This is a genomic window from Rhodococcus sp. LMD (assembly GCF_056108245.1).
In genome coordinates this window covers 2,107,329-2,163,950 of record NZ_CM148557.1, presented here as the reverse complement: position 1 = coordinate 2,163,950, position 56,622 = coordinate 2,107,329, and the positions used below count along the sequence as shown (strand labels likewise).

The window sequence follows — 56,622 nt, the reverse complement described above, 5'->3', positions numbered from 1 at the left end:
GCTGCTGCTCGGCGATCACCGCGACGAGCCGCGAGACGCCGACACCGTAGGAACCCATGGTCGGCCGCACCGGCTTGCCGTTCTCGCCGAGCACGTCGACGGCGAAGGCATCGGTGTACTTGCGGCCGAGCTGGAACACGTGGCCGATCTCGATGCCGCGCGCCGACACCAGGGGCCCGGCACCGTCGGGCGACGGATCACCGTCGCGCACCTCGGCGGCCTCGATCGTGCCGTCCGGGACGAAGTCCCGGCCCGCGACGAGTCCGACGACGTGCCTGCCGGGTTCGTCGGCGCCGGTGATCCACGACGTGCCGTCCACGACCCGCGGATCGACGAGGTAACGGACCCCGTTGTCCAGCAGCGCCTTCGGACCGATGTACCCCTTGACGAGGAACGGGTGGGCCGCGAAGTCGGCGTCCGTGAGCAGCTCGTACTCGGCCGGCTCGAGCGATGCCCCGAGCCGCTTGTCGTCCACCTCTCGGTCGCCGGGGATGCCGATACCGAGCAGTTCCCACTCCCCGCCGGGTCGCCGCGTCTTGACGAGGATGTTCTTCAGGGTGTCGGCGGCGGTCACCGGGCGGTCGAGCGCCCCAGCTGCCCACTCGACGAGAGTCTCGATGGTCGGGGTGTCGGGGGTGTCGTGCACCACCGGCTCGGGCAGCCCGTCGAACGCAACCGGCTCGGGAGCCAGAGTGCGCACCGCTTCGACGTTCGCGGCGTAGCCCGACTCGAGGCAGCGCACGTACGTGTCCTCACCCACCTCGCTCTCGGCGAGGAACTCCTCCGACGCGCTCCCGCCCATCGCGCCCGAGGTCGCGGAGACGATGACGTACTTCACCCCGAGACGCGCGAAGATCCGCTCGTAGGCGTCGCGGTGGGCCCGGTAGGACTCGGCCAGGCCCTCGTCGGTGAGATCGAAGCTGTAGGAGTCCTTCATCACGAACTCGCGGCCGCGGAGGATCCCGGCACGCGGCCGCTCCTCGTCCCGGTACTTGGTCTGGATCTGGTACAGCGTGACCGGAAAGTCCTTGTAGGAGTTGTATTCGCCCTTGACGGTGAGCGCGAACATCTCCTCGTGGGTGGGCCCGAGCAGGTAGTCGGCGCCCTTGCGGTCGTGCAGCCGGAACAGCCCGTCGCCGTACTCGGTCCACCGGTTCGTGGTTTCGTAGGGGTCGCGCGGCAGCAGTGCCGGCAGCGAGATCTCCTGCGCGCCGATCGCGTTCATCTCCTCGCGCACGACGCGCTCGACCTGCCGCAGCACCCGCAGACCCAGTGGCAGCCACGAGTACACCCCCGGCGCTATGCGGCGGACGTAGCCGGCGCGCACGAGCAGCTTGTGGCTGGCGACCTCGGCGTCGGCCGGATCGTCGCGGAGGGTGCGGAGAAACAGGTGCGACATGCGGGTGATCACGGGAGAGCAGCCTACCTGCCGCCCCCGGACCGGCCTCGGTACGGTTACCGCTTGTGCTGGTGCTTCTGCCTCCTTCCGAAACCAAGTCCGACGGCGGCGACGGTGCGCCCCTCGACCTGGGCGAACTGTCGATGCCGCAGCTGACCGTGACTCGCGAGGCGCTGGTGCAGGCACTCGTCGACCTGGCCGCGGACCACGAGGCGTCGACCGTGGCGCTCGGCCTGGGTCCCACGCAGGCGGACGAGATCGAACGCAACGCCAAGCTGTGGGTCTCGCCCACGCGACCGGCGCTCGCGCGATACACCGGAGTGCTGTTCGACGCCCTCGACGCCGCCGGGTTCACCAGGGCGCAGCGGGCGAAGGCCTACCGGCGGCTCGCGATCGGGTCGGCGCTGTTCGGCGCGGTCCGTGCGGGCGATCCCGTCCCTGCATATCGCCTGTCGGGCGGATCGAAGCTGCCCGGGTTCGGCACCCTCGCGTCGTTGTGGCGCCCGGAACTGAGCGACGCACTGTCCGCGGAGGCCGCCGGGGAGCTCGTCGTGGACCTGCGCTCGGGGGTGTACCAGCAGCTCGGACCTGTCCCCGGTGCGGTCACGGCAACCGTGCTCACCGAGCAGCCGGACGGCAGCCGCAAGGTGGTCAGCCACTTCAACAAGCACCACAAGGGCCTGCTGGCACGTGCGCTCGTGCTGACCCGCGCGGAGCCGGCGGACGTCGACGGTGTCGCGCGGGTCGCGGCCCGCGCGGGTCTGCGGGTGGAGACGGCGTCAGCCACCGAACTCGTGATTCTGACCTGATTGCGGTGTGCGCCCGGTGTCCTGCACCGCGGTGAGGAACCGGTGCGCCGGGTGCCAGAAGCTCCCGAGCACGGCCGCCACCCGGGGATCACCGGACCCGGCGGCCGAGCGCTGCAGTTCGGCGAGCCGGCGGGCGCACCGGTCGCGGGCCTCGTCGAATCGTGCGGGGTCGTCGTGGGCGTCCCCGATCCGGTCCACGAGCCCGGCAAGGGCCGTCAGGAGGGTGGGCACGGAACACCGCGCCGCGTCGTCAGCCTCGGCGAGAACACCGTCCGACGCCGCCTCGGCGACACGTGCGAGTTCGCGCAGCGCCGGCACGGCGTACCACAGCCGGTCCAGGACGCCCTGGGAGGCCGTGGCCTGGTCCCGGACCCGGTCTGCGATCGGACGCGGATTGAGCCGCGCGCTCTCGCGTGCCCACTGCGAGGATTCCGCCGCGCGCTCCATCATCCGGTCGATCTCCTCCGCCCGGCGCGCCCAGCCCCCGGTGCCCGGCCCCGCGTCGTCGCCCGTCCCGGCGGCCATGTCGCACAGCAGGGATCGGATCTCCCGGGTGAGTACCTCGAGCTCGTCTCCGACCGGGTAGACGGGCGGGAAGAGCACCGCGGTCACCACGAGTCCGCAGACCGCGCCGATGGCGGTCTCGATCAACCGGTCTCCCAGCATCACCGGATCGCCCGCGACGCCCGTCGCGATGACGAACAGGGCGGTGATCGCCACCCAGATCCCGTTGGTGCCGAACACCCGCCACCGGCCGACGAACCAGCCGACGAGCACGGCTGCGCCGATCGACAGCGTCGGTCCGGGCACGAGCGCGATCGCCGCCGCGGCGAGCAGTACCCCGGACAGGACGATCGCCATCTGCACGAACGCCTGCCGGACCGACCGGAACACCGTCGTCTCGACGAGGAACACCGCGACGTACGGCGCGAGATAGGCCTGCGGCAGCGCGAGCCACTCGGCGGCGACGAGCCAGGCCATCATCGCAGCGACGGACGCCTTGGCAGCCTGGGTGGCGATGTGGCGCTCGTGGCCTCGTTCGCGGACGGCACGTACCGTCCACGACGCCGAGTATCGAACCCGGTCGGTGAAGGCGGACAGCATGTGCTCCGGCTACCCGGGACGCACGGCGGTCACACCCCGCTGCGGGCGGCCACCGCGGCGGAGGTCTGTGTGCTGTTGCACCTCCGGCGGCGGAGGTCTATGTACCCTGCGCCTCCGGCGGCGGAGGTCTATGTACCCTGTGCCTCCGGCGGCGGAGGTCTATGTACCCTGCGCCGCCTTCTCCGCTTCCTGGGCCTGCGCGACCTGCTCCGGGGTGAAGCGGATGAACAACGCCGCAGCCCCCGCGATCACGGCGCACACCGCGCAGCCGACGAGAGCGAACAGATAGCCCTCCCCCAGCGCGTAGAGCTGGGCGGGGTCCATGTCGGCGACGGCGCCGGACGTACCCCCCAGGGCCAGGGTCCGGGAGGTGGCCATCGCGCCGATCACGGCGAGACCGATCGGGCCGCCGAGCGTCTGCGCCACCTGGGCGATCGCAGCGAGCGGGCCGATCTCGTGCGAGCCGACGCCGGCGATCGCACACAGCGGCAGCGGGACCACGGCCAGGCCCACGCCGAATCCGACGACGAGCACCAGGACGAACAGCGTCGGCACGTACGCGACGGTGTGCGACATGGTCGACCCGTACAGCAGGCTGACCGCCATGATCAGGGCTCCGGTGACGACGAGCCACCGGGGCCGCACCCGGACCGCGAGCTTCGACGCGACCGCAGCGGCGGCGCCCAGCCCGAAGGCGAACGGCACGAACGCCAGACCGGCCTGCAGCGGCGAGTACCCGAGGATGTCCTGCACGAACAGGGCGACGAACGCGGCGAGGCTGAACATGACGGCACCGGCGAAGAAGATCGACACGAACGTCGCGACCCGGTCGGGATTGCGGAACAGCACGAACGGCAGCAGGGGGTTCTCGGCGCGGCGCTCCACGACGAGGAACACCGCGAGCAGCGCGGCACCGGCGAGCAGCGCGCCGACCACCGCCGGGCTGCTCCACCCCATCTCGGGGCCCTCGGTGAGCCCGAAGACGAGACCGGTGCAGCCGAGCGTGGCGAGCACCGCGCCCGGCACGTCCAGCGGCAGCCGCTCGGCGGCGGTCTCGCGGAGCGCGATCACGGCCAGGGTCACGATCAGGATCCCGATCGGCACGTTGATCAGGAAGATCCAGCGCCAGGACACCTCGGTCAGAGCGCCGCCGATGATCAGCCCGGCGATCGAGCCGACACCGGTCATGGCCGCGAAGATGGCGATCGCCTGGTTGCGGGCCGGTCCGGGTGCGAAGGTGGTGGCGACCAGCGCCAGGGCCGTGGGCGAGGCCACAGCGGCGCCGACGCCCTGCAGCGCGCGGGCCGCGACGAGGGTGCCCTCGTTGACGGCGAGTCCGCACAGCAGCGAGGCGAGCGTGAACAACCCGACGCCGGCGATGAACATGCGTTTACGACCGAAGGCGTCGCCGAGGCGTCCGCCGAGCAGCATGAGACCGCCGTAGCTCAGTGCGTACGACGTGAGCACCCAGTTGCGTCCCGCGTCGCTCAGGCCGAGGTCCTCCTGCAACGGGGCCAGCGCGAGATTGGCGACCGTGCCGTCGAGCACGACCATCAACTGGAGGCCGCTGAGGACGACGATCGCCAGACCCAGCGCACGCGTGGTGACGGGGTAGCTCACGGGCGAGGAGGTTTCGGCCATGTGGATCAACGTTACCGAGCGTCCGAGGCGACCTCGGCCACCGGCCCGACGTCGAACGCGGCCACCGGCCCGATGACGACGATGGCCGGCGGGCGGATCTGCTCCTCCCGGACCCGCGCGGCGACGGTCGCCAGATCGGCGCGCAGCACCCGCTGGGTGCGCAGCGTGCCCTCCTGGATCACGGTGACCGGCGTCTGCGCGGGCCGGCCCCCCTCGAGCAGGGCGGCGGCGAACTGCTCGATCCGCTCGACCGCCATCAGCAGCACCAGCGTGCCGCGCAGGCGCGCGAGCGCACCCCAGTCGGTGAGCGAATCCGGGTGGTCCGGGGCCACGTGCCCGCTGACCACGACGAACTCGTGGGTGACCCCGCGATGGGTGACCGGGATCCCCGCCGCGGAGGGCACCGAGATGGCGCTGGTGATGCCCGGAACGACCGTCACGGGCACCCCGGCGGCAACGCATGCCTCGAGTTCCTCGTAGCCGCGGCCGAACACGTACGGGTCGCCGCCCTTGAGCCGGACGACGAACTTCCCGGCCTTCGCGCCGTCGATGAGGGCCTGGTTGATGGCCTCCTGCGCCATCGCCCGGCCGTAGGGGATCTTGGCGGCGTCGATCACCTCGACGTGGGGGCCGAGCTCGGCGAGCAGTTCCGGTGGGGCCAGCCGGTCGGCGACGACGACGTCGGCCCGGGCCAGCAGGCGCCGCCCGCGGACGGTGATCAGGTCGGGATCGCCCGGGCCACCCCCGACCAGCGCGACCCCGGGACGGGCGGGTTCGGCGTCTGCGACGACGGCGCCGGACTGCAGGGCCTCGCGGATCGCGGTGCGCACGGCCGCGGAGCGGCGGTGGTCGCCGCCGGCCAGCACACCGACGGTCATCCCGTCGTAGTGGGCGGTGGCCGGGGTGACCGCGGTGCCGCGACGGGCGTTGTCGGCCCGGACGCAGAAGATGCGGTCGCGTTCGGCCTCCGCGACGATCGCGGCATTCGTGTCCGGTTCGTCCGTGCAGGCGATGGCATACCAGGCGCCGTCCAGATCCCCGGCGCGGTAGTCGCGCAGTTCCAGGGTGATCTGCCCGGCGGTCGCCATGCCCTCGACGGCGGGCGTCGCGGCACGGGTGATCACGTGCACGTGGGCACCGGCGGCGACGAGCAGGCCGAGCCGCCGCTGTGCGACGGTACCGCCGCCGACCACCACCACGCGCCGGCCCCGCAGATTGAGCCCGACCAGGTAGTTGGTCTCGTCGTCGGCAGCACTGGACACCGGCACTTCCCATCTTTCGGCACTGTCTGCAACGCGCATCACGCTGCGTGGAACGCACAAACACTACGGGCACGGTGGTTTGCGGCGCCATCCGCCGTACGAACTTCGTGAGCGACGCCGCAGTCGCGACCCGCACGGCTGCCGGAGGGATCAGCCGGGGAGGAGAGACTCGCGGACCTGCCGGCGCAGCACCTTCCCGATCTGGGAGCGCGGCAGGTCCTCCACCACCACCACACGTCGCGGAACCTTGTAGGCGGCCAGGCGCGACCGGCAGTGCTCCCGCGCCGCCTCGGGGTCGACGTCCTCACCCGAAACCAGCACCGCCGCCACCACGTCCTCGCCGCCGTCGGAAGCCGGCAGTCCCACCACGGCGGCATCGACGATCCCCGGGAACGACCGCAACGCCGCCTCGACCTCGGACGGCATGACATTGAATCCACCGGTGATGACCAGTTCCTTGATCCGATCCACCACCGTGACGAATCCGTCCCGGTCGACCTGGACGATGTCCCCGGTCCGGAACCAGCCCCCGTCGAGCAGTGCTTCCGCCGTCTGTTCGGGCTTGTTCCAGTATCCGGAGAACACCTGCGGACCCCGGAGCAGCAATTCTCCCCGCTCCCCGGGTTCGACGTCGCGCGCCGGGTCGGCAGGATCGACCACCCGGATCTCGGTGCTCGGGAAGGGCACCCCGACGGCGCCGGGCCGGCGGGTGAGTCCGATGGGATTGCCGATCGCCACCGGCGACGTCTCGGTGAGCCCGTACCCCTCGACCAGTACCCCGCCGGTGACCTCCTCCCACAGTTCCAGGGTCTCCGTCGGCAAGGGCATCGCCCCGGAGATCGACCATCGCGCCGACGTCAGGTCCACCGATCGCTCCCGGGCCGCGCGGGCGAGCCGCTCGTAGATCGGCGGCACCGCCGGCATGAACGTGGGCGGGTGCTTCGCGGCGGCGGTGAGCACCAGATCCACGTCGAACTTGGGGAACAGGACCAGCCGGGCGCCGATACTCATCGCGAAGGTCACGCACAGCGTGAGCCCGTATGCGTGGAACATCGGCAACACCGCGTACACGACCTCTTCGCCGTCCACCAGGCCCGGTACCCACGCACGACCCTGGGCGGCGTTGGCGCCGAGGTTGCGGTGGGTCAGCATCGCGCCCTTCGGGACGCCGGTGGTGCCGCTCGTGTACTGGATCACCGCCAGATCCTCGACCGAGGGCCCCGGTCGATCGGGGTCGACGGGCCCGTCCGCCAGCAGCCGTTTCCACGGAATCGTCCCGGGCGCAGAGCCGGTCAGCGCGTCCCGCGCCGCACGCGCTTTCGGAACGGGAAGGGCGAGCGCGAGCCGCTTGGACCACGGCATCGAACGCGTGATGTCCACCGCCACGATGTGCTCGACGGCCGTGTCCCCGGCGATCTGCTGCAGCAGCGGACAGACCTTGTCCCAGGCGATCGCCACCGTGGCGCCGTGGTCGGCGAACTGGCGGGCCATCTCTTCCTCGGTGTAGAGCGGATTGTGCTCGACCACCACGCCGCCGATCCGCAGGACCGCATAGAACGCGATCACATGTTCCGGGCAGTTCGGCAGGACGAGCGCCACCCGGTCACCGGGGCGCACACCGAGCCGCCGTAGCCCCTCCGCGCCGCGGTGCACCCGGTCGGCGAGTTGCGAATAGGTCAGTTCCGCGCCGAAGAACTCGAGCGCCGGACGTGGTCCGAACCGGGCTGCCGAAGTCTCGAGCATGTCGACCAGCGAGTCCTCCGGGGGCGTGATGTCCGAGGGCACGCCCTCGGCGTAGCTGGCGAGCCAGATCCGTTCCCTAGCGGTGCTCACAGCCCTGCCCCTCTCCACGCTGGAACCAGCGTAGACCGCCGGGCGGGGACACCGGCATGTTCCGGCGGACGAGGGCGGCCCGCGCGGGACCCGGGCGGGTCCCGCGCGGGCCGCCTCGACGACTGGACGGTCAGACCGTCGCCGGCTCCGCCGGGGCGGGGGCGTCGACCGGGGAGGCGACATCGAGCTGCAGGGACTTGGTACCCCAGCGCCAGACCTTGTCGAACAGTGCGGTGTCGTCCGAGAGCTTGACTCCGAGGGACGGCACCATCTCCCGCAGGGTGTCCTGCCATGCCGTCCACCGGTCGGGGAAGCACCGTTCGAGCACGTCGAGCATCGCCGGAACCGCGGTCGAGGCCCCCGGCGACGCGCCGAGCAGGCCGGCGATCGTGCCGTCGCCGGCATTGACCACGGCGGTGCCGAACTCGAGCACTCCGCCCGCGCCCTTGCGGCGGATGACCTGTACCCGCTGGCCGGCGGTGATGAGCTCCCAGTCCGCCATGCGGGCCTGCGGCACGAACTCGCCCAGGGTGCCGATGCGGTCGCGCGGCGACTGCATCAGCTCACCGATCAGGTACTTGGTCAGTCCCATCTCGGTGAGGCCGACGCCGATCATCGACAGCAGGTTGTTCGGCTTGACCGACCCGGGCAGGTCGGTGAACTTGCCGTTCTTGAGGAACTTCGGGGACCAGCCGGCGTAGGGGCCGAACAGCAGGCCCTGCTTGCCGCCGATCACGCGGGTGTCGAGGTGCGGGACCGACATGGGCGGTGCACCCACGGCGGCCTTGCCGTACACCTTGGCGCTGTGCATGGCGATCAGCTCCGGATTGGTGCAGCGCAGGAACTGACCGGAGACGGGGAAGCCGCCGAAGCCCTTGGCCTCCGCGATACCCGACTTCTGCAGCAGGTGCAGCGCGCCACCGCCGGCACCGACGAACACGAACCGGGCGTGCACCTTGCGGGCCTGGCCGGTGCGGCGGTTGCGGACCTTGACGCTCCAGCTTCCGTCGGACTGCTTGTCCAGATCCGTCACGTCGTGGCCGAAGTGCACGGTGCCGCCGGACGCGGCGACGTTGTTCAGCAGCTGCTTGGTGAGGGCGCCGAAGTCGACGTCGGTGCCGTCCTGGGTCCAGTTCAGCGCGATGGGCTCGGAGAAGTCCCGGCCCTGCGCCATCAGCGGCAGCCGTTCCGAGAAGTACTCGGGGCTCTCCGAGTACTCCATGCCGGCGAAGAGCGGGTGCCCGGCCAGCGCGTCGTAGCGGGCACGCAGGTACTTCACGTTGTCGGCGCCGTGGACGAAGCTGACGTGCGGAACGGGATTGATGAAGTTCTTGGGATCGGTGAGGATGCCGTTGTCCACCGCGAACGCCCAGAACTGGCGCGAGACCTGGAATTGCTCGTTGACGTTGATCGCCTTGGTGATGTCCACGCCACCGCCCGGCTTGGCGGGCGTGTAGTTCAGCTCGCACAGCGCCGAGTGGCCGGTGCCCGCGTTGTTCCAGGGATCACTGCTCTCGGCCGCCGCGGCGTCGAGCCGCTCGAAAGCGGTGATGGACCAGTCGGGCTGCAGCCGGCGCAGGATGGCGCCGAGTGTCGCGCTCATGATGCCCGCACCCACGAGCACTACATCGGTCTTGGCCTCTACCACGTTCTCTGACACTGGAGGATCGACTTCCTTGTCTGTTCGCACGCGCCGCTGCGTTCCGCACTGCACCGCGTGAGTGTCCCGTGCACGTCCGTGCTCGTCCGCCGGGTCTCGCTGAACTCACGGATCCCGGCGACGTCGCGGCCGCGCCGACTGCGACGAACAGGTTACCCGCGCGTTGTCCGGCGTTTGTCTTCACCCAATTGTGCCCCCACGACAGGTCCGCGTACCGACCAATACAGTGTGATCGTGACTACTTGGCAGCCCGATATCCTCGGCGACGGATACGAGCAGCTCACGCTGCATCTCGGCCCCGATCCGGACGGCGAGGGCGAGGCCACCGCCACCCTCGTCCGCTACCAGCCGTCCGTCTACCCCGGCGGCGAGTCCGCGCCGGACCGCGCGGTGATCTACGTGCACGGCTTCACCGACTACTTCTTCCAGCAGCACCTCGCCGAGCACTTCGCCGCCCAGGGGTACCGGTTCTTCGCCCTGGACCTGCGCAAGTGCGGGCGCTCGCGGCAACCCGGGCAGACCCCGCACTTCGTCACCGATCTGACCTACTACGACGCCGAACTCGAGGAGGCACTGCGGATCGTCCGCGGTGAGGTCGGCGGCGGGATCCTGCTCGTGGCGCATTCCACGGGCGGGCTGGTCCTGCCGTTGTGGCTCGATCGGATGAACCGCCGACCGGGCGGTACGGGCGGCGCCGGGATCCAGGGCCTGATCCTCAACAGCCCGTGGTTCGACCTGCAGGGACCGTCGATCCTGCGCGGCCTCGGCACCGTCGCGGTCGATGCCGTCGGCCGGGTGCGCAGCCGCGCCGTCATCCCGGGGCAGAGCCTGGACACCTACGGGATGAGTCTGCACAAGGACGCCAACGGCCACTGGGAGTACGACCTGGACTGGAAGCCGCTGGCCGGGTTTCCCGTCACGTTCGGCTGGCTCCGTGCCGTCCGCCGCGGCCACGCGACACTGCACCGCGGCCTCGATGTCGGCGTCCCGTCGCTGATCCTGCGGTCGAAGGACACCCGCTGGGCCCCCGCGTACGACCCCACGGTGGACACCGCCGACGCGGTCCTCGACGTCAAGCAGATCGCCCGGTGGGCCGGATGCCTGGGCGACCGCACGACGATCGTTCCGATCACCGGCGCCCGGCACGATGTGTTCCTCTCCACACCCGACGTGCTCGACGTGGCGTTCCGGGAATTGGATCTGTGGCTGGACTGGTTGGACGGTCACAGCAGATCCCTGTGATCGTCCACGCGAACCTGACAACGGGAGAACAGTGAGTCACTACGACCTGGCCATCATCGGCACCGGCTCCGGAAACTCGATCCTCGACGAGCGATTCGACGGCCGGAAGGTGGCGATCCTCGAGCAGGGCACCTTCGGTGGCACCTGTCTCAACGTCGGCTGCATCCCCACCAAGATGTACGTCTATGCGGCGGAGGTCGCGCAGACCGTGCGCAAGGCCGCGAAGTACGGTGTCGACGCGACGATCGACGGGGTCCGGTGGAGCGACATCGTCGACCGGGTGTTCGGCCGGATCGACCCGATCGCGGCCGGCGGCGACCGCTACCGCACCGAGGACTGCGCGAACGTCACCGTCCACCGCGGGCACGCCCGGTTCGTGGGCGAGCGCACCCTCGACACCGGCACGGGCGAGATCATCACCGCCGACCAGGTCGTCGTCGCAGCGGGCGCGCGTCCGGCGATCCCGCAGGAGGTACTCGACGGCGGGGTCCGCTACTACACCAACGACGACATCATGCGGCTGCCGAAACTGCCGGAATCGCTGGTGATCCTCGGCTCCGGGTTCATCGCGATGGAGTTCGCGCACGTCTTCTCCGCCCTGGGCACCCGGGTGTCGGTGCTCGCCCGCACCGGTCAGTTGCTGCGGCACCTCGACCACGACCTCGCCGAGCACTTCACCGGCCTGGCCACCGACCGGTGGGACGTGCACCTGTCCAACCCCGCGACGGCGTTCCGTCCCGTCGGCGACGGCGTCGAGGTGGAACTGGCCGACGGCACCACCGTCAGCGGCGACGCGCTGCTCGTCGCGGTCGGCCGGACACCCAACGGGGACGCACTCGACGCCGCCGCGGGCGGCATCGCGCTGCACGACGACGGCCGGATCGTCGTCGACGAGTTCCAGCGCACCACCGCGCGCGGGGTCTTCGCGCTCGGCGACGTCTCGTCGCCGCACCAGCTCAAGCACGTCGCCAATCACGAGGCCCGCGTCGTACAGCACAACCTGCTCCACGACGCGTGGGGCGAGGACGTCTCGGTCCTGCGCCGCTCGGACCATCGGTTCGTGCCGTCCGCGGTCTTCACCGACCCGCAGATCGCGACGGTCGGCCTGACCGAGGAACAGGCCCGCGCCCAGGGCTACGACGTCGCGGTGAAGATCCAGTACTACGGCGACGTCGCGTACGGCTGGGCGATGGAGGACACCGAGGGTTTCTGCAAGGTGATCGCCGACCGCACCACGGGCAAGCTGCTCGGCGCGCACATCCTGGGCGCCCAGGCGTCGTCGGTGATCCAGCCGCTGATCCAGGCCATGAGCTTCGGTCTCACCGCCCGGGAGACGGCCACCGGACAGTACTGGATCCACCCGGCCCTGCCGGAACTGGTCGAGAACGCTCTCCTCGGGTTGTGATCGGTGTGTCCTTTGGGCGGCTCCCACCGCCCAAAGGACACACCGGCGGCGAAGCCGCCTACCAGCTGCCGGTGCGCAGGGCGATCGCGCTGGCCAGTTCCGCCGGCGCCTCGGCCGGGATGTTGGCCACTCCGCTCAGTTCGACGACGCGGAACTCCGACAGGACGTACCGCATCGAGGCGTCGGCCTCCGGGCGGCGCGCGGCGCTGCCCACGAGCACGGTGGTGGGCACCTCGGCGGGGGCGGCGTCCGCGTCCCGTACGACGCCCTCGACGTCCGGCACCGCCGGGTGGCCCCGGTCGGCGACCACGAGGCTGGCGAACCGGCCGAACCGGCCCGAGGCGGCCGCCCACGCCAGCTCCGCTCCTGCCCCACTGCCGACGAGGTGCACCCACGGCAACTGCAGGGCGTCGAGCAATGCATGTACGCCCGCGACGTCGAGACCCTCGATGGTCTCCGGTACGAACGTACGCAGATCCGAATGGTGCAGCCGCGCGCACACCGCGTCGTAGACGTCGGCGGATTCCCCGGCGCCGGGCAGCAGCAGCACCGCGTGCCGGCTCTCGGGGCCGTCGATTCGCACGGTGAAGGTGCCGGCCGGGATCGCCACGTCAGTCGGTTCCATGCCGAAGCACGGTACGCGACAAGGCGTTGCGCCCGGCACCCGGCCGCGTCACGGCAGCGTGAGGATATCCGCTCCGCTGTCGGTGACGACGATGGTGTGCTCGAACTGGGCGGTCCACTTGCGGTCCTTGGTGACCACGGTCCAGCCGTCGTCCCAGATCTCGTAGTCCACGGTGCCGAGGTTGATCATCGGCTCGATCGTGAACACCATTCCCGGCTCGAGCACGGTGTCGACGGACGGCTGGTCGTAGTGCAGGATCACCAGCCCGTTGTGGAACGTCTCGCCGATGCCGTGACCGGTGAAGTCACGCACCACCCCGTACCCGAACCGGTTCGCGTACGACTCGATGACCCGGCCGACGACGTTGAGGGCCCGGCCCGGCTTGACCGCCTTGATCGCCCGCATCGTCGCCTCACGGGTCCGTTCGACCAGCAGGCGGTGCTCCTCGGAGACCTCGCCCGCCAGGAACGTGGCATTGGTGTCACCGTGCACTCCCCCGATGTAGGCGGTGACGTCGATGTTGACGATGTCGCCGTCCTCGAGCACCGTCGAATCCGGGATGCCGTGGCAGATCACCTCGTTCAGCGACGTGCAGCACGACTTGGTGAAGCCCTTGTACCCCAGCGTCGAGGGATACGCGCCGTGGTCGCACATGTATTCGTGCGCGATCCGGTCCAGTTCGTCGGTGGTCACGCCCGGCGCGACGGCCTTGCCCGCCTCGGCCAGGGCCTGCGCGGCGATGCGGCCGGCGACCCGCATCTTCTCGATGGTCTCCGGGGTCTGCACCCACGGCTCGTGCCCTTCGTTCGCCGTCGGCTTCCACGCGTACTCCGGTCGCTCGATCCCGTTGGGGACGGCGCGGACGGGTGAGACGGTTCCGGGGACGAGTGCGGTGCGAACAGGCATGGTCACCAGGATAGGCCCCGACCGACGGGGGGCGACGCGGCGCCGGCCGCGCCGCCCCCACGCGGGCGGCTCAGCCCTGACGCAGGATGTAGCGCTGGATCTTGCCGCTGGGCGTCTTCGGCAGCTGCGGCACGAAGTGCACGGTCCGCGGGTAGGCGTGCGCCGCGAACTTGCGCTTGACCAGCTGCTGCAGCTCCACCTCGAGCTCGTCGGTGCCGTCGACGCCGTCGCGCAGCACCACGAACGCTTCGAGCACCTCGCCGCGCAGCTGGTCGGGCATGCCGACGACGGCGGCCTCGACGACGTGCTCGTGCATCACCAGCACGCTCTCGACGTCGAACGGGCCGATCCGGTAGCCCGCCATGATGATCACGTCGTCGTCGCGGGCGGAGAAGTAGAAGAACCCGTCCTCGTCGACCTGTCCGGCGTCGCCGGTGAGGTACCAGCGGCCGTCCTCGGTGAACCGCTGCGCGGTCTTCTCCGGCGCGTCCACGTACCCCGTGAACCACAGCAGGGGGCTGGCGTGGGTGTCGATCGCCACCCGTCCGGGCACGCCGGGGGCGGCGAGGTCGTCGGAGTCGTCCGAGAGCACGGCGCAGGACCACCCGGGCAGGGGCTTACCCATCGATCCGGGCCGCACTTCTTCGCGCAGCCCGTCCGCCCACGCGTTGACGACGAACATGCCGTGCTCGGTCTGGCCGTAGTGGTCGCGCACGATCACGCCGAGGGTCTGCTCGGACCATGCCACGACGTCCGGGGTGAGCGGCTCGCCGGCGGACGAGGCGCGCCGCAGCGAGACCGACTCCGGCACGGGCGCCGAGTCCGCCCGCAGGCTGCGGTAGACGGTGGGCGCGGCCGCGAAGTTGGTGACCCCGAACTTCTCCATCACCTGCCAGGTGAGGGCGGCGGAGAACCCGGCGTGCAGCAGCAGGCTGCGCACACCGGCGGCCAGCGGCGCGAGCAGCGCGTAGTAGAGCCCGTACGCCCAGCCGGGATCGGCGGCGTTCCAGAACACGTCGTCCTCACGCACGTCGAGGCCGAAGTCCAGGTAGGCGTGGAACGACGCGAGCGCCCGCACCGGCACCGGCACACCCTTCGGGGTGCCGGTCGTGCCGGAGGTGAACAGCTGCACGAGCCCGCCGTGCCCACCGACGGCGACCGCGGCGCCGCGCGGATCGTCCGCATCGTGCGAGGCCACCAGGTCGGCGAAGCGGACGCCGATGCCGGCGGTGCCGGCCTCGGCGGGACCGGCGACGACGATCTGCCACGGCGCGTCGGCGGGGATGTCCTCGCCGGGCGCGAGCTTGCCGACCTGGTCCGCGTCGGCGACGACGACCTTCGCCCCGCTGGCCTGCAGCCGGAAGCCGATCGCCGGGGGTGCGAAGGCGGTGAACAACGGCACGTGCACGGCACCGCGACGCCAGATGCCGAGCAGCGCCACCACCAGGTCCGCGGACTTGCCCATCAGGGTGGCGACATGGTCGCCCGGCTCGACGCCGAGATCGGCCAGGGCCGCGGCGAACCGGGAGGACTGCTCACGCAGCTCGCCGAAGGTCAGGTCGGTCGCGGTCAGATCCGCCTCGACCACTGTGAACGCGACGGCGTCCGCGGGATGCCCGTCGCACAGCAGCTGTGCGGCACACGCGTCGGCGGTGTCGTAGCGGTCCAGCAGTTCCCGCACCCGTGCCTCCTGCCCGGAATGCGCACGCGCGGTGGTCTCGGTGGTCATCGAATCCGTCCTCTCGTGAAGCACCCCGGGGTGAACGTCCCGAGGATCGATTCCTTTATGATCCAAGTCACACGTCCGTCCCGATACCCCCGGAAAGGGGTGACCGATGGCGCCGGCCGGCACCTCGCCTCTCCTTCGTCCCCGCGACAGCGACGCCCTGCGCGGGGAGCTTCGCCGTACCGCGGCCGAGGCCCTGATCCCTGTCGTGTTCGCCGGGGAGGTTCGCGACGGGAACCTGCACCTGACCGAGTTCGTCGGCACCCGCACCAACGCTCTCGAGGGGGTCGTGGTCCCGCCCCGGGCCGGTCTGGGCGGCCTCGTGGTGGACCGGGCCCGGCCGGCGACGGTGCCGGACTACGGCCGGTCGTCGTCGATCACCCACCACTTCGATCGGCCGGTCCTCGGCGAGGGGCTGCGCTCGATCCTCGCGGTGCCGGTGATGGTGAGCGGGGCGGCTCGTGCCGTGCTCTACGGCGCGATCCGGGAGTGTTCCCCGCTCGGCGACCGCGCGGTGGGAGCCTTCGTGCAGGCGGCGCGACGGCTCAGCAGCGAGATCGCCGTCCGGGACGAGGTGGACCGGCGGCTGGCGATGCTCGGTTCCCTCGACCGCCCGGTCGAGAGCCCGGTCGCGGCCGCCCAGATCCGGGACGTGCACGCAGAACTGCGCGGTCTCGCCCAGTGCGTCGAGGATGCCGGCCTGCAGCGTAAGCTGCGGGACCTGTCGGACCGGCTGGCCGGGGCGCTCGGCGGCGCGGCACCGCTCCAGAGCGACGTGGTGCTCTCGCCGCGCGAGACCGACGTGCTCGCGCACGTGGCGCTGGGATGCACCAACGCCGAGATCGCCGACCGGCTGTCGGTCGGCCCGGAGACGGTCAAGAGCTACCTGCGCAGCGCGATGGGCAAGCTCGACGCCCACACCCGGCACGAGGCCGTCGTGTCGGCGCGACGCCTGGGGCTGCTGCCCTGACCGGCGGCCGGTGGGCTCTCCCGCGGCGCGCCCGGGCCGGTCAGTAGCCCTCCGGCAGCGCCGCGAACATGTCGCGGGTGACGGCGACGGCGTTGTCGGAGCTGCCGCCGCGCACGACGAGCGTCGCGAAGGCCAGGTCACCGCGATATCCGACGAACCATGCGTGGGAGCCGCCCGCGACCTCGGCCTCACCCGTCTTGCCGTACACCTCGCCCTGGTCGCGAATCCGGTCGGCGGTACCGCTGGTGATCACCAGGCGCATCATGCCGCGCAGGCCGTCGACCATCTCCGGGGTGACCGGCGGCCGGTCGCCGGTGACGACGGTCTCGCGTCCCTGCAGCAGGTAGGGCACGGGTGCGCTGCCGTGCGCGACGGTCGCCGCGGCCAGGGCCATCCCGAACGGGCTGACGACGACCCTGCCCTGACCGAAGCCGTCCTCGGCGCGCTGGACCAGGTCCTCCGCGGGCGGCACCGATCCGGAGAACGTGGGCATGCCCACCACGTCGTACTCGGGTCCGATGCCGAACTGCGCGGCCGCGACGGTGAGGGCGTCGGGCGCCATCTCGGAGGCGAGTTTGGCGAACGAGGTGTTGCACGAGCGCGCGAACGCCGTCGCCATCGGCACGGTGCCGACCGAGAATTCGTTGTAGTTCGGAACACTGCGCTCGCCGATCGTGATCCGGCCCGGGCAGGCCACCATGGTGCCCGGTCCCGCGAGCCCGCTGGAGATGGCGGCACCCGAGGTGATGATCTTGAAGGTGGAGCCGGGCGGGTACTGTCCGGCCAGCGCGACCGGCCCGTCGCGGTCGGCGGCCTTGTTCTGCGCGACGGCGAGGACCGCGCCGGTGGACGCCTCGATCACCACCATCATCGCCTGTTCCGTGCGGGCGTCGACGGCGGCCTGCGCCGCCACCTGGATGGGACGGTCCAGGCTGACGGAGAAGGACGGCGCGGGTTCGGGCGGCGTCTCGGTGAGGACCCCGGTGTCGACACCGTTCTGGTTGACCGCGACGACGCTCCACCCGGCCTTGCCGTCCACCTCGTCGATCACGGTCTTCTTGACCTGGCCGACGAGGTCGGGGGCGAAGGTACGGTCGGTGGCGACGAGATCGGCCTGCTCGGTGATCGTGACCCCGGGCACCGCCGCGAGGGTGTCGGCGACGCGTTCGTAGTCCTCCTCACGCAGCCGCACGACCGAGTAGGCGCCGTCGGCGGCGGTCGCGGTCTCGGCGATCGACTGCGCGGTCAGCGACGGGTCGAACTCGGTCAGCGCCGCCGACAGCGCCCGCGCCGCGGCCCGGACATCGCCCGCCTGCGCCGCATCGAAACCGATTCCGTAGACGATGCCCGGAACGAGCACGTCCGAGCCGGAATGCTCGTTGACGCGGGCACGCGGGGCGGGATTGGTCCGCAGCTGCATCCGCTGCCGGTCCCCGAGCTGGGGATGCAGGTTCGACCGCGTCCAGCGCACCACCCAGTCCTCGCCGCTGCGGCCCATGTTCATCTGCCCGGAGTACCGCCACACGCGCTCGCCGGGCAGGTCCCACTCGTAGACGTAGGTGACGGTCGCGGTGTCCCCGTCGATCCGCACCCCGTCGGTGTCCACCTCGAGACCCTCCGCCTGCAGCCCCGTCCACGTCGCCGCGAGCGCCTCCTCGGCCGAGTCGGGACGATCGGTCAGGGCAGCGGCCGCAGCGAAGTCCCGCTCGGCGAAGTCGGTGAGGAACTCCTGTGCGGCAGGCTCCGGTCCGGCGGGTTTGGGGGTGCATGCCACGACGCCGCCGGCCAATGCGACGGCGGCTGCCAGGATCGGCAGGAGCCGACGCGGTGCCTGGACGAACCGGACGGACGGGACCGGGGCGCAGACGGGTCGAGTTCTCATCGCCGTCATCGTAGGACCGGTGGCACCCGGGATCGGGGAGGCGACACGGCCCGGACGGAGCGGCCCCTCAGTCCAGCAGAACCGTGCAGAAGGTCGCGACCTGCCGGAAGCCGATCCGGGCGTACGCCGCGCGAGCGCGGTGATTGAAGCTGTTGACGTACAGGCTCGGCAGCCGGCCACCGGCGGTGACGGCGGCGGCGACGGCCGCGGTGCCGGTCGAGCCGAGGCCGGCGTCGCGCCTGCCGGGGTCCACCCACACGCCCTGGATCTGCCCCACAGACGAGGACTGGGAGCCGATCTCGGCCTTGAACACCACCCGGCCGTGCTCGAAGCGGGCCCATGCGCGTCCGGTGGCGATCAGGCTCTGCACCCGGCGGCGGTATCCCGCTCCGCCGTCACCCGCGCACGGATCCACACCGACCTCCTCGCGGAACATCGCGATCGCGGCCGGCATGTAGGCGTCGATCTCGTCCGGTCGCACGCGCCGCACCAGCGGGTCGGGGACGACGAGGGGTTCCCGGTCGAGCACCAGCAGCGGTTGCTCGGCCCGCACCTCGCGGGCGGGACCCCATTCCGGCTGCAGGACCTCCCACATCGGCAAGGCGAGTTCGGCACGGCCGACGAGCGACGAGCACAGGCGGGGGCCGCGGGCGGCGCGGTCCGCGAAGGCATGCAGGTCGTCGCGATCGCCGAGCAGCGGGACGAGGTTCGCCCCCGAGAAGCACAGCGACTCGTCGGGTCCGCCCCGGCTCCACATGTCACCGCCGACGGCGCGGGAGTCGAGGCCGTACTCCTCGATCCGGCCGGCCACCATGCACGCCGCCACCGGATCGCGGGCCAGCACCCGCAGCACGTGTGCGGTGTCACGGCCGCCGAGAGACCGGACTCCCAGAAGCTTGAGCACGTCCCACCACCTGTCGACTGCGGATACGCACTCAGACTGCCAGAAGCCGGGGCCGCGCGGGAGTCCTGTGCCCGCCGAACCGGTTCAGCCGACCGAGACCACCGGGTTTCCGGTGCCGGCGTCGCCTTCCATCTCCTCGGCGATGCGCATGGCCTCCTCGATGAGGGTCTCGACGATCTGGGCCTCGGGGACGGTCTTGACGACCTTGCCCTTGACGAAGATCTGGCCCTTGCCGTTGCCGGACGCGACGCCGAGGTCGGCCTCGCGTGCCTCACCGGGGCCGTTGACGACGCAGCCCATGACCGCGACGCGCAGCGGCACCTCCATGCCCTGAAGGCCTGCGGTGACCTCGTCGGCGAGGGTGTAGACGTCGACCTGCGCGCGGCCGCACGACGGGCAGGAGACGATCTCGAGCTTGCGCGGCCGCAGGTTCAGCGACTGCAGGATCTGGGTGCCGACCTTGATCTCCTCGGCGGGCGGCGCCGACAGCGACACCCGGATGGTGTCGCCGATGCCCTCGCTGAGCAGCGCACCGAACGCGACGGCCGACTTGATCGTGCCCTGGAAGGCGGGCCCTGCCTCGGTCACACCCAGATGCAGCGGGTAGTCGCACTGCGCGGCGAGCTGACGGTAGGCCTCGACCATCACGACGGGGTCGTTGTGCTTGACCGAGATCTTGAGGTCGCCGAAGCCGTGCTCCTCGAACAGGCTCGCCTCCCACAGCGCGGACTCGACGAGCGCCTCGGGCGTGGCCTTGCCGTACTTGCTCAGGATGCGCGGATCCAGCGAGCCGGCGTTGACTCCGATACGGATCGGGATGCCCGCGGCGCCGGCGGCTTTGGCGACCTCCTTCACGCGGCCGTCGAACTCCTTGATGTTGCCGGGGTTGACGCGCACGGCGGCGCAGCCGGCGTCGATGGCGGCGAAGATGTAGCGCGGCTGGAAGTGGATGTCCGCGATGACCGGGATCTGGCTCTTCTTCGCGATCGCGGCGAGCGCGTCGGCGTCCTCCTGCCGCGGGCACGCGACCCGGACGATGTCGCAACCGGACGCGGTGAGCTCCGCGATCTGCTGCAACGTCGCGTTGACGTCGTGCGTCTTGGTGGTGCACATCGACTGCACCGACACCGGGTGGTCGCTGCCCACGCCGACGTCGCCGACCATGAGCTGACGGGTCTTGCGCCGGGGCGCGAGGACGGCGGGAACTTCGGGCATGCCCAAACCGACGGGGCTGGTCACGTTTCGCCTTCTTTCGTAGCTACGCGGCAATTCTAGCGGTGTGGGTCAGAACAGCTGGATGGGGTTGACGATGTCCGCGGTGAGTGTCAACAGCATGAACGCGCCGCCGATGAGGACGAACACGTAGGTGACGGGCAGCAGCTTCGTGTAGTCGACCGGGCCGCCGACCGGCAGCCCGCGCAGCCCGCGGATCCAGTTGCGGACCTTCTCGTACACGACGACGGCGATGTGGCCGCCGTCGAGCGGCAGCAGCGGGAGCAGGTTGAACATGCCCAGGAAGAAGTTCAGCTGGGCGAGCAGCAGGACGAACATCTGCCAGATGCCCCGCTCGGCGACCTGCCCACCGATGACGGAGGCACCGACCACGCTGATCGGGGTGTCGGGGTCGCGTTCGCCGCCCGTCACCGACTCCCACAGCGCCCCCACCTTGCTGGGCAGGTCGGCGAGGGCCTGCGCGGTGAGCACGAACATGTCGCCGGTGAATTGCAGCGTGCCGCCCACTGCGGTGAACGCGTTGTATTCGGTGACGGACGGCGGCGCGGCCACCCCGATGGCGCTGACGGTCTCCGAGGTGATCGCGCCCGTCTCGGGATCCTGCACCCAGCGCTGGGCGGACTGGACCGGCACCGGGATCGTCAACGTGCGACCGTCGCGCTCGACGACGAAATCCACCGTGCCGGTCGCGGCGCGGGTGACCTCGACCAGGTCCGCGAATGTCGCGACCTCGGTGCCGCCGACGGAGACGACGACGTCCCCGACTTCGAGGCCGGCGGCAGCGGCCGGACCCGGCCCGCTGCACGGCGCGAGCTCGTAGCCCCCGGATTCACCGGCCTGGGTCGGTGCGACGCACGAGAGCTCCCCGATCTCCGCCGGGGTCTCCCCCAGCCGCGGCAGACCCCACGCCACGGCGAGCCCGAAGATCAGCACCATGCCGAGGAGGAAGTTCATCGCGATGCCGCCGGACATCACCACCACGCGCTTCCATGCCTTCTGCTTGAACATGGCGCGCTCGTGCTCGTCGGGAGCCAGCTCGTCGAGCGCCGTCATGCCCGCGATGTCGCAGAAGCCGCCCGCCGGGATCGCCTTGAGGCCGTACTCGGTCTCACCGCGCCGGAACGAGTACAGCCGCGGCCCGAACCCGATGTAGTAGCGCCGCACCTTCATGCCGAGGCGCTGCGCGGTCCACATGTGCCCGGCCTCGTGCAGGGCGATGGATACGGCGATGCCGAGGGCGAACAGCACGACGCCCAGAACGAACATCATCGGTGGCCGGTCCTCCTACTTCACGAGCGCGCGGGCTCGGTCCCGAGCCCAGCCGTCGGCGGCGAGCACATCTTCCACGGTAGCGGGTGCCGCGGACCAGGCGTCGGCGTCGGCCAGCACCGCCGCCACCGTGCGCACGATCCCGGGGAACGGCAGCGCCCCCGCCAGGAAAGCCTCCGCGGCCACCTCGTTCGCGGCGTTGTACACCGCGGTCAGGCATCCGCCGCCCACCCCGGCGGCCCGGGCGAGTTCGATCGCGGGGTAGACGTCGTGATCCACGGGTTCGAACTCCCACGTCGAGGCGGTCGTGAAGTCGAGGGCCGGCGCCGCGTCCGCGATCCGGTGCGGCCAGCCCAGCGCGAGCGCGATCGGCAGCTTCATCGACGGCGGCGACGCCTGGGCCAGCGTGGACCCGTCGGTGAAGGTGACCATCGAGTGCACGATCGACTGCGGGTGCACGGTGACGTCGATCCGGTCGTAGCCGATGCCGAACAACAGGTGCGTCTCGATCAGTTCCAGGCCCTTGTTCACCAGCGTCGCCGAGTTCAGGGTGTTCATCGGGCCCATCGACCAGGTCGGGTGGGCGCCGGCCTGCTCGGGGGTGACCGACTCGAGCCGTTCGGCCGTCCAGCCGCGGAACGGACCACCCGAGGCGGTCAGCACGAGCCGGGCCACCTCGTCGGGGCTGCCGCCGCGCAGGCACTGGGCCAGCGCCGAGTGCTCCGAGTCCACCGGCACGATCTGCCCCGGGGCCGCGGCGGCGGTGACCAGTGCGCCGCCCGCGACGAGCGACTCCTTGTTGGCCAGCGCCAGGCGTGCGCCCGTCGCCAGTGCGGCCAGGGTCGGCTCCAGCCCGAGGGATCCGACGAGGGCGTTGAGCACCACGTCGGCCTCCACGTCGCGCACCAACCTCGTCACCGCCTCCGGCCCGCTGCGGACCTGCAGGCCCGGGAGGTCGAGGCGCGCGGCGGCCTGTGCGTTCGCGACGGCCACCTCGGTCACGCCGGTGACGCGGATCTGTTCGGCGAGCAGATCGATGTTGCCACCACCGGCGGCGAGACCGACCACCTCGAACCGGTCGGGGTTGGCGGCGATCACCTCGAGTGCCTGGGTGCCGATGGAGCCGGTGCTGCCGAGCAGCAGGACACGGGTGCGGGAGCTGGGTTGCGAGTCGGCCACGCCGACATTGTTCCCGACCGTCCTGAGGGGAGGCTGAATCACCCGCCCGGCGCGCGGGAGCGCGCCCCCACTTCGTACGACGGGCGGTCGTATGTCACGATTGGCCCAACAGCGAAGATCTTTGCGACCAGGAGGACAAGCGGTGGCCGGTACCGAGTTGAAGACCACTGGCGTCGACACGGCCGAGGTGCCGTCGGCGGAGTGGGGCTGGAGTGGCGAGGCGCCCCGCCTGTTCCGTTTCATGGGCTGGCTCATCGCCCTGTTCCTGCTGGCGATGATCATCGGCAACCACAACGGCAACGTCGAGAACTGGTTCCTGATCGGTTTCGCCGCGCTGCTCGTCGCCATCCTGGTGCGCGACATCGTCCAGCGCCGGCGCCGCAGGTAGCCGCACGTCCCCACAGCAACACCGAAGGGTCCGCCCGGTTCGTCCCGGGCGGACCCTTCGCTTGCCGCGAGTCCGTGTTCAGTTCTCGGCGGCGAGCTGGCCGCAGGCTGCCGCGATCTCCTGGCCCCGGGTGTCCCGCACGGTGCACGAGACCCCCTGAGCCTGGACGCGACGAACGAACTCGCGCTCGACCGGCTTCGGGCTGGCGTCCCATTCGCTGCCCGGCGTCGGGTTGAGCGGGATCAGGTTCACGTGCACCAGCGGGCCGAGCGCCTTGTGCAGCTTCTTGCCCAGCATGTCCGCCCGCCACGGCTGGTCGTTGACGTCGCGGATCAGGGCGTACTCGACGGAGACACGGCGACCGGTCCGGTCGGCGTAGTAGCGCGCGGCGTCGAGCACCTCGGCGACGGGCCAGCGGTTGTTGACCGGCACCAGCGTGTCGCGCAGTTCGTCGTCCGGCGTGTGCAGCGACACGGCGAGGGTCACGTGCAGTCCCTCGTCGGCCAGCCGGCGGATCGCCGGCGCCAGACCGACGGTGGAGACGGTGACCGACCGCTGCGACAGGCCCAGTCCCTCCGGCGGCGGGGCGGTGATGCGCCGCACCGCGGCCACCACCCGCTTGTAGTTCGCCAGCGGCTCCCCCATCCCCATGAACACCACGTTGGACAGACGACCCGGTCCCCCGGCCACGTCACCGTCGCGCAGGGCCGCGGCCGCGGCGCGCACCTGATCGACGATCTCGGCGGTGGACAGGTTCCGATCCAGGCCGCCCTGGCCGGTCGCGCAGAACGGGCAGGCCATCCCGCAGCCGGCCTGGCTCGAGATGCACAGGGTGGCGCGGTCGGGGTAGCGCATGAGCACACTCTCGAGGAGGGTGCCGTCCCCGGCGCGCCACAGCGTCTTGCGGGTCTCGCCGCCGTCGCACGCCACGTGCTTGACCGGTGTCAGCAACGCGGGGAAGAACGCCGCCCCCACCTGCTCGCGCACCTTCGCCGGCAGATCCGTCATCTTCTCCGGATCGGCCTCGAGCCGCCCGTAGTAGTGCCGGGCCAGCTGATCGGCCCGGAAGGCCGGCAGGCCCAGTTCACGCACGGCCGCCCGGCGCTGCTCGGCGTCGAGGTCGGCGAGGTGACGCGGCGGCATACCGCGTTTGGGCGCGTCGAAAACCAGGGGAAGAGAGGAGGGCATAATGACCCATTATCCATTACGGCGGCGGAGCCGGTCTTCCTCGCCGAATACGGTGTGCAGCGGCAGCCGGAGCGAGATGATCGATCCATGACCGACCGCCCCGCGAATCTGCCCGATCCGGTACCGGACCTGCCCGGCGGGGATCGGCCCGACCGGCAGGGCTCGACGAAGGCCACGCCCGATTCCGACCTCCGTCCCGCGCCGGAGATTCCCCTCGACCGCAGCCGCGCGGCATCGACGTGGACCGGCCTGGTCATCGGTGTTCTGGTCCTGATCCTGCTGCTCGTGTTCATCCTGCAGAACCTCGACTCGGTCACCATGGAACTGTTCGCCTGGGAGTTCACCCTGCCGCTGGGGGTGAGCCTGCTGCTGTCGGCCATCGCGGGAGCCCTCGTCATGGCGCTGGCGGGCGGTGTGCGGATCCTGCAGATCAAGCGTGCCGCGAAGCGGCGCTAGCACCGCGCCGCCCAGCGGCGGTGACACAGCGCCGCCCAGCGGCGGTGACACAGCGCCGCCCAGCGGCGGGTGACGAACACAACGCACCCAATCTCCCCAACGCGGCGACAAGAGGGCACCCTGGAGACAAGACCTTCACCCGAGGAGCCTGACGTGACCGCCCACCTGGATGCCCCCGCCTCCGCCACCGTCGCACCCGAGCTCGCCCGATCCTGGCTGCTCGTTCCGGGCACCGCCCCGGAGCGCTTCGCGGCGGCTGCCGCGTCCGCAGCCGATGCCGTGATCCTCGACCTCGAGGACGCCGTGCCGACGGCCGGCAAAGCCGCCGCACGGGGTCACGTCGTCGAATGGCTGCGCGGCGGTGGCCGTGCCTGGGTGCGGATCAACGACGCCACCACCGTGCACTGGGCCGACGATCTCGCCGCGCTCGCCGCGGTTCCCGGCCTGCAGGGCGTGATGCTCGCCAAGACCGAAAGCGGCCAGCAGGTCGACGCCACCGCCGCTCAGTTGCCGCCCGGAACCCGCATCCTCGTGCTCATCGAGTCGGCGGTGGGCCTCGAGGCCACGCCCGAGATCGCCCGCGCCGACGGGACGTTCCGGCTGGCTTTCGGCAGCGGCGACTTCCGCCGCGACACCGGAATGGACGACTCCCCGCTCGCGATGGCGTACCCGCGTTCCCGCCTGGTCGTGTCGAGCCGGGCGGCCCGCCTGCCCGGTCCCGTCGACGGACCGTCGCTGACCGACGACCCCGAGGTTCTCGAGCGGGAGGCGAAGCTGACCGCCTCCATGGGAATGACCGGGAAGCTGTGCATGACCCCGGCCCGGGCACCGTTCGCCAACGCCGCCCTGAGCCCCAGTTCCGACGAGGTCGGCTGGGCCCGCGACGTGATCGACACACTCGGGGAGGACGGCCGCGGTGTGCGCGACGGCAGTGACCTGCCCCGCCTGGCCAAGGCCAAGAGGATCAGCGAACTGGCCCGGGTGTTCCGCATCCGGGGCACCCACCACCGGTAGGTTCGCGGCCCCGGCAGGTTCGCGACCCCCGGCAGGTTCACGGCACGGTCAGGCGATCTCCAGTCCCCGGGGCTTGCGGCGCACGTGCAGCCGGTAGCGCACCGTGAGGGCGGTGCCTGCCGTGCCACGCACCGCGCGCTCGGCCACCCGCGGGCCGAACTCGATGCCGAGTACGCGCTCGAGCGTGGCGCGGTCCGGGAAACGCCACTCCGTGTCGAGCCGGCGCAGGTCGAAACCTTGGGCGTCGAAGAACGCCTCGACTGTGCGCGGGTCGTAGTGCGGCAGGTCCGCGCGCATCCATTCGCCGTACGGATGGGCGGTCGCGTCGAGATCGACGATCGCGAGGGCGCCGCCGGGCCGCAGCACGCGCATCGCCTCGGCGATACCTGCCCCGCACCCGGGACCGAAGAAGTACGCGGTACGGGCGTGCACGAGGTCCACGCTGCTGTCCGCGAGCGGCAGGTGCTCGGCCGAACCGGTCTGCACTCGCACGCCCGGCCCGCCCCGCGTCCGTCGCCGTGCCAGTTCCACCAGCGGCGGGTGCGGTTCGACACCGGTCACGGTGCGCGCCGCGGCCGCGAACATCGGCAGGTGGAAGCCGGTGCCGCAGCCCACGTCGACCACGTCGCGACCGGCCCAGTCGTATGCCTCGCGCAGCGCCGTGTACACGACGCCGTGGACGTCCTGGGCGCGGTTCTCTTCCTCGTAGACCTCCGGCCAGTGCCAGATGTTGGGGCTGGGCACCACCCCGTGCGTGTCGGACCGCTGCCTTCTCGTCACCGGCCTAGACGAAGGCCCCGAGGACGAGCCAGGTGACGAACGCGGACGGCAGGATGGAGTCCAGCCGATCCATGATCCCGCCGTGGCCGGGCAGCAGGGTGCCCATGTCCTTGATGCCGAGATCCCGTTTGACCTGCGACTCGATCAGGTCGCTCGCCGTGGCCGTGGCGGCGAGCACGACGCCGAGGAGCACACCGATCCACCAGGCGGCGTCGAGCAGCAGGGTCACCGTGAGCACACCGGCGACGGTGCAGGCGAGAACCGAGCCGCCGAAACCCTCCCAGGACTTCTTCGGGCTGATCGCGGGCGCCATCGGGTGCTTGCCGAACAGCACCCCGGACGCGTATCCGCCGACGTCGGATGCGACGCACACGATCATCAGGCAGAACACCCGGGCGGCACCGTCGTCCTCGAGGACCATCAGCGTCGCGAACGACGCGAGGAAAGGTACCCATGCCGCGGTGAAGACGGTGACCGCGGTGTCGCGCAGGTAGTTGCGGGGCCGGCCGCGCAGTCCGCGGTCGAACAGCCGCCACAGCATCGACACGACGGTGGTGCCGGCGAAGGCGCCGAGCACGCCGGTGGTGCCGTAGGGCCAGCCGAGCCAGATCATCGCCTGCCCCCCGACCAGGAGCGGGACCCGGGGAACCAGGACGTCCGCCTCACGCAGGCGCTTGGTGACCTCCCAGGTGGCGATCGCGATGGCCACCGCGACGACGAGGAGCCAGGCCTTGGGGGCGAACGCGAGCACGCCGATGACGAGGCCACCGAGCCCGGCGCCCACGCCCACGGCGGCGGGCAGGTTCCGGCCGGCGCGGGACGCCTTCTTCTCCGGCTCCGCGGCAGGGGTCGGATCGGGCCGGCCCGGCGGGACCTCGGTGCCCGCCTTCGCGGCGTCGGCCGCCGAGTCGGCGTCGGTGACGCCCAGGGGGAGCTGCGGATCGGACGACCCGGCGGCGGTACCCACGGTTAAACCTCCAGCAGCTCGGCTTCCTTGTGCTTGACCAGCTCGTCGATCTGCGCCACGTACTTCGCCGTGGTCTTGTCGAGCTCCTTCTCCGCGCGGGTGACGTCGTCCTCGCCGGCCTCGCCGTCCTTCTGGATGCGGTGCAGCTCCTCCATCGCCTTGCGTCGCACGTTGCGCACGGACACCTTGGCGTCCTCACCCTTGGCCTTGGCCTGCTTGACCAGCTCGCGGCGGCGTTCCTCGGTCAGCTGCGGGATGGAGATGCGGATCAGGGACCCGTCGTTGGTCGGATTGACCCCCAGGTCGGAGTTGCGAATCGCGGTCTCGATCGGGCCGAGCTGCGAGGCCTCGTAGGGTTTGACGACCACCATGCGCGCCTCGGGGACGTTGATGCTGGCCATCTGCGTGACCGGGGTGGGCGCGCCGTAGTAGTCGACGACGATCCTGGAGAACATGCCGGGGTTCGCGCGGCCGGTGCGGATGGATCCGAGATCGTCCTTGGCCACCGTGACGGCCTTTTCCATCTTCTCCTCGGCTTCGAAGAGAGCTTCATCGATCACGGCTGTTCCTCCATGTTCCGTTGTCCGTTCATGACCGTACGAGTGTTCCGATCTTCTCACCGGCGACAGCCCGAGCGATATTCCCCTCGGTGAGCAGGTTGAAGACCATGATCGGCATGTCGTTGTCCATGCAGAGACTGAAGGCGGTCGCATCCGCGACCTTGAGGCCCTTCTCGATGACCTCGCGGTGGGTGATCTCGGTGAACAGGGTCGCGTCGGCGTCGATCCGGGGGTCGGCCGAGTAGACCCCGTCGACAGCCTTGGCCATAAGGACCACCTCCGCGCCGATCTCGAGGGCGCGCTGCGCGGCGGTGGTGTCGGTGGAGAAGTACGGCATGCCCATGCCGGCACCGAAGATCACCACGCGGCCCTTCTCGAGATGCCGGCGGGCACGCAGCGGCAGGTACGGCTCGGCGACCTGCCCCATCGTGATAGCGGTCTGGACACGGGTGTCCACGCCCTGCTTCTCCAGGAAATCCTGCAACGCAAGGGAATTCATTACCGTGCCGAGCATGCCCATGTAGTCGGAGCGAGCGCGGTCGAGACCGCGCTGCTGCAGTTCGGCGCCCCGGAAGAAGTTGCCGCCGCCGATGACCACGGCTACCTCCACCCCGGAGCGGACGACCTCGGCGATCTCCTCGGCGACGGTCGTCACCACGTCCGGGTCGAGACCGACCTTGCCCCCGCCGAACATCTCCCCACCGAGCTTGAGCAGCACCCGACGGAAACCGGGACGTTCCTGGGCGTGTTCGGACATGGTTCTCCTCGGGTCGAGCGGTGGGTCGGCCCTTTCATCCTGCCTCATCCGACCCCGTGGAACCGAGACGGGGGCGCGAGTGTCCGATCGGCCCGAAATCGGGTCGCCGACGCGCCTCGACCCCGCCGGCGAGCGCCGACGGGGTCGAGGAAACGAGAGGTCTAGCTGCCGCCGACCTCGAAACGCACGAAGCGCGACACGGTGGCACCGGCATCGTCGAGCAGCGCCTTGACGGTCTTCTTCGAGTCCGTCACCGAGGCCTGCTCGAGCAGCACGACGTCCTTGAAGAAGCCGTTGAGCCGGCCCTCGACGATCTTCGGCAGGGCGGCCTCCGGCTTGCCCTCGTTCTTGGCGGTCTCCTCCGCGATGCGGCGCTCGTTCTCGACCGTGTCGGCCGGAACCTCGTCGCGGGAGAGGTACTTCGCCTTCAGCGCGGCGACCTGCATCGCGGCGGCACGGGCGGCCTCTGCGGCGGCGTCACCCTCACCGGAGTACTCGACGAGCACGCCGACAGCCGGCGGCAGGTCGGACGCACGCTTGTGCAGGTACACCGCGACGGGGCCGTCGAAGACGGCGAGACGGCGCAGCTCGAGCTTCTCGCCGATCTTGGCGGAGAGCTCCTGCACGAGGGTGTCGACGGTCTTGCCGTCGACCTCGACGGCCTTGAGGGCCTCGAGGTCGGCCGGCTTGGCCTCGGCCGCAGCGGTGACGATCTTCTCGGCGAGAGCCTGGAACTCGTCGTTCTTGGCGACGAAGTCGGTCTCGGAGTTGAGCTCGATGAGCACGCCGTTCTTCGCGGCGACCAGGCCCTCGGCGGTGGAGCGCTCGGCGCGCTTGCCCACGTCCTTGGCGCCCTTGATGCGCAGCTGCTCGACGGCCTTGTCGAAGTCGCCGTCGTTGTCGGCGAGGGCGTTCTTGCACGCCAGCATTCCGGAGCCGGTGAGCTCACGCAGACGCTTGACGTCGGCGGCGGTGTAGTTCGCCATGGGAAGCGAGCCTCCTGTGTCTGTTGTGCGCGATGGGTGCTCGCGCGGAAGTTTCCTCTGATGCGGCTCGGTCGCGTGCGGGTGCACTGATGCGGCGCGGTCGCGTGCGACGGCCCCGACCATGATCTCAGGATCTACCGGTCGGGGCCGCGCATCGGATCAGGCTTCGGCGGAGGGCGCCGCGTCGGCGGCGGGGGCCTCGGCTTCGGCGGCCGGGGTGGCCTGCGCGAGCAGCTCCTGCTCCCACTCGGCGAGCGGCTCGCCGGCGCCGGCCTCCGGCTTGGCGTCCTTGTCGGCGCTCTGGCCGGCGCGGGCCTGCACGCCCTCGGCGACGGCGGAGGCGACGACCTTGGTCAGCAGCGCAGCCGAACGGATCGCATCGTCGTTGCCCGGGATCGGGTAGTCGACGACGTCGGGATCGCAGTTGGTGTCGAGGATCGCGACGACCGGGATGTTCAGCTTGCGGGCCTCGCCGACGGCGATGTGCTCCTTGTTGGTGTCGACGACCCAGATCGCCGACGGCACCTTGGCCATGTCGCGGATGCCACCGAGGGTGCGCTCGAGCTTGGTCTTCTCACGCGTGAGCATGAGGATTTCCTTCTTGGTGCGACCCTCGAACCCACCGGTCTGCTCCATCGACTCCAGCTCCTTCAGGCGCTGCAGGCGCTTGTGGACGGTGGAGAAGTTGGTGAGCATGCCGCCGAGCCAGCGCTGGTTCACGTAGGGCATCCCGACCCGGGTGGCCTCTTCCGCGATGGACTCCTGCGCCTGCTTCTTGGTGCCGACGAACAGCACGGTGCCACCGTGGGCGACCGTCTCCTTGATGAACTCGTACGCCTTGTCGATGTACGTCAGGGTCTGCTGCAGGTCGATGATGTAGATGCCGTTGCGGTCGGTGAAGATGAACCGCTTCATCTTCGGGTTCCAGCGACGGGTCTGGTGACCGAAGTGGGCGCCGCTGTCGAGCAGCTGCTTCATTGTTACGACAGCCATGGCTGTTCTCTCTTTCGGTTCGGTTGCCGCGGGAGATCGGGTGATCCCCGCCCTGGCGTCCGCATGCCCGTCGGACCCTTGCGGGACCGGCCGACGGCCAATTTCCGATGGCGCCCGGAGCACCGGGCGGCGATCAGCGCGCGGACGCGCGAAGTCGATCTGCGAACACAGACCGCTCGAACAGTGTACGGCCTTGCCCTGCGGGAACCACAACTGCCTGATCAGCGGGCCGGTTCGGACGATCTGTGGACGAATCGGAGGGTTGTCCACAATGCCGGGCAGACTCTGTCCGTCGCAGGCACCGCCCGGCACGCTGGGCGGATGAAGATCACCGGGATCGCCGTCCTGACCGCGCTCGCCGCACTGGCGGGGTCGATTCCCGCCGCGGCGTCCCCCCGCGAGTTCGGCTGGCCGCTGCAGCCACGGCCGGCGGTGGCCCGCCCCTTCGACGGTCCCGAGCACGACTGGCTTCCCGGGCACCGGGGCGCCGACCTCGCCGGCCGGCCCGGGCAGCCGGTGCTCGCCGCCGGTGCCGGTGTAGTGGTGTTCGCGGGGACCGTCGCCGGCAAACCCGTGGTCTCGGTGGAGCACGCCGGCGGGCTGCGCACCACCTACGAGCCGGTGACCGCGACGGTCACCGCCGGCCGGCGCGTGGAACGGGGTGACCCGCTCGGCACCCTCGAGCCGGGCCACGAGGGTTGCCCCGCGGTGGCCTGCCTGCACTGGGGAATGCGCCGAGGCCGCGACGACTACCTCGACCCGTTGCCGCTCGTGCGGTCGGTGATCCGTCTCGAGCCCGTGTCCGGGCGCGGCGGCGGGACCGCTCAGGCGCGCCCGCGGCTCGGCTCCGGGCCGCGGCCCGCGGCGTGACGTCCCGACACCGCGGCGAAGTCGTCGGCGACCATGGCGGCGAGTTCGAGGAAGGCGCGACGAGTGGCGGGCCGGAGCAGAGCGAGGTCGATCTCGGCCCCCTCGGCGAGGTGCTCGTCGAACGGCACCACCTGCACGGCCCGGCACCGCGCGAGGAAGTGGCCCGTCAGTGCCTGCATGTCGATGTTGGTGGCCCCGGGCCGGGCAGCGCTGATCACCACGACGGTGCGCTCGACGAGCGCCCCGAAACCGTGGTGCTGCAACCAGTCGAGCGTCGCGGCAGCGCTCCGGGCCCCGTCGATCGCCGGGGATGCGACGAGCACGAGCGCGTGGGCGAGATCGAGCACCCCCCGCATCGCCGAATGCATGATGCCCGTGCCGCAGTCGGTGAGGACGACGTTGTAGTACACCCGCAGGATGTCCACGACGCGGCGGTAGTCGTCCTCGCTGAACGCCTCGGACACGGCCGGGTCGCGTTCGCTCGCAAGCACCTCGAGACGGCTCGGCGCCTGCGACGTGTGCGCGCGGACGTCGGCGTAGCGGGAGATCCGCGGGGCCGCGGCGAGCAGGTCGCGCACCGTGGACTCGGTCTGCTGGGGCACTCGCTGCGCGAGCGTCCCGAAGTCGGGATTCGCGTCGACCGCGATCACGCAGTCCCCCCGCAACGAGGCGAACGTGGAGCCGAGACCGACGGTGGTCGTCGTCTTCCCGACACCGCCCTTGAGGGAGAGCACCGCGATCCGGTAGTCGCCGCTGATCGGCTGCCGGACCCGGTCCCGGAGCTCACGCCGGTACGCCTCGTCGGTCGATTCGCCGGGCGCGAGGATCCCGCCGGTGAGCCGGTGCACGCTGCGCCGCCAACCGGCTGCCGGAGAGCGCCGGGACCGCCGGACCAGGGCGCCGGAGGTCAGGTCCTGATCGGACGGCCGGGGCTCCGGCGCGCCGGACTCCACCGTGCCGGTTTCCCGGCGGTGTCCTGGGGTGGAATGCCCGGGAGGGGTCGACGACGTCGGGCGTTCGGGATCGTCCGCCGCTCGCAGGGGTGACCCGGTGGCGTCCGCGCCGGGCGTGGGTGGACGCGGTGCGGGCCCGGTGCGGTGATGTTCCCCCGGACCGTTCTGCCCCGCCGCCTCCTCCGGACCGGCCGCAGTCGCGGGCCCGGCCACCGCGGCGTCGGCGGGTTGTCCGGTGACCACCGGTTCCGGCACCACCGGTTCTGTTGTTGCGGCTTCGAGGGCGGGTTCCGGGTCCGCGGGTTCGGGGTCCCCAGGTTCGGGGTCCCCAGGTTCGGGGTCCCCAGATTCGGGGGTGACGGGTTCGCGGGTGACGGGTTCGCGGGTGACGGGTTCGGGGATGACGGGTTCGGGGATGACAGGTTCGACACGGGACGGTTCGGGAACCGCTGCATCGACGATCCGCGCTTCGGGCACAGATGCGGGACGCTCTCGAGGAGGCATGCCGAACGGGACCGACGGCACCGGATCCGGCAGACCCGTCGGCCGGTCCACCTCGACGGGCGCGGGCCGGGACGGTGGATGTCCAGGCTGCGCAGGCGGCTCCGCCCGCGCAGGCGGCTCCGGTTGCGCAGGCGGCACGACCGCACGGTCGCCACCCCGTCGCCTTCCGCGGCGGCCGACCGGCGCCGGTTCGTCCCGAAGCCAGGCAGGCAGAGCGTGCGTCGACTCCTCGTGTCCCACAATTCCCCCCGGATTGCGCAGCAGATGCGGCGGCGACCGTACCAAACCTCGGGTTCGTCGCCCGAGTCACGCCCGCGGATGCGCCTGTTCGTGCGCCGCCCTCAGCCGCGCTACCGACACATGGGTGTAGAGCTGGGTCGTCGCGAGGCTCGCATGTCCGAGCAACTCCTGCACCACCCGCAGGTCGGCCCCGCCCTCGAGCAGATGGGTGGCGGCGCTGTGCCGCAGCCCGTGCGGCGCGAGGTCGGGCGCGCCGGGCACCGCGGCCACGTTCTCGTGCACCACGGAACGGACCTGGCGCGGGCCCAGCCGCCCGCCGCGTGCACCCAGCAGAAGTGCGGGCCCGGAGTCCGGGCGCGCGAGGGCGGGCCGTCCGCTGTGCAGCCACGCGTCGAGCGCAGTGGCGGCGGGCGCACCGTACGGCACGGTCCGCTCCCTGTTTCCCTTGCCGAGCACGCGCAGCGCCCGACGATCGGCATCGACGTCGTCGACGTCGAGCCCGCACAGCTCCCCGACCCGGATCCCCGTCGCGTACAGCAGCTCCAGCACGAGCCGGTCGCGCAGCGCCACCGGGTCCAGCTCTCGCGCACCGGCTTCCGCAGCCGCCATGACCTCGCATGCCTGGTCGGCCCGCAACACCGGCGGAAGGGTGCGATGGGTGCGGGCCGACACCAGCCGAGCCGCGGGATCGTGGTCGAGCCGGCCGGTACGGGCCAACCACGCGCAGAAGGTCCGGGCGGAGGAGGTGCGCCGCGCCAGGGTCGTACGGGCAGCGCCACCCGCGACCTGGTCGGCCAGCCAGGAGCGAAGCACCTCGAGGGTGAGGTCGTCGATCCGCGCATCCGGGTGGCCGGTCTCGAGGTGGGCGAGGAGGGTGCGGATGTCGGTCGTGTACGCGCGGATCGTGTGGGCAGACCGGCCGCCCTGCAAGTCGAGGTGCTCGACGAACTCCTCGAGGTGCACGGCGAGAGGCGGCGGCAGCGCGGTGTCCATGGCCGTCACCGTGCGCCGTGGGTACCGCCCACGCAACCGAACACGCCGATCGGGCCCACACTAAGGTTAGTTCGTGAGTAAAACGATTCCGTTGCCGATGCTGTTCGGTCTGGCACTGCTCTCCGCTACCGCGCCGCTGGCCACCGACATGTATCTGCCCGGACTGCCGATCATGTCGGAGAGTCTCGGCACCAGCACGGTCGGCATCCAGCTCACGCTCACCACCTTCATGGCCGGCCTCGGCGTCGGGCAGCTCGTCGTGGGACCGCTCTCCGACGGGTGGGGCAGGCGTCGCCTGCTACTGGCGGGCACCGTCGTCCTGGCTCTGAGCAGCGCCCTGTGCGCGACGGCGCCGACAGTGGAGGTGCTCATCGCGGCGCGCCTGATCCAGGGCTTCAGCGGCGGCACGGGAATCGTGCTGGCGCGCGCGGTGATTGCGGATCGCTCCCGCGGCAACGAGGCCGCCCGCCTGTTCAGCATCATGATGATCATCGGCGGAGTGGCACCGATCGTCGCACCCCTGCTCGGCGGCGTCCTCCTCGGGCCGATCGGTTGGCGCGGCATCTTCTGGGTTCTGACGGGCCTCGCGGTGGTGATGGTCGTCGCGGTGCTCACGGTCGTTCCGGAGACACTGCCGCCCGAACGCCGCCACAGCGGGGGCCTGGCCACGCTCGCCCGCAACTTCGGCACGGTGATCGGCAATCGGCAGTTCGTGGGTTACGCCGCGACGTTCGCGCTCGGCTTCGGCGCCATGTTCTCGTACATCTCCGCGTCACCGTTCGTGGTCCAGGAGGTCCTGGGAATGACGCCGGGACAGTTCTCCCTGATCTTCGCCGTCAACTCGGTGGGCCTCGTCGCAGGCAACATCGTCAACACCCGGCTCATCGGCCGCTTCGAGGTGCGGAACCTGTTGCGGTACGGCGTAGCCCAGATGCTGGCCGCCGGAATCCTGCTGGTGCTCGCGGTCCTGGTCGCGGACACCGCCCGCTGGCTGGTGCTGCCCCTGCTGTTCCTCGTCGTCTCCAGCCTCGGCTTCGTCATGGGCAACGCGACGGCGCTGGCGCAGGGGCAGGTTCCGAAGACGGCGGGCACCGGTTCCGCGGTCATGGGCGCCTCGCAGTTCGGCCTGGCCGCCCTGGTGTCGCCGCTGGTCGGCCTCGGCGGGGAGGACACCGCGCTGCCGATGGCGCTGGCGATCGCGATCTCGGCCGCGCTGTCGATGACCGCTCTGCTCACCCTCACCCGCGACCGCCCCTGAGCCCGCTCACCGCGCTTCGGCCGTGGCGAGTTCGCGCTTCCACTCCCGGAAGCCCTCCTCGCTGCGGCCGCGCCGCCAGTACCCGGAGATCGACGCGCGTGCCGCCGGAACCCCGCGGGTCTTGCGGACGTACGGCCGCAGGTACTGCATGACCGTCTCCGCTTCCCCGTGGATGAACACGTGCGGGTCTCCCGGCAGCCACTCCGCGCCGGTCACGGCCGAGACCAGGGGCGCGCTCGCGCCGGACAGGTCCGGCCCGGCATTTCCGGCAGCGGAGCCGCGGTGCAGCCAGGTGACCTCGACTCCGGCGGGCGCCGCGAGGGCGATTTCGTCGTCGGGGCCGGCCACCTCGAGGAACACCCGGCCCCGCGCATCCGGAGCCAGGGCTTCGAGCGCCGCGGCGACGGCCGGAATCGCGGTGTCGTCCCCGGCGAGCAGGTGCCAGTCGGCGTCCGGATCCGGACGGTAGGCGCCTCCCGGGCCACGGACCACGACGGTCTGCCCCGGCCGTACGGACGCCGCCCAGGGGCCGGCGACACCCTGATCGCCGTGGACGACGAAATCGATCGCGATCTGCCCGGCCTCCCGGTCCACAGCCCGCACCGTGTACGTACGCAGGACCGTCTCGCCGTCGGCCTCCAGCTCGAGTTTGACGTACGAATCCGTGTGCGGGCCGGGTTCGAACTCGTCGAACCCGGGACCGCCGAGGTACACCCGCACCAGGTGCGGGGTCAGGCGTTCGCTGCCCGTCACCGTCAGGGTCGTCGATCGCGGGGACTTCGGGGCCACGCCCACCTCCATATTTGCTCAGCCTTACCTAACCACTGCAGCGTACGCGTGCCGTTCGTCGGCGGCCACCGCCCCCCGCATCGACGCGACACCACCGGGATCGGCCGATCCGCCGACATCGCCCCGGAATTCCGCCATCGTTGCGGTATGCGAGAAACGATGAACACCGTCACGTCGCAGTACCTGACCAGCCTCGTCGGCGCCCTCGAGGAGACGGACCGCCGGCGCGAGGCGATCGGCGCACAGCTGGCCGAGCTCGAGTACGTCCTACTCCAGACCGGGGAGACCGAGCTCGCGGCCCAGGTGACCCGGGTGCTCGGCGACAAGTACTACAAGCCCATCCTGGCCAAAGCCGAGGAGCTACGCGGGCACGAGCAGTCCTGACGCTCACCCGCCGCCGCGCGCCCACCCGGCTGCCTCCCGCTGCACGTGTCCCTCGAGTTCGAGCAGCGGAAGCGCGGCCCGCACCCGCTCCGGGAGCAGCCCCGACGCCACCGACAGTTGCTGCACCGACACCGCACCCACCGCGGGCAGAGCTTCGTACACGGCCGCCATGTCGCCCGAGAGCCCGTCGAGCGCTCGCGCCCACCGCCCGTCACCGTCGTCGGCCACACCCATCGGGCCGACCTCCTCGACCACCTCGCGTGCGGTGCCCACCAGTCGCGCCTCCTGTTCCCGGATCATCCGATGACAGCCCTGCGACGCCGCCGACGTCACGGGCCCCGGAACCGCCAGTACCGGCCGTCCCAGCCGTCTCCCCCACGCCGCCGTGTTCCGCGCCCCGCTGCGCCAGCCCGCCTCCACCACCAGCACGCCCCCGCCCAGCGCCGCGACCAGTCGGTTGCGGGCCAGGAACCGGAACCGCGCCGGCAGCGTGCCGGGCGGATACTCGCTGACCACCGCCCCCTGCTCGGCGATCTGCCGCAACAACCCGGTGTGCGCTGCCGGATAGGCGCGGTCCACTCCGCACGCGAGCACCGCCATCGTCGCGCCACCGACCCCCAGCGCCGCCCGGTGCGCCGCCGCGTCGATCCCGAAGGCCGCCCCCGACAGCACCGCCCACCCGTCGGTCGCCAGGTCCCCGGCGATCTCCGCGGTCACATTCTCGCCGTAGCCACTGGCCGCACGCGTGCCGACGACGGCAACGGACCGCTCCACCAGCTCGTCGATCCGCCGTCGCCCCAGCGCCCACAACGCCGGCGGCGCGGCATCGGCGTCCGCGCCGTCGAGACCGTCGAACGCGAGCAACTGCCACGCCGGCCACTCGTCGTCGTCGGGTGTGACCAGACGGCCGCCCAGCCGCTCCACCAGCTCGAGGTCCCTCGCCGCGGAGTCGAGATGGGCACGGGCGGCGGTACGCCTGCGGAGGGGACCGCCGATCGAACCGTCGCGCACCGCTGCCGCGACCACCTCCGGGCCGGCCTCCGCGATCGCGGCGTTCAGCATGCGCGACGCCCCCTGCGCCACGACCGACAGGTAGGCCCACGCCAGCCGGCGCGGATCCGTCGCGCTCACACCGTCCCCCGATCCCGGAAATCCAGAGCCGTCGCCACCTGCACTTCTCCCGGGGCGTCGAGCCCCGCGAGATCTGCCAGCGTCCACGCGACTCGCAACGCACGATCCGCGCCGCGCGCGGTGATCGCCCCCTTCCGCAGCGCCCACTCCACGGGCCCCAGCGCCGCGCGCGGCAGGCGGAACTTCTGCCGCAGCGCGGGACCCGGGACCTCGGCGTTGGTGCTCCATCCGTGCGCGTTCCAGCGGGCTGCCGCGGCGGCCCGGGCCCGGGCCACCCGGGCGCGAACATCCTCGGTGCTCTCCCCCGCCTCCCCCATGAGCGCGCCGGTCGCTACCGTCTCCATCCGAACCCGCAGGTCCACCCGGTCGAGCAGCGGGCCCGACAACCTTCCCAGGTAGCGGCGGCGCGCGGCGGGCGGGCACACGCAGTCGGCGTCGCGAGGCGGCGCACACGGGCACGGATTGGCGGCGAGAATCAGCTGGAAGCGCGCCGGATAGCGCGCGACGCCGTCGCGGCGGGCGATGCGCACCTCACCGTCCTCGAGCGGGGTCCGCAACGCCTCGAGCGCCTTGGTGCCCATCTCGGCGACCTCGTCCAGGAAGAGGACGCCCCGGTGGGCACGGCTGACCGCACCAGGCTTGGCCGTGCCGCTGCCCCCGCCGACGAGCGAGGTGACCGACGCGGTGTGGTGGGGAGCGATGAACGGCGGGTCGGTGACGAGCGGCTGATCCGCCGACAGCGTTCCGGCGACGGAGTGGATCGCGGTCACCTCGAGCGCCTGTTCCTCCGTCAACGCCGGCAACACCCCGGGAAGCCGCTGGGCGAGCATCGTCTTCCCGATGCCGGGCGGGCCGGTGAGCATCAGATGATGCGCACCGGCGGCCGCGATCTCGATGGCCCGTCGTGCCTCGTGCTGACCGACCACCTCGCTCATGTCCGCCCGTCCCGGCCGCTCCCCCGGTGGACGGGGACCGGGTCGCTCGAGCGGTCCGTCGCCGCGCAGCCACAGCACCACCTCGGTGAGAGTGCCCGCCCCGTAGATGTCGATGCCGTCGACCAGGCCGGCCTCGGGCATCGTCGCGGCCGGCACCACCACCCGCTCCCACCCGGCACGCTTGGCGGAGAGCACCGCCGGAAGGACTCCCCGCACCGACCGGACCCGGCCGTCGAGCGCCAGCTCCCCGAGCAGAATCGTCCGCGCAACCGACTCCGGTGGAATCGACTTGGCGGCGTTGAGCACGGCGCACGCGAGGGCGAGGTCGTAGACGCTGCCCACCTTCGGCAGCGTCGCCGGCGACAGGGCCAGCACCACCCGCGAATCCGGCCATTCGCCACCGGAATTCGTCACCGCCGCCCGGACTCGGTCCCGGGACTCCTGGAGCGCAGTGTCGGGCAGACCGACCATCTTCACTCCCGGCAGTCCGCGGCCGATGTCGGCCTCGATCTCCACGACCTGTCCGTCCACCCCCGTGACCGCCACCGAGTAGGCCTTCCCCAGCGCCATCAGAGCACCTGCCGGCGATGGGTGATCACGGGTGCGCCCCGGGACGGGAGCAGCACCGTGACCACATCGACCCGGATGCGCCGCCATCGTCGCTCGTGGCTGGAAAGCCACAGCGCGGCCAGCCGCCGGATGCGGTCCGCCTTCGCCGCGGTCACCGCCTCGGCCGGCGTGCCGTACCCGAGGCCGGTGCGGGTCTTGACCTCCACGAACACCACGGTGTCGCCGTCCTCGGCGATCAGATCGAGTTCGCCGTACCGGCTACGCCAGTTGCGCGCGAGCACCACCAAGCCCGCCGACTCGAGAAACTCGGCGGCCAGGTCCTCCCCCAGCGCCCCCACCTGCTGATTACGTCCCATCCCCGTCCCTCCCTGTGTGGCAACCACTGTGCGGCACAGGAGGGACGCCCGCGGCCCCCGCCGGTCCGGATCACGGAATCTGTGGATGAACTCGCCGGGTGTGGACAACTCCTGCCGACGGGGCGAGGCCGGTGAACGGCCCGTGGCCGAATGTCACACCGCTTCGATCGAATCGACTGAATGTGACATTCGGCCACGAAGGCGCGGATGGGGTGAGCCGGCTATCCCAGCTTGTCGGGCAGGCGCAGGTCCGGCTTGTCGAGCTCTTCGATGTTGACGTCCTTGAAGGTGATGACCCGGACGTGCTTGACGAAGCGGGCCGGACGGTACATGTCCCACACCCACGCGTCGGACATGCGCACTTCGAAGTACACCTCGCCGCCGGAATTGTGCGGGAGCAGCTCGACCGCGTTGGCGAGATAGAACCGTCGCTCGGTCTCCACGACGTACGCGAACTGACCGACGATGTCCCGGTACTCCCGGTACAGCGAGAGCTCCATCTCGGTTTCGTACTTCTCGAGATCCTCGGCACTCATCGGTCTCGGTGTCCTCCCGTTCTGGTGTGTCGATCCATCATCCCGCATCCGCCTCGTCGGAGCCGAATCGGCCGTGGCCGGAGTCGTCGCCGAGGAGGGCGGCGACGTTGGCGTATCGCAGGCGATGCTCCCGGCTGGGGCCGAGATCGCGCAGCGCCGCCATGTGCGCGGCGGTGCTGTAACCCTTGTGGACGGCGAAGCCGTAGCCGGGCAGCTCGCCGTCCAGGTCGACCATGATCCGGTCCCGGGTGACCTTGGCGAGCACGCTCGCCGCCGCGATGCAGGCCGCCGCGGCGTCCCCGCCGATGACCGGCAGCGACGGCGCCGGCAGGCCCGGGACCCGGAACCCGTCGGTGAGAACGTACCCGGGCGCGACGGACAGCCGCATCACCGCACGGCGCATGCCCTCGATGTTGGCCACGTGCACACCGATGGCGTCGATCTCGGCAGCCGGCACGATCACCACGCTCCACGCCACCGCGCGGCGTCGGATGATCGGGAACAGCTCCTCCCGGGTCTTCTCGGTGAGCTTCTTGGAGTCGTCGAGACGCGCGAGCGTCGGATGTGGTCGGCGATCGAGGATGCACGCGGCGACGACGAGCGGCCCGGCGCAGGCGCCGCGGCCTGCCTCGTCGACCCCCGCGACCGGCCCGAGCCCGCATCGCACGAGCGTCGACTCCATGGTGCGCAGGCCCGCAGACCTGCGGATCACAGCGCGCGGCGGCCACGGGGTCACGGTTGCTGGATCTCCGGGGAATCGATGGTGCCCCACCGCGAGGGCGGCAGGACGATGAACCGGGCCTTGCCGATGACGTTGTCGACCGGGATGGTGCCCTGGTTCTCGTCGGCGACGTGGTAGCGCGAGTCCGCGGAGTTGGAGCGGTTGTCCCCCATGACCCAGATGTGGCCGTCCGGCACGGAGACCGGACCGAAGCAGCGGCCCGAGCGCACCTCGGTCTCGCAGGTGACCACGCCGGGGGTGAACGGGAAGTCCATCTCGATGTACGGCTCGTCGAGGGGGCGGCCGTCGACGAGGACGCGGCCCTGGTCGTCGCAGCATTCGACGGTCTGCCCGCCGACGGCGATCACGCGCTTGACGAGGTCGTTCTCGTCGGGTGGGACGAGGCCGACGAGGGAACCCACCTCCTGCACGCCGCGGATCACGACGTTGTCGGAGCGGGTGGAGACGTATCCGGTGGACCAGGAGTCGGGGCCGCGGAAGACCACGACGTCGCCGGGCCGGGGATCGCCGAAGCGGTAGCCGATCTTCTCGACGACGATCCGGTCGCCGGTGCAGCCGGGGCAGCCGTGCAGGGTGGGCTCCATCGACTCCGAGGGAATGAGGTACACCCGCGCGACGAAGGTCTGGAGCAGGAAGCTCAGCACGAGCGCGACGAGGATCAGGACGGGCAGTTCCCGCAGGAACGACTTCTCCTTCTTGTCCTGTTTCCGATCGCGTCCAGGCGTGTCGTCGGTGCTGTGCTGCTGCATCTCCGGCACGGCCGGGTCTCGCGAGGAATCTGCCACCGAATCAGAGTAGCCCGGCCCGGAACGGATCCGGACCGGGCTACTCGGGGCCTGACGGTCAGCGCGTGACGATCAGCGCTTTTCCTTGATCTTGGCGGCCTTGCCGCGCAGCTCGCGCAGGTAGTACAGCTTGGCGCGGCGCACGTCACCACGGGTGACGACCTCGATCTTGGCGAGGTTGGGGCTGTGCACCGGGAAGGTCCGCTCGACGCCGACACCGAACGAGACCTTGCGCACGGTGAAGGTCTCGCGGATGCCACCGTTCTGGCGACGGATCACGACGCCCTTGAAGACCTGCACGCGCTCCTTGGAGCCCTCGATGACCTTGACGTGCACGTTCAGGGTGTCGCCGGCACGGAAGTCCGGAATGTCGTCGCGCAGGGACTTGGCGTCCAGGAAGTCCAGGGTGTTCATCGGTTGTCATCCTCGCTTGTTCGCATGAGCAGAGGAACCGAGCGGCATCCACCGGAAGGCGGTGCTCGACTGGTTCGTGCCCAGGTCAGGTATGCGTGCCCGAGCCGGGCAACCCGTCAATTGTGCCAGACGGTGCCGGGGTGGCGGAAATCGGCGGGGGTGCGGCGTGCACGGTGCGGGCCAGTTCGGCTTCGGCGGCGACGCGGGAGTGCTGGACGGCTCCCTGCACGGTGTCCATCGTCGGCTTGCCTGCCACGAGGTCCTGCACGAAGATCTTCGCCCGGATCACCGGGCGTCGGTAGCGCCGCTCGCGTTCGATCGCGCGGCGCATCTTGCGGGTCTTGCCGGTGTAGCGCCAGCGGGCCCAGGGTGCGCCGGGCCGCGACAGGCGCACCGCCCCGACCAGCAGCAGGGGGAAGACGAACAGACCGACCAGGCCCGTCCAGATCTTGCCCTTGGCCAGCACGACCGCCGCGAGGGCCAGATTTCCGACAGCGGAGAGGGCGATCAGGGTGCGGGTCACCCATGACGGGTCCTCCCGGAAGTTGGTGATGTCGGCGAATTCGAGGGGCTGCAGGCCGAGCAGCACCAGGCCGGTGACGGCGATCGCGACGAAGACCGCATCGACCGAGACGCGTCCCTCCTGCTCCCAGTACACGTCGTTGAGGTAGAAGATCAGGGCGAACTCGTCGAGCACGAGCGCGGTCCCGATGCCGAAGAGCGTGGCCAGGGCCGCCCCGGTGGTCTGCGTGCCGTCCTCGTAGACGGCGATGAGGGATCCGCCCGCGATCACCATGGTGACGACGCCGAACACCACGTGGTGCACGTGGTGGCCGCCGGGGGTGACGTTGCCGGGCCACCAGCGCACCTGGGCGCGGATCATGCGGACGCTGAACCGGATGAACAGGAACGCGAGGAGAAATCCGAGCAGGAAGAACAGCAGTGGCAGGCGCCCGCGGTCGATGATCTCGCGTTGCAGCCACTCGGTCACGGCCGTCACGGCGCGATCGCCCTCGGGACTTCGTCGGCGGGGCGGGGCGGGTCCTTCGGCGCGCGGCCGGTCGTCACCGTGGGCTGCATGCTCCCGAGGATGTCAGGAACCGGGCCGCGCCGGTAGTCGGCGCGGCCCGGCGGCGTCTACTTGCCGAATCCGGCGCGCCGCAACGCGTCCGCCATCGAGCCGGCGGCCGGCGGGGCGTCCTGGCGACGGTCCCCGCGGTGACCACCCTGCCCCTGCCCGCCCTGACGCTTGCCCTGCTGCCGGCCACCCGGCCGGCGTCCGCCCCGGTCCTGCGGACCGCGCGAGTCGCCGCCGCCGGACGGGGCGCCAGCGGGGATCTCGTCGTCGAGGCGCAGCGTCAGGCCGATCCGCTGCCGCGGCACGTCCACATCGAGCACCTTGACCTTGACCACCTCGCCGGACTTGACGACGTCGCGCGGGTCCTTGACGAAGCTGCGGGACATCGCGGACACGTGCACGAGACCGTCCTGGTGCACCCCGACGTCGACGAACGCCCCGAACGCCGCGACGTTGGTGACCACGCCCTCGAGCACCATGCCGGGTTTCAGGTCGGCGACCTTCTCGACGCCGGCGGCGAACGTCGCGGTCTTGAACTCCGGGCGCGGGTCGCGGCCCGGCTTCTCGAGTTCGGCGATGATGTCGGTGACCGTGGGCAGACCGAAGCGGTCGTCGACGAAGTCCTCCGCGCGCAGGCGCCGCAGCACTGCGGTGTTGCCGACCAGCTCGCGCACGCCGCCGCCCGCGGTGTCGACGATGCGCCGCACGACCGGGTACGCCTCGGGGTGCACGCTCGACGCGTCGAGCGGATCGTCGCCGTTCGGGATGCGCAGGAAGCCGGCACACTGCTCGAACGCCTTCGGGCCGAGGCGCGGCACCGCGGTGAGGTCCTTGCGGGTGCGGAACGGCCCGTTCCCGTCGCGGTGGGCGACGATGCTCTCGGCGAGGGACGACGTGATGCCCGACACCCGGGCCAGGAGCGGCACCGACGCGGTGTTGACGTCCACACCGACGGCGTTGACCGCGTCCTCGACGACCGTGCCGAGGGAGCGGGCGAGCAGCGTCTCGGACACGTCGTGCTGGTACTGGCCGACGCCGATCGACTTGGGATCGATCTTGACGAGTTCGGCGAGCGGGTCCTGCAGGCGCCGGGCGATGGACACGGCACCGCGGATCGACACGTCGAGGTCCGGCAGTTCCTTCGAGGCGTACGCCGACGCCGAGTACACGGACGCGCCGGCCTCGGACACCACGATCTTGGTCAGGTTCGTGGCGCCGGACTTCGCGATCAGTTCGGTGGCGAGGGCATCGGTCTCGCGGGAGGCGGTGCCGTTCCCGATCGCGATCAGTTCCACACCGTGCTGCGCGACGAGCCGCGCCAGGGTGGCCAGGGCCTGGTCCCGCTTGTTGTGCGGCTGGTGCGGATAGATCGTGTCGTGCGCGACGACCTTGCCGGTGGCGTCGACGACGGCGACCTTGGTGCCGGTGCGGAAGCCGGGGTCGAGTCCCATCGTCGGCCGGGTGCCGGCGGGGGCGGCGAGCAGCAGGTCGCGCAGGTTCGCGGCGAACACGTCCACGGCGTCCTTCTCGGCGGACTGCCGCAGCCGCATGCGGATGTCGAGGGCGAGGGAGACGAGCAGTTTGGTGCGCCACGCCCAGCGGACGGTGTCGAGGAGCCACTTGTCGGCGGCCCGGCCCTCGTCGGCGATGCCGAAGCGGGTGGCGATGCGGCCTTCGTAGTAGGTGCGCTGCCCGGGCTCGGGTTCCTCGGAGTCCGGTTCGAGCGACAGGCTCAGCACCTCCTCCTTCTCGCCGCGCAGCGCCGCCAGGATGCGATGCGAGGGCAGGTCGGGGAAGGGCTCGGAGAACTCGAAGTAGTCGGCGAACTTGGCACCCTCGGTTTCCTTGCCGGGACGCACGGTGGACTTCAGCTGGCCGCGGGTCCACATCGCCTCGCGCAGCTCGCCGACGAGGTCGGCGTCCTCGGCGAAGCGTTCGACGAGGATGGCGCGGGCGCCGTCGAGCTGTTCGGCGCTGTACTGCGCGGGATCGGTGGTGGGGTCGCCGAGGAGGGCGTCGGCGACGGGCTCGTGACCGGCCTCCCGCGCGATCTGCGCCTTGGTGCGGCGCTTCGGCTTGAACGGCAGGTAGATGTCCTCGAGCCGGGCCTTGGTGTCGGCGAGCAGGATCTGCGTGCGCAGCTCGTCGTCCAGCTTGCCCTGGGATTCGACGGACTCGAGCACCGCCGTGCGGCGCTCGTCGAGTTCACGCAGGTATCGCAGGCGTTCTTCGAGCTGCCGGAGCTGGGCGTCGTCGAGCCCGCCGGTGACCTCCTTGCGGTAGCGGGCGATGAACGGCACCGTCGCGCCGCCGTCGAGCAGGTCGACCGCCGCGGCGACCTGACCTTCCCGGACGGCGAGTTCCTCGGCGATGCGCTGATTCACGGTCTTGAGAGCGGTCGTCACAGCGGTCGACCCTACCGCTATCCTTCCTCCGCCCTCGGTGACGCGGAGGGGCGTGCGCGTCTCCTCGACGGTGGGACGAGTTCGTCGGACAATCGACAACAGGAGGGTGGATATGTCCCGGGTGCGCGGCGGACGCTGGGCGATGCTGGCGCTGTCGTTGCTGACCGCAGCGACGGTGGGGGCGTGCGGCCCGGAGCCGGTCGGGTCGCCGGTCGCCCTGCCGTCCGCCGGCGTCGAGTCCCCCGGTCCGCTCGAACCACTCGTTTCGCTGCCCGATCGGATGACGGCCGCGGCGGCGACCGCGGCCGGGCGCGGCGCCGACGTCACGATCGCCGCGCTCGACCGGCGGACCGGGCTCCGGGTCGTCGGCGGCGTCGACACACCCGTCGAGACCGCGTCGGTGGCCAAGCTGTTCATCGCCGACGACCTGCTGTACCGGGCGGCGACGGGCGAGTTGCCGCTCGGCGGCAGCGACTACGACCGGATCACCGCGATGCTCGAGTCGTCGGACGATTCGGCGGCGAACGACCTGTGGTTCCGGCACGGCGACTCGGAGATCGTCGAGCGTACCGCCGCGCGGCACGCGCTCACCGGCACCGTCGCGCCGGCGGACGGGCTGTGGTGGAACACCGTCACCACCGCGTCGGACCTGCTCACCTGGTACGCGGATCTGCTCGACGGCACGGGCGGGCTCGACGAGTGGGGCCGGGCGACGATCCTGGGGCACCTGCGTGCCGCCGGCCCCGTCGGCGCCGACGGGTACGACCAGCGATTCGGGTTGCCGGACGGGCTGAGCGACACCACCGGGCTCGGCGTCAAGCAGGGTTGGATGTGCTGCCTGGACGGGCGCTGGATCCATCTGTCCACGGGGTTCGTCGGGGACGACGAGCGGTACGTGCTGGTAGTGCTCTCCCGCGAACTCGTGCACTACGACGCGGACGACGACCGGTGGACCGATCTGCCGGACACGGCGCTGTTCGATGCGACCGGGGATGCGAGCGCGCAGCACGCGCGGGAGACGGTGACCGAGGTGGTCCGCACGGTGTTCGGCAGCGCCGGGACGCACTGAGCGTGGGTCAGTCGGCGAGCAGGTCGGGTCGGCGTTCGCGGGTGCGCTCGAGCGCCTGTTCCCGCCGCCACGCGGCCACCTTGGCGTGGTCCCCGGACAGCAGTACCGGCGGCACGTCGAGGCCGCGCCAGCTGACGGGGCGGGTGTAGCTGGGGCCCTCGAGCAGCCCGTCGGAGAACGAGTCCTCCTGGTGGGACTGCTGATTGCCGAGGACGCCGGGCAGCAGCCGCACGACGGCCTCGGTCATGACGAGGACGGCGACCTCGCCGCCGATGAGCACGTAGTCGCCGATGCTGACCTCTTCGACGCGTACCCGGCGCGCGGCGTCGTCGAAGACGCGCTGGTCGATGCCTTCGTAGCGGCCGCAGGCGAATACGATGCGCTTCTCGCCGGCCCAGCGTTGCGCGGTGGCCTGGTCGAACGGCACACCGGCCGGGGTGGGGACGACGAGCAGCACGTCGGGGTCGGGTTCGCCGTCGGGCCCGGCGAGCACGTCGTCGAGGGCGGGCCCCCACACCGTGGGTTTCATGACCATGCCCGGTCCCCCGCCGTACGGGGCGTCGTCGACGGCCTTGTGCACGTCGTGGGTCCAGTCCCGCAGGTTGTGGATCCCCACGGAGACGAGCCCCTTGTCGATCGCCTTGCCGAGCAGCGCGACGCGCAGCGGCTCGAGGTATTCGGGGAAGATGGTGACGACGTCGAAACGCACGGGAGGCTATGTCTCCGAACCGAAGTCGGGGTCGAGCAGACCCTCGGGCGGATCGATCTCGACGACACCGGCCGCGAGCGAGACCGTCGGCACGATCGCGGTGACGAACGGAATCAGCAGTTCGCGCTGTTCGTCGCCGGCCGGCCGGACGGAGAGCAGTTCGCCGGCGGCGGTGTGCAGCACCTCGCGAACGGTGCCGATCTCGGTGCCGGCGTCGGGCCGGCCCCCGACGATACGTACGGACAGTCCCTCGAGTTCGTGGTCGTAGAATTCGTCCGGGTCGTCGGACGGCGGCAGATCGGCGCTGTCGACGACGAACAGGGTGCCGCGCAGGGCGTCGGCGGCGCTGCGATCGGTGACGCCCCGCACGCGCAGCAGAAGCCGCCCGGAGTGTTCCCGGGCGGCTTCCACCGTGTACGTCTGCAGGGTCTGCTCGCGGGGCTTGCGGCCGTGCAGCACCGCGCCGACGGCGAAGCGCTCCTCGGGTTCGTCGGTGCGAATCTCGACGACCACCTCACCCTTGATGCCGTGCGACTTGGCGACACGGCCCACCACGAGCTCCACCGCGGCGCGCCTACTGGTCGGTGTCGACGACGTCGACGCGGATCCCTCGGCCACCGATGCCGGAGACGAGGGTCCGCAGGGCGGTCGCGGTGCGGCCACCGCGACCGATGACCTTGCCGAGATCGTCGGGGTGCACGTGCACCTCGACGGTGCGCCCCCGACGGCCCGTGATCAGCTCGACGCGCACGTCGTCGGGGTTGGCGACGATTCCACGGACGAGATGCTCGACGGCATCGGCGACAACGGCGCTCATTACTCGGCAGCCTCGGTGGACTCGGAGGACTCCTCCGCGGCGTCTTCCTTGGCGGCCTTCTTCTTCTTGGGCGTGATGGCCTCGGCAGCCGGCGCGTTCTCGGCCTGCGCGAGGGCAGCCTGGAACAGCTCGAGCTTGGACGGCTTGGGCTCGGCCTTGCGCAGGGTGCCCTCGGTGCCGGGCAGGCCCTTGAACTTCTGCCAGTCGCCGGTGATCTTGAGGAGGTTCTCGACCGGCTCGGTCGGCTGTGCACCGACGCCGAGCCAGTACTGGGCCCGCTCCGAGTCGATCTCGATCAGCGAGGGCTCTTCCTTCGGGTGGTACTTGCCGATGGTCTCGATGGCGCGGCCGTTGCGGCGGGTGCGCGAGTCGGCAACCACGATGCGGTACTGCGGGTTGCGGATCTTGCCGAGACGGGTGAGCTTGATCTTGACAGCCACTGCTGCGAATCTCCTTCGGCGCATGCGAAATACGCCTGTCACGTGCAATTCGGACGACGCGCCCTTCTGGCACGCCCGGTTTTGCCTCTATCCTGTGACCGCCGCGCGGTGCGTAACCGGATGCGACGACAGCGGTCCATTCTGCCAGATCCACCCGGCGGGACGAAAACGACAGGTCAGAGCAGCAGCAGCAGACCCAACGCGGGCAGGGTGTTGTTGAGCGAGTGCGCCACCCAGGACGAGAACACCGACCGGCCGCGCAGCCGCGCGAACCCCATCGCCGCGCCGCCCCACAGCAGCACCGGCAGCCGCCACCATTCCTGATGCCACACGGCGAACACGACGGTGGTGATCGTCAGGACGCCGATCGGGCGTCCCCACCACCGGTCGGGCCGGCGTTCGAGCGCCCCCCACAGCATGCCGCGGAACATCAGTTCCTCGCCGAGGGGGGCGCCGAACCACACCCAGGCCACGAGCAGCAGTTTCCACCCCGTGGGCAACCCGACCAGCGCGGTGAGCGGGGAATCGGCGGCGTCGATTCCCAGGGCGACGACGAGGATCGCCGCCAGGATCAACGCGCCGAGCAGCGCGATCCCCCCGCCGAGCAGACCGACCCCGAGCTGGTCGCGGAACTCCGCCCACGACCGCGGCAGACCGAAGTCGGCGACGGGCCCGCAGCCCCGCCACACGCTGAACGCGAGGGCCGCCGCCCCGGCGAGCAGGGTGGGGGCCATGATGGCGAGCACGTACGTCTCGGCGACGAAGCCCTCCCCGGCCAGGATCGGTCCCAACGTGAATCCGACGAGGTTGACGGCCAGCACCGCCAGCGCGGCGGGGATACCCCACCGGTGTGCGGGCCGGGACGGTGCGGGCAGCGCGGGAGCCGCAGCGGTCCCCGGGTCGGGCGGTTCGGGGGCGGTCATGTGCGGGCGGCGCGGCGGGTGACGACGGCACCCCGGAGCATCACCAGATCGGGCCGGGCCAGCACGTCCGGGCCGCTGCGCGGGTCGTCCGCGTACACCGTGAGGTCGGCCGGCGTGCCCGGTTCGAGGCTCGGGTGTCCCAGCCAGGTGCGGGCCGCCCAGCTGGCGGCGGCGAGCGCCTCGGTCGGGGTCAGCCCCGCCTTCCCGAGGGCGGCGACCTCGTCGGCGATGCGCCCGTGCCGCACCGAGCCGCCGGCGTCGGTGCCGGCATAGATCGGGATTCCGGCGTCGTGGGCGGCGCCGACGGTGTCCGCGACGCGGGCGTGCAGGTCCCGCATGTGCGCCGCATAGACCGGGAACCGGGCGGCCGAGTCGGCGATCTCCGGGAAATTGTCGATGTTGACCAGCGTCGGCACGAGGGCCGTGCCCTGCGCGGCCATCGCGGCGATGGTGTCGTCGGTCAGGCCCGTGCCGTGTTCGAGGCAGTCGATCCCGGCGGCGAGCAGGCCGGGCAGCGCGTCCTCCCCGAACACGTGCGCGGTCACCCGCGCTCCCTCCCGGTGGGCCGCGGCGATGGCCTCGACGAGGATCGCGTCCGACCACAGCGGGGCGAGATCGCCGGTGCCGCGGTCGATCCAGTCGCCGATGAGCTTGACCCAGCCGTCGCCGGCGCGGGCCTGGCGCACCACTTCGTCCGGCAGTTGCGATTCGTCGTCGAGGTCGACGGGCAGGCCGCGGATGTAGCGCTTGGGCGCGGCGATGTGCCGTCCCGCGCGCACGATCCGCGGCAGGTCGGCCCGCGCGTCGAGGTGCCGGGTGTCGACCGGGGATCCCGCGTCGCGTAGTAGCAGTACCCCGGCGTCGCGTTCGGTGACGGCCTGCGCGATCAGCCCGTCCGCGTCCTCCGCGCCGCCACCGAAGCGGATCCCGACGTGGCAGTGGGCGTCGACGAGACCGGGCAGGATCCAGCCGTCGGCGGTGAGCAGTTCGGCCCCGGGGATCGGCTCGGCGGCGAACGTGCCGTCGTCGTCGATCCACAGCTCGATCGGTTCGCCGTCCGGCAGGGACCGTCCGCGCAGGGTGAACGCCACGGCGGTCTACTTCTTCGGCAACTTCAGCTGCGAGAGGTCGAAGTTCTCGAGACCGGGCGGCAGCTCGTCGAGGCCCTTCGGCATCTTCGACAGGTCCGGGAACCCGGCGGGCATCCCACCCATGCCGGGCATGCCGGCGGGCATGCCGCCGGGGAACCCGCCCTTGATCTTCGGCGGGGTCGGCCCGCGGCCGCCCTTCTTGCCCTTCTTGCCCTTCTTCGCGCGCTGCGGCTTGCGGGATCCGGGCATGCCCATGCGCCCGGCCATCGCGGCCATCATCTTGCGGGCTTCGAAGAACCGGTCGACGAGCTGGTTGACGTCGGAGACCTTGACGCCGGAGCCGTTGGCGATCCGCAGCCGCCGGGAGGCGTTGATGATCTTCGGGTTGGCGCGCTCCGCCGGGGTCATGCCGCGGATGATCGCCTGGATGCGGTCGAGCTGCTTCTCGTCGACGTTCGCGAGGGCGTCCTTCATCTGGCCCGCACCCGGCAGCATGCCGAGCAGGTTCGCGATCGGCCCCATCTTCCGCACGGCCATCATCTGGTCGAGGAAGTCCTCGAGGGTGAGCTCACCGGAACCGATCTTCGCGGCGGTGGCCTCGGCCTGCTGGGCGTCGAAGACCTGCTCGGCCTGCTCGATGAGGGTGAGCACGTCGCCCATGCCGAGGATGCGGCTGGCCATGCGCTCGGGGTGGAAGACGTCGAAGTCCTCGAGCTTCTCACCGGTGGACGCGAACAGGATCGGCTGGCCGGTCAGCTCACGGACGCTGAGGGCGGCACCGCCGCGGGCGTCGCCGTCGAGCTTGGTGAGCACCACGCCGGTGAAGCCGACACCGGCGCGGAACGCCTCGGCGGTGCTCACGGCGTCCTGGCCGATCATGGCATCGAGCACGAACAGCGTCTCGTCGGGCTGCACGGCGTCGCGGATGCCGGCGGCCTGGGCCATCAGCTCCTCGTCGATGCCGAGACGGCCGGCGGTGTCGACGACGACGACGTCGTAGTGCTTGGCGCGGGCCTCTGCGATGCCGTCGCGGGCGACGTTCACCGGGTCGGCGGCGGTGATGCCGAGCGGGTTCTCGCCTCCGCCGATCGAGGTGCCGGGGTGCGGGGCGAACACGGTCGCGCCGGCGCGCTCACCGACGATCTGCAGCTGGGTGACCGCACCGGGTCGCTGCAGGTCACAGGCGACGAGCAGCGGGGTGTGTCCCTGGTCCTTGAGCCACTTGGCGAGCTTGCCGGCGAGGGTGGTCTTACCGGAACCCTGCAGACCGGCGAGCATGATCACCGTGGGCGGGGTCTTGGCGAACTGCAGCCGGCGGGTCTCACCGCCGAGGATCCCGACGAGTTCCTCGTTGACGATCTTGACGACCTGCTGGGCGGGGTTGAGCGCGCCGTGCACCTCGGCGCCCTTGGCACGTTCCTTGATCTTGGCGATGAACGAGCGCACCACGGGAAGCGCGACGTCGGCCTCGAGCAGCGCCAGGCGGATCTCCCGGGCGGTCGCGTCGATGTCGGCGTCGGAGAGGCGCCCCTTGCCGCGCAGGTCCTTGAGGGCTCCGGTCAACCTGTCGGAAAGGGATTCGAACACCGAATGCGCTCCTGGGTCTGGCGAAGATGCGGACAGTTCTGCGTTCCAGGGTAGCCGTTCGCGGCACGAGTTCTCGCACGTGCACGAGCGCCCACCCCACGCTCAGCCGTTGTCCTCGGGTTTCTTCGGTTCCGGCGCGGGCACCACGGCCAGCACGGCCCGCTCGATCCGCTCCCGGTTCTCCCGGGTGTCGGAGCCTGCGAGGTCGATGCAGAACGCGTCCACGACGGTGCGTCCGAGAGTGGCGACCCGGGCCCAGCGCACGTCGGCACCGCACCGTTCGAACGCGTCCGCGAGCCGGCACAGCATGCCCAGCCGGTCCTCGGCGCGCAGTTCGAGAATCGCCTGCCCCTGCTCCGGGGCGTCGATCCAGATCAGGTGCGGAGGCGCCTGCGCGTAGGTGCCCGGCACGGCCCGCTCCGGTCGTTCGGGCAGCTGCGCCTCGCGGGCGGCCTGCTCCTTCGCGGCGAGTGTGGCGAGCAGGTCCAGGTCCCCGGAGCGGGCCCGGACGAGTTCCTGCCGCAGTAGGCCCGCCGCCGGCGGGGCCCCGAACAGCGGGGCGACGGCGAAACTGTTGACCGCGCTGCCGGCGTGGCTGCCCACCGAGGCGGACAGCACGCGCAGGCCGTACAGTGCCAGCACTCCGGCAGCGTCGGACAGCAGGCCCGGCTCGTCGGGCGCGACAACCGTCACGGTGTAGGCGTGCGGGTTCTCCCCGGGTTGCAGGTCGACGTGGATGCCGCCCTGTTCCGCCCGCCCGGCGAGCTGGGGGTCGATCGGATCGGGGTGCGGCAGCTCCTCCCCCGCCATCATCAGCCGGCAGCGCCGGACCAGTTCCCGGATGAGCGCCGCCTTCCAGTCGCCCCACACTCCCGGGCCCGTCGCGAGCGAGTCCGCCTCGGCGAGTGCGTGCAGCAGTTCGAGCAGCACCGGGTCGCCGTCGATGGCCTCGACGACGGACTCCACCGTGGCGGGATCGTCGAGATCGCGCCGGGTCGCGGTGTGCGGAAGCAGCAGATGGTGGCGGACCATCGCGGACAGCACGGCGACGTCGGAGGGCCACAGGCCCATCCGGCGTCCGATCCGGGTGGCGAGCTCGGCTCCGACGACGCTGTGGTCGCCGCCGCGGCCCTTGCCGATGTCGTGCAGCAACGCCCCGAGCACCAGCAGATCGGGGCGCGCGACGCGGGTGGTCAGGCCTCCTGCCTGCACGGCGGTCTCCACCAGGTGCCGGTCCACCGTCCAGATGTGCACGGCATCGCGCGGGGGCAGATCCCGCACGGCGCCCCACTCGGGCAGCAGGCGGCCCCACAGTCCCGTCCGGTCGAGGGCCTCGATGGGGTCGATCGCGCGGGTCCCCGAACCGAGCAGCACGAGGAGGTCGTTCAGTGCGGTGCGCGGCCACGGTTCGCGCAGTTCCGGTGCGTTGTCGGCCAGCCGGCCGAGAGTCGACGCGGAAATGGGCAGGTCGTGCTGCGCCGCGGCCGCCGCGACCCGCGTGATCAGACCGGGGTCCTTGCGGGGGTTCGCGTCACGGGCCAGCGTCACCTCCCCGCCGTGCTCCACGACACCCTCGTCGAGGGGACGGCGGACGGGGACGCGCCGCAACCGGGACAGTCCCTTGCGGGGCAGCGCGTTCCCGGCCGTGCGTACGCCGACCTCCACCGAGTAGCTCACGGTCCGCGCGGCCTCGGTGAGCACCCGGGCCAGGTCGAATCGGTCGCCGATGCGCAGGGCGGCGCCGATCTCGTCCGCGTCCTGGGCACGGAGCTGGTCGCGGGGACGACCGGCGACGCGGTGCAGCTCGGTGCGCACATCGAGCAGGCGGCGGTGCGCGGCCGCGAGCCCGCCGCCGGGAACGTCGGGGCCGAGGCCCGGCATGCCGTCGGTGAGCTGCGCGACGGACAGGGCGTTGAGCAGCTGCACGTCCCGCAGCCCGCCGCGGCCGCTCTTGAGATCGGGTTCGGCCCGGTGCGCGATCTGCCCGCTGCGCTCCCATCGGGCCTCGGTCAGTGCGATGAGCTCGTCGAACCGGCTGCGGATGCCGGTGCGCCACTGCCGCCGCACACCCCCGATCAGCAGGTTGCTCAGTTCGGGGTCGCCGGCGATGTGGCGGGCTTCGAGCATGCCGAGCGCGGCGGTCAGGTCGGATGCCGCTACCTGCAGAGCCTGCGGAACGGTCCGGACGCTGTGGTCGAGCTTGATGTGGGCGTCCCACAGGGGGTACCAGAGCCGGTCGGCGACGCGGGACACGACCGCTGGGTCCATGTCGTCGTGGAGCAGGACGAGGTCGAGATCGGAGTAGGGCAGCATCTCGCGACGGCCGAGGCCGCCGACGGCGACGACGGCGAAGCCGCAGTCGGGTGCGATGCCGAGTTCGGCGCCCTTGGTGACGAGCCAGAACTCGTGGAGGTCGACGAGGGCGTGGCGCAGGGCCGGGGCGTCGAGTCGGCGGTGGCGGGCACCACCGGAGAGCAGCTGGGTTCGGGCTCGGGCGAGGTCGGTGGCGGCGGTGCCGGTTCCGGCCGGTCCCGCAGACACCGGCGGCCCCGATCCCGCTGCGGAGGCAGCGGGACCAGGGCCGCGAGTTCCGGACCCGTTGGGGTCAGAGTGCATCGGCACCTCGTTCACCGGTGCGCACCCGGACCACGGTCTCGACCGGGGTGACCCATACCTTGCCGTCGCCGATCTTGCCGGTGCGGGATGCCTCGACGATGGTCTCGACCACCTTGTCGACGGTGGCGTCGTCGACGACGACCTCGACGCGGACCTTGGGAACGAAGTCGACGGAGTACTCCGCTCCACGGTAGACCTCGGTGTGGCCCTTCTGGCGACCGTATCCCTGCACCTCGCTGACGGTCATGCCGAGCACACCCGCCTGCTCGAGGCCTGCCTTGACGTCCTCGAGGGTGAACGGCTTGACAATTGCCGTGATCAGCTTCATATCCTCATCCCTTCCCAGTCTCCAGTGCCCTGCTGTCTTCTTATCACTTGAGGGCGGCCGCGAAGTCGTATGCCGACTCCGCATGCTCGGCCTCGTCGATGCCGCGTGCCTCTTCCTCCTCCGACACCCGCCAGCCGAGCGGCTTGAGCGCGAAGGCGACGATCGCGGTGACGATGCCGGTGTAGACCAGGGCGAATACTGCGATGACGATCTGGATCACGAGCTGCTTGTAGTCGCCGCCGTAGAACAGTCCCGTCTCGGTGCCGAGGAAACCGATCGCGACGGTGCCCCACAGGCCCGCGACGAGGTGCACGCCGACGACGTCGAGGGAGTCGTCGTACCCGAACCTGTACTTCAGGCCGACCGCCAGGGCGGACAGGACGCCCGCGACCGCGCCGAGCACGATGGAGCCCACCGGGCTGAGCGCACCGGCCGCCGGAGTGATGGCGACCAGGCCGGCGACGGCACCCGAGGCGGCACCGAGGCTGGTGCCCTTGCCGTCGCGGATCCGTTCGGCGAGGAGCCAGCCGAGGATCGCGGCGGCGGTGGCCGTGGTGGTGTTGACCCAGGCCAGGCCGGCCACGCCGTCGGCGGCGAACGCGGAGCCGGCGTTGAACCCGAACCACCCGAACCACAGCAGCGCGGCGCCGAGCATGACGAACGGCAGGTTGTGCGGACGGAAGGCCGTGCGGCCGAACCCGGCGCGCTTGCCGATGATCAGCACCAGGACGAGCGCGGCGATGCCGGCGTTGATGTGCACGACCGTGCCACCGGCGAAGTCGATGGGCGCGACGGTCGCGACGAGCCCGCCCTCACCGTCGTCGGAGGTGCCGAAGATCTTGGCGGCGAGGCCGTCCTCGGAGCCGGAGAGCAGGCCGCCACCCCACACCATGTGGGCGAGGGGGAAGTACGCGACGGTGACCCAGACGGCGGCGAAGGTCAGCCAGGTGCCGAACTTCAC

54 protein-coding genes (2 of these 54 running past the window's edge) are annotated in these 56,622 nt (G+C 71.2%); 11 read left to right on the top strand and 43 right to left on the bottom strand.

The window, feature by feature from the left end:
- A protein-coding gene (locus tag ACWPQI_RS10140) for a proline--tRNA ligase (protein ID WP_010592711.1) crosses the window boundary here: on the bottom strand, positions 1-1,411 show its 5' portion. The gene continues 323 nt to the left of window position 1, outside the view; only the first 1,411 of its 1,734 coding nucleotides appear in the window; its start codon is at positions 1,409-1,411; the stop codon falls past the left edge of the window.
- A gap of 53 nt (positions 1,412-1,464) precedes the next feature.
- On the opposite strand from ACWPQI_RS10140, the gene yaaA reads away from it, so the two are divergent.
- On the top strand, positions 1,465-2,208 hold the full coding sequence (yaaA, locus tag ACWPQI_RS10135) for a peroxide stress protein YaaA (RefSeq protein ID WP_010592712.1): 744 nt from the start codon (positions 1,465-1,467) through the stop codon (positions 2,206-2,208).
- Here yaaA and ACWPQI_RS10130 read toward each other — a convergent pair.
- The 5 genes from ACWPQI_RS10130 to mqo form a co-directional block, all read right to left on the bottom strand.
- A complete protein-coding gene (locus ACWPQI_RS10130; RefSeq protein ID WP_102030770.1) occupies positions 2,179-3,312 on the bottom strand; it encodes an FUSC family protein in 1,134 nt (377 codons plus the stop codon). The two genes, yaaA and ACWPQI_RS10130, sit on opposite strands and share 30 nt — an antisense overlap.
- Before the next feature lie 159 nt (positions 3,313-3,471).
- Positions 3,472-4,953 carry an MFS transporter gene (locus ACWPQI_RS10125; protein ID WP_017680569.1) on the bottom strand — a complete coding sequence of 494 codons (1,482 nt, stop codon included), beginning with the start codon at positions 4,951-4,953 and terminating at the stop codon, positions 3,472-3,474.
- An 11-nt stretch (positions 4,954-4,964) separates the two neighbouring features.
- Positions 4,965-6,254: a uroporphyrinogen-III C-methyltransferase gene (gene cobA, locus ACWPQI_RS10120; protein WP_225222750.1), complete on the bottom strand. Its 1,290-nt coding sequence runs from the start codon at positions 6,252-6,254 to the stop codon at positions 4,965-4,967.
- Between the two features lie 111 nt (positions 6,255-6,365).
- Positions 6,366-8,048 carry a long-chain-fatty-acid--CoA ligase gene (locus tag ACWPQI_RS10115; protein ID WP_474738787.1) on the bottom strand — a complete coding sequence of 561 codons (1,683 nt, stop codon included), beginning with the start codon at positions 8,046-8,048 and terminating at the stop codon, positions 6,366-6,368.
- Between the two features lie 130 nt (positions 8,049-8,178).
- Entirely contained in the window at positions 8,179-9,651 is a 1,473-nt protein-coding gene (mqo, locus tag ACWPQI_RS10110) for a malate dehydrogenase (quinone) (RefSeq protein WP_225222786.1), read from the bottom strand.
- A gap of 291 nt (positions 9,652-9,942) precedes the next feature.
- Here mqo and ACWPQI_RS10105 point away from each other — a divergent pair, with 291 nt between their 5' ends.
- Entirely contained in the window at positions 9,943-10,950 is a 1,008-nt protein-coding gene (locus ACWPQI_RS10105; protein ID WP_026137714.1) for an alpha/beta hydrolase, read from the top strand.
- Between the two features lie 31 nt (positions 10,951-10,981).
- Positions 10,982-12,355: a mycothione reductase gene (gene mtr / locus ACWPQI_RS10100; protein ID WP_010592722.1), complete on the top strand. Its 1,374-nt coding sequence runs from the start codon at positions 10,982-10,984 to the stop codon at positions 12,353-12,355.
- Positions 12,356-12,413: 58 nt separating this feature from the next.
- Here mtr and ACWPQI_RS10095 read toward each other — a convergent pair whose 3' ends face one another.
- The 3 genes from ACWPQI_RS10095 to ACWPQI_RS10085 all read right to left on the bottom strand — a co-directional run bounded on the left by ACWPQI_RS10095 (position 12,414) and on the right by ACWPQI_RS10085 (position 15,615).
- A complete protein-coding gene (locus ACWPQI_RS10095) occupies positions 12,414-12,980 on the bottom strand; it encodes a hypothetical protein (protein WP_026137713.1) in 567 nt (188 codons plus the stop codon).
- A 48-nt stretch (positions 12,981-13,028) separates the two neighbouring features.
- Entirely contained in the window at positions 13,029-13,886 is an 858-nt protein-coding gene (gene map, locus ACWPQI_RS10090; RefSeq protein WP_010592724.1) for a type I methionyl aminopeptidase, read from the bottom strand.
- A gap of 70 nt (positions 13,887-13,956) precedes the next feature.
- Positions 13,957-15,615, bottom strand: coding sequence for an AMP-binding protein (locus tag ACWPQI_RS10085; protein ID WP_474738786.1), 1,659 nt, complete (start codon positions 15,613-15,615; stop codon positions 13,957-13,959).
- A 106-nt stretch (positions 15,616-15,721) separates the two neighbouring features.
- Between ACWPQI_RS10085 and ACWPQI_RS10080 the strand changes: the two genes are divergently transcribed.
- Positions 15,722-16,582 carry a helix-turn-helix transcriptional regulator gene (locus ACWPQI_RS10080; RefSeq protein ID WP_474738785.1) on the top strand — a complete coding sequence of 287 codons (861 nt, stop codon included), beginning with the start codon at positions 15,722-15,724 and terminating at the stop codon, positions 16,580-16,582.
- A 40-nt stretch (positions 16,583-16,622) separates the two neighbouring features.
- Here the strand turns inward: ACWPQI_RS10080 and ACWPQI_RS10075 are convergent, their stop codons facing one another.
- The 5 genes from ACWPQI_RS10075 to dxr form a co-directional block, all read right to left on the bottom strand.
- Positions 16,623-18,464 carry a penicillin-binding transpeptidase domain-containing protein gene (locus ACWPQI_RS10075; protein WP_010592727.1) on the bottom strand — a complete coding sequence of 614 codons (1,842 nt, stop codon included), beginning with the start codon at positions 18,462-18,464 and terminating at the stop codon, positions 16,623-16,625.
- 67 nt (positions 18,465-18,531) lie between these two features.
- Positions 18,532-19,368, bottom strand: coding sequence for a GNAT family N-acetyltransferase (locus tag ACWPQI_RS10070; protein WP_017680563.1), 837 nt, complete (start codon positions 19,366-19,368; stop codon positions 18,532-18,534).
- 84 nt (positions 19,369-19,452) lie between these two features.
- Positions 19,453-20,607: a flavodoxin-dependent (E)-4-hydroxy-3-methylbut-2-enyl-diphosphate synthase gene (ispG, locus tag ACWPQI_RS10065; protein ID WP_010592729.1), complete on the bottom strand. Its 1,155-nt coding sequence runs from the start codon at positions 20,605-20,607 to the stop codon at positions 19,453-19,455.
- A 45-nt stretch (positions 20,608-20,652) separates the two neighbouring features.
- A complete protein-coding gene (locus ACWPQI_RS10060; RefSeq protein ID WP_010592730.1) occupies positions 20,653-21,870 on the bottom strand; it encodes a M50 family metallopeptidase in 1,218 nt (405 codons plus the stop codon).
- A 15-nt stretch (positions 21,871-21,885) separates the two neighbouring features.
- Positions 21,886-23,049 carry a 1-deoxy-D-xylulose-5-phosphate reductoisomerase gene (gene dxr / locus ACWPQI_RS10055; RefSeq protein WP_474738784.1) on the bottom strand — a complete coding sequence of 388 codons (1,164 nt, stop codon included), beginning with the start codon at positions 23,047-23,049 and terminating at the stop codon, positions 21,886-21,888.
- Positions 23,050-23,191: 142 nt separating this feature from the next.
- Here dxr and ACWPQI_RS10050 point away from each other — a divergent pair, with 142 nt between their 5' ends.
- Complete coding sequence (locus tag ACWPQI_RS10050) at positions 23,192-23,437, top strand: DUF2631 domain-containing protein (protein WP_010592732.1); 246 nt, start codon at positions 23,192-23,194, stop codon at positions 23,435-23,437.
- Positions 23,438-23,515: 78 nt separating this feature from the next.
- Here ACWPQI_RS10050 and rlmN read toward each other — a convergent pair whose 3' ends face one another.
- Positions 23,516-24,625 (bottom strand): dual-specificity RNA methyltransferase RlmN, encoded by a 1,110-nt coding sequence (gene rlmN, locus ACWPQI_RS10045; RefSeq protein WP_010592733.1) that lies wholly within the window; start codon positions 24,623-24,625, stop codon positions 23,516-23,518.
- An 87-nt stretch (positions 24,626-24,712) separates the two neighbouring features.
- Between rlmN and ACWPQI_RS10040 the strand changes: the two genes are divergently transcribed.
- Positions 24,713-25,081, top strand: coding sequence for a LapA family protein (locus ACWPQI_RS10040; protein ID WP_040271831.1), 369 nt, complete (start codon positions 24,713-24,715; stop codon positions 25,079-25,081).
- A 153-nt stretch (positions 25,082-25,234) separates the two neighbouring features.
- On the top strand, positions 25,235-26,095 hold the full coding sequence (locus ACWPQI_RS10035) for an HpcH/HpaI aldolase/citrate lyase family protein (protein ID WP_450152114.1): 861 nt from the start codon (positions 25,235-25,237) through the stop codon (positions 26,093-26,095).
- 48 nt (positions 26,096-26,143) lie between these two features.
- Here the strand turns inward: ACWPQI_RS10035 and ACWPQI_RS10030 are convergent, their stop codons facing one another.
- From ACWPQI_RS10030 to rpsB, 6 genes are all read right to left on the bottom strand, one after another.
- Positions 26,144-26,842, bottom strand: coding sequence for a class I SAM-dependent methyltransferase (locus tag ACWPQI_RS10030; RefSeq protein WP_048772758.1), 699 nt, complete (start codon positions 26,840-26,842; stop codon positions 26,144-26,146).
- 37 nt (positions 26,843-26,879) lie between these two features.
- Positions 26,880-27,842 (bottom strand): phosphatidate cytidylyltransferase, encoded by a 963-nt coding sequence (locus tag ACWPQI_RS10025; RefSeq protein ID WP_010592738.1) that lies wholly within the window; start codon positions 27,840-27,842, stop codon positions 26,880-26,882.
- Positions 27,843-27,844: 2 nt separating this feature from the next.
- Positions 27,845-28,402 carry a ribosome recycling factor gene (gene frr / locus ACWPQI_RS10020; protein ID WP_006937444.1) on the bottom strand — a complete coding sequence of 186 codons (558 nt, stop codon included), beginning with the start codon at positions 28,400-28,402 and terminating at the stop codon, positions 27,845-27,847.
- A gap of 28 nt (positions 28,403-28,430) precedes the next feature.
- Positions 28,431-29,159 carry a UMP kinase gene (gene pyrH / locus ACWPQI_RS10015; protein WP_003939001.1) on the bottom strand — a complete coding sequence of 243 codons (729 nt, stop codon included), beginning with the start codon at positions 29,157-29,159 and terminating at the stop codon, positions 28,431-28,433.
- Positions 29,160-29,320: 161 nt separating this feature from the next.
- A complete protein-coding gene (tsf, locus tag ACWPQI_RS10010) occupies positions 29,321-30,145 on the bottom strand; it encodes a translation elongation factor Ts (protein WP_010592739.1) in 825 nt (274 codons plus the stop codon).
- Between the two features lie 159 nt (positions 30,146-30,304).
- Entirely contained in the window at positions 30,305-31,138 is an 834-nt protein-coding gene (gene rpsB / locus ACWPQI_RS10005) for a 30S ribosomal protein S2 (protein WP_003939003.1), read from the bottom strand.
- A 321-nt stretch (positions 31,139-31,459) separates the two neighbouring features.
- On the opposite strand from rpsB, the gene ACWPQI_RS10000 reads away from it, so the two are divergent.
- Positions 31,460-32,008 carry a M23 family metallopeptidase gene (locus ACWPQI_RS10000; protein ID WP_010592741.1) on the top strand — a complete coding sequence of 183 codons (549 nt, stop codon included), beginning with the start codon at positions 31,460-31,462 and terminating at the stop codon, positions 32,006-32,008.
- On the opposite strand, the gene ACWPQI_RS09995 is transcribed toward ACWPQI_RS10000, so the two are convergent.
- On the bottom strand, positions 31,963-33,438 hold the full coding sequence (locus tag ACWPQI_RS09995; protein WP_474738783.1) for a MinD/ParA family ATP-binding protein: 1,476 nt from the start codon (positions 33,436-33,438) through the stop codon (positions 31,963-31,965). The two genes, ACWPQI_RS10000 and ACWPQI_RS09995, sit on opposite strands and share 46 nt — an antisense overlap.
- Positions 33,439-33,771: 333 nt before the next feature.
- On the bottom strand, positions 33,772-34,698 hold the full coding sequence (locus tag ACWPQI_RS09990; protein ID WP_010592743.1) for a tyrosine recombinase XerC: 927 nt from the start codon (positions 34,696-34,698) through the stop codon (positions 33,772-33,774).
- A gap of 97 nt (positions 34,699-34,795) precedes the next feature.
- Here ACWPQI_RS09990 and ACWPQI_RS09985 point away from each other — a divergent pair, with 97 nt between their 5' ends.
- Complete coding sequence (locus ACWPQI_RS09985) at positions 34,796-35,956, top strand: multidrug effflux MFS transporter (RefSeq protein ID WP_040271819.1); 1,161 nt, start codon at positions 34,796-34,798, stop codon at positions 35,954-35,956.
- Positions 35,957-35,962: 6 nt separating this feature from the next.
- Here the strand turns inward: ACWPQI_RS09985 and ACWPQI_RS09980 are convergent, their stop codons facing one another.
- Positions 35,963-36,757 (bottom strand): siderophore-interacting protein, encoded by a 795-nt coding sequence (locus ACWPQI_RS09980; protein ID WP_010592745.1) that lies wholly within the window; start codon positions 36,755-36,757, stop codon positions 35,963-35,965.
- 135 nt (positions 36,758-36,892) lie between these two features.
- Here ACWPQI_RS09980 and ACWPQI_RS09975 point away from each other — a divergent pair, with 135 nt between their 5' ends.
- Entirely contained in the window at positions 36,893-37,129 is a 237-nt protein-coding gene (locus ACWPQI_RS09975) for a hypothetical protein (protein WP_225222748.1), read from the top strand.
- Positions 37,130-37,132: 3 nt separating this feature from the next.
- On the opposite strand, the gene dprA is transcribed toward ACWPQI_RS09975, so the two are convergent.
- The 9 genes from dprA to ACWPQI_RS09930 all read right to left on the bottom strand — a co-directional run bounded on the left by dprA (position 37,133) and on the right by ACWPQI_RS09930 (position 46,081).
- Complete coding sequence (gene dprA, locus ACWPQI_RS09970) at positions 37,133-38,260, bottom strand: DNA-processing protein DprA (protein WP_010592747.1); 1,128 nt, start codon at positions 38,258-38,260, stop codon at positions 37,133-37,135.
- Entirely contained in the window at positions 38,257-39,765 is a 1,509-nt protein-coding gene (locus ACWPQI_RS09965) for a YifB family Mg chelatase-like AAA ATPase (protein ID WP_119699710.1), read from the bottom strand. Before ACWPQI_RS09965 ends, dprA begins: the two co-directional genes overlap by 4 nt.
- Entirely contained in the window at positions 39,765-40,121 is a 357-nt protein-coding gene (locus tag ACWPQI_RS09960) for a YraN family protein (RefSeq protein ID WP_026137711.1), read from the bottom strand. Before ACWPQI_RS09960 ends, ACWPQI_RS09965 begins: the two co-directional genes overlap by 1 nt.
- A 221-nt stretch (positions 40,122-40,342) precedes the next feature.
- Complete coding sequence (locus ACWPQI_RS09955) at positions 40,343-40,657, bottom strand: DUF2469 domain-containing protein (RefSeq protein WP_003939014.1); 315 nt, start codon at positions 40,655-40,657, stop codon at positions 40,343-40,345.
- 37 nt (positions 40,658-40,694) lie between these two features.
- Positions 40,695-41,393, bottom strand: a complete 699-nt coding sequence (locus ACWPQI_RS09950; protein WP_029539889.1) for a ribonuclease HII — start codon at positions 41,391-41,393, stop codon at positions 40,695-40,697.
- A complete protein-coding gene (gene lepB / locus ACWPQI_RS09945; protein WP_017680550.1) occupies positions 41,390-42,148 on the bottom strand; it encodes a signal peptidase I in 759 nt (252 codons plus the stop codon). The genes ACWPQI_RS09950 and lepB overlap by 4 nt, the downstream gene beginning before the upstream one ends.
- A gap of 108 nt (positions 42,149-42,256) precedes the next feature.
- Positions 42,257-42,598 carry a 50S ribosomal protein L19 gene (gene rplS, locus ACWPQI_RS09940; protein WP_003939017.1) on the bottom strand — a complete coding sequence of 114 codons (342 nt, stop codon included), beginning with the start codon at positions 42,596-42,598 and terminating at the stop codon, positions 42,257-42,259.
- A gap of 85 nt (positions 42,599-42,683) precedes the next feature.
- Positions 42,684-43,589 carry a hypothetical protein gene (locus ACWPQI_RS09935; RefSeq protein WP_026137709.1) on the bottom strand — a complete coding sequence of 302 codons (906 nt, stop codon included), beginning with the start codon at positions 43,587-43,589 and terminating at the stop codon, positions 42,684-42,686.
- A gap of 146 nt (positions 43,590-43,735) precedes the next feature.
- Entirely contained in the window at positions 43,736-46,081 is a 2,346-nt protein-coding gene (locus ACWPQI_RS09930; RefSeq protein WP_010592753.1) for a Tex family protein, read from the bottom strand.
- A gap of 112 nt (positions 46,082-46,193) precedes the next feature.
- Here ACWPQI_RS09930 and ACWPQI_RS09925 point away from each other — a divergent pair, with 112 nt between their 5' ends.
- On the top strand, positions 46,194-47,150 hold the full coding sequence (locus ACWPQI_RS09925; RefSeq protein ID WP_432794007.1) for a hypothetical protein: 957 nt from the start codon (positions 46,194-46,196) through the stop codon (positions 47,148-47,150).
- 7 nt (positions 47,151-47,157) lie between these two features.
- Here ACWPQI_RS09925 and trmD read toward each other — a convergent pair whose 3' ends face one another.
- The 10 genes from trmD to ACWPQI_RS09875 all read right to left on the bottom strand — a co-directional run.
- The gene (gene trmD, locus ACWPQI_RS09920) at positions 47,158-47,859 is read right to left on the bottom strand and encodes a tRNA (guanosine(37)-N1)-methyltransferase TrmD (RefSeq protein ID WP_003939021.1); all 702 of its coding nucleotides are present in this window, start codon (positions 47,857-47,859) and stop codon (positions 47,158-47,160) included.
- Positions 47,860-47,865: 6 nt separating this feature from the next.
- Positions 47,866-48,423: a ribosome maturation factor RimM gene (gene rimM, locus ACWPQI_RS09915; RefSeq protein ID WP_017680548.1), complete on the bottom strand. Its 558-nt coding sequence runs from the start codon at positions 48,421-48,423 to the stop codon at positions 47,866-47,868.
- Positions 48,424-48,433: 10 nt separating this feature from the next.
- Positions 48,434-48,676 carry an RNA-binding protein gene (locus ACWPQI_RS09910; RefSeq protein ID WP_003939023.1) on the bottom strand — a complete coding sequence of 81 codons (243 nt, stop codon included), beginning with the start codon at positions 48,674-48,676 and terminating at the stop codon, positions 48,434-48,436.
- Positions 48,676-49,116, bottom strand: a complete 441-nt coding sequence (gene rpsP / locus ACWPQI_RS09905) for a 30S ribosomal protein S16 (RefSeq protein WP_017680547.1) — start codon at positions 49,114-49,116, stop codon at positions 48,676-48,678. Before rpsP ends, ACWPQI_RS09910 begins: the two co-directional genes overlap by 1 nt.
- A gap of 176 nt (positions 49,117-49,292) precedes the next feature.
- Complete coding sequence (locus tag ACWPQI_RS09900; RefSeq protein ID WP_010592758.1) at positions 49,293-50,039, bottom strand: CPBP family intramembrane glutamic endopeptidase; 747 nt, start codon at positions 50,037-50,039, stop codon at positions 49,293-49,295.
- The gene (locus ACWPQI_RS09895) at positions 50,036-51,130 is read right to left on the bottom strand and encodes an amidohydrolase family protein (protein ID WP_017680546.1); all 1,095 of its coding nucleotides are present in this window, start codon (positions 51,128-51,130) and stop codon (positions 50,036-50,038) included. The genes ACWPQI_RS09900 and ACWPQI_RS09895 overlap by 4 nt, the downstream gene beginning before the upstream one ends.
- A 6-nt stretch (positions 51,131-51,136) precedes the next feature.
- Positions 51,137-52,717 carry a signal recognition particle protein gene (gene ffh / locus ACWPQI_RS09890; protein ID WP_010592760.1) on the bottom strand — a complete coding sequence of 527 codons (1,581 nt, stop codon included), beginning with the start codon at positions 52,715-52,717 and terminating at the stop codon, positions 51,137-51,139.
- A gap of 102 nt (positions 52,718-52,819) precedes the next feature.
- Positions 52,820-55,333: a [protein-PII] uridylyltransferase gene (locus tag ACWPQI_RS09885; protein ID WP_026137708.1), complete on the bottom strand. Its 2,514-nt coding sequence runs from the start codon at positions 55,331-55,333 to the stop codon at positions 52,820-52,822.
- Positions 55,323-55,661, bottom strand: a complete 339-nt coding sequence (locus ACWPQI_RS09880) for a P-II family nitrogen regulator (RefSeq protein ID WP_010592762.1) — start codon at positions 55,659-55,661, stop codon at positions 55,323-55,325. Before ACWPQI_RS09880 ends, ACWPQI_RS09885 begins: the two co-directional genes overlap by 11 nt.
- Before the next feature lie 43 nt (positions 55,662-55,704).
- On the bottom strand, positions 55,705-56,622 hold the 3' portion of the coding sequence (locus ACWPQI_RS09875; RefSeq protein ID WP_010592763.1) for an ammonium transporter. 390 nt of this gene lie beyond the right edge of the window; only the last 918 of its 1,308 coding nucleotides appear in the window; the start codon falls outside the window, past its right edge; its stop codon occupies positions 55,705-55,707.

Bases quoted from the DNA above. Each gene is read 5' to 3' on its own strand.
- ACWPQI_RS09980 (WP_010592745.1), bottom strand. From the start codon at position 36,757: ATGGAGGTGGGCGTGGCCCCGAAGTCCCCGCGATCGACGACCCTGACG.
- tsf (WP_010592739.1), bottom strand. From the start codon at position 30,145: ATGGCGAACTACACCGCCGCCGACGTCAAGCGTCTGCGTGAGCTCACC.
- ACWPQI_RS10095 (WP_026137713.1), bottom strand. From the start codon at position 12,980: ATGGAACCGACTGACGTGGCGATCCCGGCCGGCACCTTCACCGTGCGA.
- ACWPQI_RS10130 (WP_102030770.1), bottom strand. From the start codon at position 3,312: ATGCTGTCCGCCTTCACCGACCGGGTTCGATACTCGGCGTCGTGGACG.
- ACWPQI_RS09880 (WP_010592762.1), bottom strand. From the start codon at position 55,661: ATGAAGCTGATCACGGCAATTGTCAAGCCGTTCACCCTCGAGGACGTC.
- ACWPQI_RS10040 (WP_040271831.1), top strand. From the start codon at position 24,713: ATGACCGACCGCCCCGCGAATCTGCCCGATCCGGTACCGGACCTGCCC.
- pyrH (WP_003939001.1), bottom strand. From the start codon at position 29,159: ATGTCCGAACACGCCCAGGAACGTCCCGGTTTCCGTCGGGTGCTGCTC.
- ACWPQI_RS09960 (WP_026137711.1), bottom strand. From the start codon at position 40,121: ATGGGACGTAATCAGCAGGTGGGGGCGCTGGGGGAGGACCTGGCCGCC.
- ACWPQI_RS10125 (WP_017680569.1), bottom strand. From the start codon at position 4,953: ATGGCCGAAACCTCCTCGCCCGTGAGCTACCCCGTCACCACGCGTGCG.
- ACWPQI_RS09900 (WP_010592758.1), bottom strand. From the start codon at position 50,039: ATGACCGCCCCCGAACCGCCCGACCCGGGGACCGCTGCGGCTCCCGCG.
- ACWPQI_RS09910 (WP_003939023.1), bottom strand. From the start codon at position 48,676: ATGAGCGCCGTTGTCGCCGATGCCGTCGAGCATCTCGTCCGTGGAATC.
- ACWPQI_RS10085 (WP_474738786.1), bottom strand. From the start codon at position 15,615: ATGACCACCGAGACCACCGCGCGTGCGCATTCCGGGCAGGAGGCACGG.
- ACWPQI_RS09985 (WP_040271819.1), top strand. From the start codon at position 34,796: ATGCTGTTCGGTCTGGCACTGCTCTCCGCTACCGCGCCGCTGGCCACC.
- rpsB (WP_003939003.1), bottom strand. From the start codon at position 31,138: ATGGCTGTCGTAACAATGAAGCAGCTGCTCGACAGCGGCGCCCACTTC.
- ACWPQI_RS10075 (WP_010592727.1), bottom strand. From the start codon at position 18,464: ATGAGAACTCGACCCGTCTGCGCCCCGGTCCCGTCCGTCCGGTTCGTC.
- cobA (WP_225222750.1), bottom strand. From the start codon at position 6,254: ATGCGCGTTGCAGACAGTGCCGAAAGATGGGAAGTGCCGGTGTCCAGT.
- lepB (WP_017680550.1), bottom strand. From the start codon at position 42,148: ATGCAGCAGCACAGCACCGACGACACGCCTGGACGCGATCGGAAACAG.
- ACWPQI_RS10080 (WP_474738785.1), top strand. From the start codon at position 15,722: ATGGCGCCGGCCGGCACCTCGCCTCTCCTTCGTCCCCGCGACAGCGAC.
- ACWPQI_RS09975 (WP_225222748.1), top strand. From the start codon at position 36,893: ATGCGAGAAACGATGAACACCGTCACGTCGCAGTACCTGACCAGCCTC.
- ACWPQI_RS10000 (WP_010592741.1), top strand. From the start codon at position 31,460: ATGAAGATCACCGGGATCGCCGTCCTGACCGCGCTCGCCGCACTGGCG.
- rlmN (WP_010592733.1), bottom strand. From the start codon at position 24,625: ATGCCCTCCTCTCTTCCCCTGGTTTTCGACGCGCCCAAACGCGGTATG.
- ACWPQI_RS09885 (WP_026137708.1), bottom strand. From the start codon at position 55,333: ATGCACTCTGACCCCAACGGGTCCGGAACTCGCGGCCCTGGTCCCGCT.
- ACWPQI_RS09965 (WP_119699710.1), bottom strand. From the start codon at position 39,765: ATGGCGCTGGGGAAGGCCTACTCGGTGGCGGTCACGGGGGTGGACGGA.
- ACWPQI_RS09990 (WP_010592743.1), bottom strand. From the start codon at position 34,698: ATGGACACCGCGCTGCCGCCGCCTCTCGCCGTGCACCTCGAGGAGTTC.
- ACWPQI_RS09925 (WP_432794007.1), top strand. From the start codon at position 46,194: ATGTCCCGGGTGCGCGGCGGACGCTGGGCGATGCTGGCGCTGTCGTTG.
- map (WP_010592724.1), bottom strand. From the start codon at position 13,886: ATGCCTGTTCGCACCGCACTCGTCCCCGGAACCGTCTCACCCGTCCGC.
- ACWPQI_RS09955 (WP_003939014.1), bottom strand. From the start codon at position 40,657: ATGAGTGCCGAGGATCTCGAGAAGTACGAAACCGAGATGGAGCTCTCG.
- ACWPQI_RS10060 (WP_010592730.1), bottom strand. From the start codon at position 21,870: ATGATGTTCGTTCTGGGCGTCGTGCTGTTCGCCCTCGGCATCGCCGTA.
- rplS (WP_003939017.1), bottom strand. From the start codon at position 42,598: ATGAACACCCTGGACTTCCTGGACGCCAAGTCCCTGCGCGACGACATT.
- mqo (WP_225222786.1), bottom strand. From the start codon at position 9,651: ATGAGCGCGACACTCGGCGCCATCCTGCGCCGGCTGCAGCCCGACTGG.